The organism is Paenibacillus jepli (assembly GCF_047238105.1).
Taxonomy (GTDB): Bacteria; Bacillota; Bacilli; order Paenibacillales; family Paenibacillaceae; genus Paenibacillus_D.
Genome location: NZ_JBDFMD010000002.1, coordinates 1 through 56194, shown reverse-complemented (window position 1 = coordinate 56194; position 56194 = coordinate 1). Strand labels below are relative to the sequence as shown.

Genomic DNA, 56194 nt, shown 5'->3' with positions numbered 1-56194 from the left:
ACTTAACCATTTCTTCGGTCCGATCAAACCCGGTATGGAAGCTAAGAATCATGTTTACAGTCATGTTCTTGTTTGGTTTGCTCATGTTAACGAAAATGGGACTCTATGCTGGTCATCATATTTGGAGCATACCGATCCTACATTTCCGGTCTTATTGGATGACAAAGCGGTATGCACACGCAACAACGTATCCATACCATCCAGCAGGCGGTTTACCGCTTCGAGGCTAAGCTGAAGGAGAAGATGCAGGAGACGCTGGCTCATATCTCCGTAAACTTCAGAAGCGCTCCATCAACAAATTCAGTAATAATCAGCAAATTAACCATTTTAAATAATAAAATGATCGAAGATAAGTTGAATCTGCTGGTAAGTGCAAAGCATTGGTTTGATTACTCTGATTTTGTAAGACAAGCATTCATAGATGGTGCCGGTATTAAACTCCCGGCTGAATCGCGCCAACAAGGTCAATATGTCGTATTAAGGGAAATACGGTCACTAACTGGCGTGATCTAAAGCCTGGCGATATCATGTTCTTTATGTCTTATAAAGGGGCAAATCCAGCAAACTACTCGAATGTGAATAAATTTAGCGAACGTATTACTTGGGTAACGGAAAAGTCCTCCACACTTATTCAAAAGAATCCGGAGGAGTTCGCATTGATAAAATCGAAGATACACATTGGGAAAAACGATTCCTTTACGGCGGTTCAGTACTCTAATTAAATCCGATTAGGATTGAGCATAAGCCTTTTTGACAGGGAGACCGATGAAGTACAATAGTTTTGTACCATGATTCGGAAGTCTATCCAAAACATAAAAAAGTAGGGTATCCTCGGAATTGCTTGATCACCAAGAAAGAGCCCTACTCGATGAATACTATAACCGAAACTATGTACAGCAATCTACTTGAAAAATTCTGTTACAAAGCTGCTGCAAGAGAAACTGGAACTTCTCTTGTTGGATTTACGTAAAACTCAAACGCAACTCCGTCAGTAGCGAAGCCGTGTACTTGGCCATGGGAATCGACGAAAAGGGTATTCGCCAAATTCTTGGTTTCTACGTCGGCGGTCATGAGAGCTAAACGGCTGGCGTGAGGTGCTGAAAGACCTTCAGAAACGGGCGCGACCGAGGTACTGCTCGGCGTATTTGACGGGCTTACCGGGTCTGGAGGAAGCCTTCCAGGAAATCTATCCGTAAGCAGTACCCAAAGGAGGCGAAATCCTGGGAAGATCAACTTCCGACTCTTCTGACCTTCTACAATTATCCCGCGCTCACTCGGCCTGCCATCTACACGACAAATCCGATTGAGCGGAAGAACAGAGAACTCCGGAATCGCCTCAAACCGATGAACAGCTTGACGAACATTGAAGCAGCTGAAAAATCATCTATCTGCAGGCGACGGACTACAACGAAAAATGGTCCAGCAGAGCCATACGAGGCTTCGTCGATCCAGACACTAAAGCAGCGTTTGATACCATGTACCGCGAGCGGTATGCGAGGGGCATAGGTAGTGAGCTTTATGCTCCCGCGCCTTCGCTTGGGCTGAGCCCTCCACCAGAAGTCGTACAACCAAATACCATCCACCGTCCCGATGGATAATCTTACTATACAAACTTCTTGACGCTACCGGGAGAGCATTCAAGAAGGCTGTGTTTGCGAAATAAATCAACAGTATTTTTTTTGTAAATCAGTAAAAAATATGTCGAAAGGATGTGAACATATTAAAACCGTTTTGGTTGTACAGGATGAGCCTAAGATCCGCGAGGTCATAACCTCATATCTAAAAAAATGATTTAGGCCAGAATGCTGCAAATTTACTTTTTCAAACCCATCCTTTTCACATCCTTGTAACTACATAATGTAGTTTACAGAAATCAAAAATGTCAATTCTCCTCACTGTTCCAACACATGCTCTCCTCTCTTTTTTCGGAGGATAGATCTGCTTTCTTCAAGGAGGCTTGGAATAGCAAGTAGCCAAGCATTTTTAATTTGTAGGCTACTTCCAACAATTCCTTTGAGGTCAGGTCATTGATATCCTTCGTGTCATTATTCAATTAATTTCCCCCACCTTTCATATGATATAACAGCCTATGAAACTTCTCGTTAAGTTGTTACACCAACAATTCAAAAGTGGTTGTTTGTTAACAAATAGCTGTGCAAGCATTTGTTATCAAACATGTGATGCCCTGTTAAACGGCTCAGGCCCTGCGTTAGGCCATTCACCTGGCAAACCTCGGCCGCTTACCGATGAGCAAGAAAAGCTGCTGGCGGACACCATTGCAAACCAGTGACCCGTCGACGTAGGCATTGAAGCCAAGTATACCTGGACCCTAAAACTGGCCATGCTCTTTGTGGAGCGAGAATTCGGCGAAAGCTACACGGAGAAAGGAATATCGCCTGCTGCGCCGAATCGGATTCAGCCATACCACCTACAACATGGCAATGGTCGACCCTGCGGAGCAGGAAACGTTCAAGACAGAGACCTTTCCGGCGTTTAAAAAAAAGCTGATGAACCAAGAAATTGGCGTTCATTAATTGTAATCTCAGAGATGCGGTCCCGTGCTTTTACCTGTGGAGCCGCATAGGGCAATCACATCACCGGCCTGCACCCAGTCTCCAACTTGTTTACATTCCTGACTGCTGTTGGCGAGCTGCAGCGCGTTTTTTGTTTACAATTAGGCCAAGGAGATCTTGGACGTTGTTTACGTATGGTGAGGTGGCCACTGCCGATCCTTACGGAACGAGCGGCGGTTTTGTTTACAAGTTACTTCCTCCCGTGATAATTGGATTAAAAGGAAGAAGGTAGGGCAACGGATCGACTGGAGTCCCGTTGATCCGAATTTCGAAATGCAGATGAGATCCGCGTGAATTCCCTGAATTTCCGACAAGCCCTACCGACTCACCTGTCCCTACTCGAACGCCCTGACGGATTCTTCCGTGCTCCAGCATGTGCGCATACAGCGTCTTCACCCCGCCCCCATGATCAATGATGACGGTATACCCGTATCCACCATACTCACCGCTAAACTCGACATATCCGGATGAGAACGCCACGATATTGGCCCCCGTTGAATCTCCGGTTGCGGCAATGTCTACACCGTTATGCACCCTGCCCCAGCGCATGCCGAACCCTGAAGTGACATACATGCCCTCGGGAACAGGAAAGGCGGCTCCGTCGATAAGATCGACGGGAATCCGATCTTCCAATTGAATATATTCCATGGCAAACCCTAACACGTCTTGTACATATCTTTGGCTGTGGTTATAGGCAAAGAGCGCCTGTTCATAGTTGCCCTCGGCGGCTCCATTGGCGGCCAAATATCCTGCTGCTGAGAATATTGCGTCTCGGATATTCCAGGGGTCAGCTCTACCGTCTCCATCGGCATCCAGCCCATATCCCCCATGCCTTGCAATCAAGAAAGGATCGACTAATTCCGATTCTGAAAAGTCTCCCCTGCCCAAACCACTACAACTTGGATGGCTCCACCCTACCCATGTGCAAGGCATAAACTGCATGTGGCCAACGGCTCCAGCATAACTTTCCTCCAGGTAAGTAGAAAACACGGTTTCTACACGATGAACAGCGGCCAGCAAGTTCCAAGGTACGTCAAATTCGGCTTCGGCTTCAAAATAAATCGGAAGATACTCTGCCGGAATGCTGGTCGATCCTGCATCCGATATTCGGCCACCCACGCCGAACGTTCCGCCCCCTCGATCTACAACCGCAGTGATAAACAGGTAAAAAACAATCATACCCAAAATAGCCAAGATAACAAAAACAAGGAGCAAAATGATTGCAATTTTCATTCCAATGGGGGTTTTTAATGCAGCGGCCAACGCTTTCTTTGCGGCGCGCTTAGCGGCTTTTTCTGCGAGTATCCGCCCAACTCCAGGCGACTGCCGACGGGGGATCGATGTATCGTCCATCACCTATCCCCCCCACTCTCAATGCGGTATTCCTTGACCAGCCAATCATCATCGTACAATCGTAGCGTCACAAAGTATTCGGCAAAATCCGGCTGTGTTGTACTGTCGGCCGCGGTGACCTCCCCATCAATGACAACGCTCCAGATGATCTCGGAATCATGCATATGATCGACGGGAAAAACCTCGGATGTGATAACCCTTGTTCGCTCTCGATCCAATGTGGGTCGCCGTATGGCACTTCTTTCCGCGGCATACAAGCGAGCGGATACAAACGGCTGAATCTCTTCAATGTATTGTTCCGGCCGCTCGGCATCGTGGGTGTAATAGGCTTCGGCAAAACGTTGGGCAATCTCTTGCGTTTCTCGCTGTTCCTGTTCGGTTAAATGCTCCTTTGCCTCTTGTCTTTCCGGAAATTCTATGTCTGCAAACTTGGATTCCGCCTCTGGCTCGGGTTCTGTCACTGTAGGCGGATCGGTGTCCGCTACAGGCGGCGAATCAACGGCCTCCTGTAGCGGTTCCCTGAATCCTCCACTCAAAAACACGAAAAACAAACTGACAGTCAGAAAGGAAACGAACAACAAGAAAAACAGTTTCACTCGGTCGGATCGGCGCCGGAAATCTAAATTCATTGGCGGCCACCTTTCCCCCATGAAAACCAGCTTCGCTTGGGCGTTTCATCTGTTACCTGATGGGTTTCATGTTGTTGCCTTTGCTCCCATCTCTCTTTTTGCTGCTTGATTCGGTTTTCCCGGTTAATCAGATTTATTTCCTGCTGTCGATTCCATTCATTTCGGATGTTCCGTTTTTCAGCTTCACTAATGACGCGGTGTGTGGTTTGTTCCTTTTCCTTTTTCGTATGCTCTGCTTTTTCGATTTGACTGCGTTCAACTTTTTCCGTTTTATGCCGAACGTGAGCTGTGTTCTCTTGACGTTCCAGCTTCTCTTTTCGGCGTTCTGTTTTTGATTGCATGCGCTCGGACAGTTCGTTTACATTTTTCTTATCAACTTGGTTGATTTGCTGTGAACGGTTGGTTTCATTATTTTTGTTACGCGTTACGTTTTGCTGCTCCACTTGATTATTTCGGGTCTGTTCGTTACGCAGCACGGTCTTATGTTCAGCCTGTCCACGTTGAACCCGTTCACTATGGGATTTGCTGTTATTACTCGGCTTGCTCGATCTAGAAGCAAACGAAGAACCTATGCCGGGTTGTTCAGCGATATTTGCAGACTCATTGCGTACCACCGTTTGATTTTCAGCTTGCCCGCGTTGAACCAGCTCTTTGCGGGGCTGCTTGATCTGCTTCCGGGTTTCTGCGACGGAAGGCGTGCTTGACGGCAGATGAATAACCGATGGCTGTTCCGCATCTTTACGATAGGTCTTCGCGGTTGTGGCTTGCTGATTCCCTGGCAAGCGACTAGCGAGCTGGTTCGCTCGAATCCTCCCTTTGCGTCCAGACGGAGAGTTCGCAGCTGCTACTTGTCTGAGAGCAAGGGATTGCTCATGGTTTGGAACGCTCCGGCTAGGAAGCGACCTGACGTTTGATCCAAGTTTTTTCTCTTCATCAACAACTCGATAGTCCGCATCAATAATGGTCGGATCTCCGGAAGCTCGTCTTCTCCGTTGCGTATCTCGCTGATAAAACTCTGCTTTGGCGGTCTTAACCTTTTCTTTTTTGGGATTTTTAGAAGCTTGTCCGCTACCGCCGGAAGCCGCTGCCCCCGCCATTTGGGGTGTGAAACCCTGGTTCCCTTGAATCATAGAACGCAACATGCTGTATTTCGCAAAACGTGCCGCCGCCGACGCGCCAGGAATGCCCCCAATAGCTTCTCGAGTACGGGAACGATATTCCCGGAAACTATCTAGCGATCCCCGTGTAGAACTGGCAATATTCGCGGTAGTGTTGGTGATAAAGCTGAAAAGCTCCTTCCGCTTAAACCAGATCCCCACGTAGCAAAGGATTTGCATGCCGAGTACAAAGAGAAATCCGTACTCAACCATACTCACCGCGTTATAAATAAGCGTGCCAATTGTAAAAATCACCGTCATAAGCAGCGCGAAGCCAACCTTCATTAATAGCGCATGCAAGGTCTTCATGGCCCAGTTAAACGCACTCCCCCGCCATGCTGGTACCAGTGCCATCAGCAAAGGAACTGGAGCAAATAAGACCAGGGCAATAAAAAGGATCTGATAAAGGACAACGGCCGCGGCCATGAGAAGCATCTGACCCGCCAGAATCAGATTGGCAAAAAGCAGCAATCCAACAAACCACGTTCTACTATTCAAACCCTCTACACTCATCATTTTATTGTCATACTCATTGACTTCCTTCTCTGCTTCTCTGCTTCTATCTTCGCTTCCGGGTTCTAGCTGTAACATTCGGTCAACACGAGATTCATCTACTTGCGGTGCCCCATACTGTAAAAAAAGATAGGGTGTGTAGATCATTACATCAAACATCTGATTTTGTACCGCAGCTATGCCTTCATTGCTGTTGTAGTTCGATCCCGGCGATATAATATTCGATGTGCTGTTTAACACGTTCATTTGCAGCTCTTTGGACCAGCCGTTAACCAGAGGCAATATGCGATCAGACTGCGATATGAACCCTAAACCGAATGCAAATATGATGATCATCGAGAGGATGCCGGAAGTTGCCCTGCTCTGTTCTCGTTTAACAATCCCCACATAAGCCGCCCATGCCCCGACAATTGAAATGATTAAGATGATTAATGAAGGCCAGATGCCGTCACTGCGAAAACCTCCTTCATCAAATCCGGCGATGGTTTTAATCGCTTCGGATATTTCACCAATAATGCTGTCAATGATGTCTAACTTAAATGCTTCTCCTACGACGGATATGACAAAGTAGAAAATGACCACCATAAGCGACCAGCCGCCATTGACCAAATCCAACCGTGTAGCCTGCACGCCGTCACTGATTTTTCCAGATACATTAAACGGATTTCGTGTACGGTCGATGTGTAAATCTAACTGATATCTGGATGTATCATATTTATTGTATTGCAGCTCCACCGCCCCTTCGTGCGATCGGGTTTCTCTCGGAACCAAATTATCTTCCAAGGTGCTGGCTTGAACACCCCCGGCAAGAAACGAAAACATGAGCAGGAGTAGGACGACTTTTTTATTAATTAGCTTCATGGGCTGCTCAACTCCCGCAGCATGTTTTCGTTCAACTTTTCCACGATTACATCAAAGTCCGGCGTTTCACCGTAGCGTTCCTTTTTCCATCCTTCCTCTGTTCGTATAATCTTAAATGTTGCAACCCGCAAGTTGTCATTCTGTGATGGATCTAGATATTCCATCAAGTAATAATAGGTCTGATCGTCAAATACCCATTCGGTTAAGCCATATGTTTCAAGCTGGTAAGGAGATTCATCCTCGTGTAAACCTAATAAATCTTCTTCTCTATATTCCAGCAAGTTATTTAAGGCCTCGTAATCCTTTCGGATATTAGCCTCCGTATACAGGACTGGAATGTCACTTGGCTTCAAACCATTAATTTCTTCGGGTGCTACACTCCCGCAAGCACTTGTAATCAAAAGTGCAGAAAGCATGACTAAGATCGTAATAATTCGGAACCTCATACAAACACCTTCTCTCGCTCTGTACTCCGCTTCTCTTGCGGTGGCCGCGTGTCAAAGGCTTTATCCAAATCAGCGAATAAGGGATCAAATTTGATAACACCACTGCGTCCATAAATATCCTGCATGAGACAGTGGCCGTTCTCCAGCTCACTTATAATGGTGCGGTTGTATTCCGTATCGCGTAGATTAAACAGCTTCAACACATTGGAGATCTCGTCCGGATCGGTACTCCGAAACGCAAATTTCATGCCAATATTGTTTTTGATTTTTTCATCCAGAAGATCATTTGCATTTTGCGAAATCAAGTAGATGCCTGAATTCATGGCGCGACCTTCTCGAATTAATCGTGATGTGACGGACTTGCCTTGGGAAGTATTTAGCATGGACCAGGCTTCATCCATCTCCACAATTTTAAATTGACCGCGGTCACCGTGAATATATTTTAACGCGAAGCTACCAATCGGGAGCATCATACCCACAGACAGCATTTCATTGAGCGTGTATTCTTTTGGATCGGTTTCCGGCGTAGGCAGTTCCAAGTCATGTGTCATTAGAACATTCATGGCCGTTTCAAACTTGAACGAATTCGACGGATCTCCATCACCGAAAAGCAGGCTTGCAAAAGATAGCTCTTTGAAACTCATCATATGCTCGCCAAGCCTGCTGCTTTCCAGATCCCCTTTGATAAGGCGATTTACAGCATCGGTCATCGAAGGGAACTTACACTCTTCCGACACTTGCCGTACCACTTTAGCTAGGCGTGGGAACCGTTCTGAATCGTTCATCGCGACACCAGTGAAATACGTCAGGATGTTCAACGCAAGGGCTTCTGCATCCTTTGGACTGTCCGGAAAAATGGAATACGGATCAAGCTTCCCTGTGTGCACGGAATCGCTGGACAAGCTAACAATGTTAATGTTGCCTTCCAATGCCTTCAAGTCGTGTGCCCAATTGCCGCGTTCCCCTTTTGGATCGATGACCAATGCCTTCGCTCCGGAGAGTACGGCGTTATAAGTGATAAGGTTGGCATTGTACGATTTTCCACCCCCGAGCGATCCGATGAAGCAAGCCGAAAGGGCATTCGTTTTGGAGCCGCGCACACCCTGTGCAGCCAAGTTAGGCGCAATATAGACAGGTTGATTCAAAATCCCCGTGTGACCAATATAGAAGCCTTGGCCGTCACCGATTTGCTTGGTCGCGCCAAACATCCCTCCGGCCATCGTTCCCGGCTCCATGTAATGCTCATAGTCCGGGACATACCGCTTTGCTCCCGGCAAAAATTCGTTAAAGAGCAAAAATTGGTCCCCATACGGCTGCTCTACATGGATACCCATGTCTTCATAGGTATCTTTAATAATATCGCACCTGCGGCGCAGCTCATCTTCGTCTGAAGCTGCCAGGCACAGCACGATAGAAGATAAAATGAGGGGCATCCGTGTCTTTTGCAGATGTGCTTCCAGCTCTTGCGATTCCGCCCGGCCCTCCATGACATTGAGGCTGGTATCATTATCCGTCTCTTGCGCATGCCGATCTTGGTCTTTCAGTTCTTTTTGCTTGTTCCGAACAGCCGTCATCGCCACGCGATTATCCATCGTCTTTGTTCGGATGGAGATTTCAACGGGGAATTCCAACCCCTGAATCGCATACAGCCATTCGTCGCCGGGAAACGTCATATCGTACGGCACATTGGATATGGTCATAAAGGCCATGTGGCCTTCCCATTCCTCACCGTCAATCGACTGTCGCACAATCAAGCTTCGCCCGGGGCTTTCATCCACCTTGCCTTCGGTGAGCTTCATAATGTCTCGGTGCACGGGCCGGCGAACTTTCACATTGCCATCCTCATATTCCGTATAATGCACGGTATAGACCGGACTCCACTGCTGCAATACAGGCGCTTTTCCGATTCCACGATACCAGTTGCGACGTATCAGCCACTGTGTAACGTCTTCGTCAATCGGTTGGCCATGTATGCGAGAGGAAACCTTGGTGTAGACCCGCCGCTCGCTTTTCATATGTCGCTTGATTGCTTCTTCCAATATTTCCGGTCCTTCAATACCGGACTTTTCATGGATAAACTGGAAAAACTCTTTAAGTAGTTCCTTGGCTTCCTTGAAAAAATCACTGTTCGCCTTCTCCAGATCCGGAAGCTTTACACCGATGAAGAAACGGTATTCCGTGCCTTCGCTCCCGTGACGCTGCTGCAACACGTCTACCGTATCGTCGATGTGATCCAGCGCGGCATTCATGACCGCGCCAGATAACGTTTCTTTGTACTGCTCGTACTTCTCATGAATGGACTGGAATTCAGGCAGAATGAGCATGTGTAATTCGGAATTGATTTGCCAAAAGAAGCTCTCGAGTCTGCGAAATTCTAACATTTTTTCATCATCGGATAGGAAATCATAGTTGAAGCCGGGAATGTCGTAATACGCCCAACATTTTCCGTCTTGCGCAAATATCAAATTTCCTTCATAGTAGCTAATGGGAAACTCTAGCATTCCGGATCTTCCCCTTTCGTGTGATAGCTCAAACGTCTGTAGCCAACAGGGGAGCTATACACATGTGGCTTTTTCGGATGCACAGTTTCCTTGTAACGATTGTGGTCGTGCGGTGCGAGTTTGAATAAAACCCACCGCACGATGAACCGATGCGGCGCTTTGCCGTCAAGTAATTGCTTCGTAAAAAACCATGCCAGCAGTCCAGGGATGCCAATGTACTCCACCATCCAAAGATTAATCATGTTAAAGGGCGGAAATTTATTTAGTATCCACATGAAGGCCACGCCGCCGAAGAAGAAACCGATCTGTCGGTAACTTACTGGGAACGGCAAGGCGATATCTTGTATACCATAAAGCATTTTAGGGATTTTCCAGACGCTCGTATACGTTCGCATGCGTCGCATCAAATCATCCTCCTTCCCTGTATCACAAACGATGCGTTAACCGAAAATCGCTGACCAAAGCGTCTCTCCTAAATCCTTGATATTCTCCGGGAAAAACACAAACACCGAAACAAACAATGCGAACACGAAGAAGCCAATAAATCGACTGAACTCGCGCTTGGCCAAAAAATAAATGGCCAACGCTGCAATGATTAGCAAGAACAACGCCCCGACTTGTGTAGACAACTCATTTTGTAAATTTTCTCCGAAATTCATAGGGGATCGCCCTCCTTTATTTGTCGAAACCAATGACAAACCAGCGGTTATCTTGCTTCTTCACTTCCAAGCCAAAAGGATACGTAAACCGTGTGCTCCCGGTGGCGTCTGCCAGAATGACTTTTGTATAAACGGCATACGCATTGTCATCAGGCAAGGCATAAATTTCGTGACCTTCAATCGAATCAAATTCCAGAATGCCCTCAAGCCCTCCAATGTCTTCGACGTCCAAGGTGTAATAAGATAATTCTTCGGTTCTCCCGCTAGCATAGACGTTGAAGAAGCTTTCCAAAAATACTTTAATCTCGTTTGATAGATCGGGATTACGAACAACGGCGGTCGGGTCGCGGTCCTCCTGTAGTTCAATATCCGCTTGTTTAGGCTCCGGGATAAAATAAGGGGTATCGTAGACCGCGTAATTTTCTCCGTCAGTGGCCACGGGGATCACCCAATAAACCAATTTCGTTGTCGCATGCTCTCCATTCGCTCCAATGCTTTGTGTATACTGGGATCGCATCGTAATCAAGGACTTACTGTCTCCAGCATCGTCAATCTTCCACATTTGACTCTTTTGGTGTGTGGCGCTGGATTTCAAATTGTCTGTGATTAAACCCGCTTGCGGATGTAATCCGTTCACTAAATACGAGGATAGACGCTCTCTGCGTTGATCAGCGGCCTCCCGCCCTGGCTCCCAAGTAAAATAATGATGGGCAAAATTGACGGCGAAGGTTTCAATTCCTACCGTGAATGCAGGGGTTACATCATCATCGTCTTGCATCACCGCTTGAGCTACCTCACCGGCTGGACGCATCCACATAAGCGTCACGGAAAATAACATGTACCCTGCCAGCACCCAAAAAACAGATTTTGCAATTCGTTTTTTCACAATCGTTTTCGGCAAGGGCCTTTTCGCCATGGTACTCACCTCCATTCAGAATCCAGTTGTTGTTGCCTGCGCTTCTCTTTCTGGCTCATCTCATCCAAAAGCGCCCATCCCGCCCCCAGGAATAACAGGAGTCCTCCCAGCACAGGCCACCATCCAAAACGTTCAATCATCGGGTTCAACAAGTCATAAAGTGCGTCAAAGGAAGTTCGCACCGGCTCAATAAACGTATAGGCCGCCCAGATCGCCAAGGCAAATAGCGCAACAAATACGCCGATAAACATCAGCTTCTTGATAAAATTGAGTAGAAATAGGGAGAATCCCCTGGGCTTTGGCCTACGCTTTTGATCCCGTTTTAAATCCACGCTGTCACCTCCCTTCAAAAACGAACATTAATTCGGATCGATCGCCGTAAATATTCGGATTTTGCCGTAAGGATTACACCCAGCTCGGGCTAATCCGCCCCTGGCCGCCGTCTTTGTCGTGAAATAATGACGATCTTTATTCTTCTGGACGAATACGCCACATGGAGTATTTCTTATCCGAACCTTTAAAACTCCAAATGTCACCATAAGGATTCGCGAGAAGTTCTTCATACGTGGTGTACATCACGGCTTGGATTTTTGAGGTATCCACGTTGGCCGTATGCTCCATCAAACGGTTTTTCTCGTTTTCACTGGCTGATATAAAATTAACGCGGAAAAGGACCGGCGGTAGAGAAAAGATGGCATGTTTCGTAAATGCCTCACGCGCAATGTAATCGTTGTAACGACGAAGCTTGTTTTGAGAAACCGTGGCCCGCTGACGGCTGCGCTCCATTTCCATGAAATAAATAAAATCGCCCTCTTTTTCATTTTGTCTCCTGCGGAATACGGCTGTTCCATCAGGGACAATCACATCTTCTTTCCGTTGACCATATTGATAATAGCTGTGACGCTCGGAGATCCATTGTTGGAATTGAAATTCCGGTATCGATTGTGCTTGAAGCGCACCGCGAACTTTGGCTGTTTGCAACAAGTGATGAATAAAGGTGGGCGTTCGCTTTGTCCAACGGCTGTCCCATCGGCACTCGCCTGTCATCGCATCGACTTCTTCCACCCCCAGCCGATTCAATGTAATCACCTTTATGTTTTTGGCGGTTTCGCCATCAACTCTCGGCGTCATCATGGACTGAATGTAAGCCCCGTCTTCCAACTTCCGTACTTTGCGGTGAACGCTGCCAAGTACTTGATCCGGGAAAATATACCGATGGATAAAATCCATATCTAAAAACAACATGTCGTAGAGCAGAAGCAGTAAGTCTTGCTCACGTTTCCCTAAATAAACGGTAGAATCACGTTCTTGCTCGATTTCTTTCTTCATCATCGCTTGTCCTCCTAGTCGCTAAAATCATCTGCTGTTACACTAGGTTGTGGTTGTCTAGCTTCGTCGGAAGGCCGTGCTGGCATACCCTCTTCAGGGTCCGTGTCCAAACCATCATCTGAAAACCATTCCTCTTCTGTTGTTTCCAGGAGGGCCGGCTCTTGGTCAACCGCTGTTTCATTTTCAGTAGTTGGAACGGGATCAACAAGGTGGTCTTTTGCCTGCTGCTCCACTTCGGTTACGCGTTCCTCAAATGCTTCTTCCAGCTCGTTTTGCTTTCGCTCAGCTTCTTCAAGCAGCGCTGCTTGTGCCGCTTGCATTTGATGTTCAATTTGCTCTGCCCTGGCCAACGTCTGTGCAATCATGAGATCCACATCCTCACTAAACTTCGCTGGCTTGGGGGGGTGCATGTTTACCAGGAAAGGAAGAGTTGTCTCCCTGCCTATCGCCATGCGTACATAGGCATAATTCGGCTCTACGCGCTGAAAATCTTCCGCGCTCAAATAGTCTGCTTTCATACCCTTATAAATGGTCTCGGCATCTTCGATATTGCCCACCCGATAAGCAACGAGTGTTCCGAAATTTCTGAAAATTGCACTGGCGACTTGATCCGGGACTTGTCCTTCCAGTCCTTGCATGCCTAAAACCAATGGAACATTGTACTTACGGGCCTCATCGGCAAAAGACTGGATGGCATCTGCGGATTGATCCATGAACGTCGGGGCTTCATCAACAATGACGGGATGCATCGGCATGGGTGCACCGGCAGAAAGGGCATCTTCTCGGCTCAACATCGCCAATTGGGAAAACGTTAAGCACATGGAGCCAATAAATCGCCGTTCGTCGATGGTCAAACCTGATAAATCGAACAGCGTATAGTAGCCTTGGTCCATGCCCTCGCGCCAGCGAATCCCATTGGTTGCGGCTCGTAAAATGCCTCCGATGGTTCCCGATAACGTTAACTTTCGGAGCTTGTTTAACGTGGAATTAATTTTCGGTTCTTTGATTCGTTCATCCAACCCGTCATATTTCGATAAAAAAAGCTTCAGCTGATATTCTAGCGGAACCTCATCACGTAAACGAGTTAAAACACTAGCGCGGTAATCATCGTCCTCTAGCAATCTGCGCAAATTGTCCAAATTGGCGTCCTTTACGGTTTGCAGAGCGATGCCACCGTTGAGGAAATTATCATCCACGTTTGGCCCCCAAAAATCGCGCCACACCCGTTTACAAACGTCGGCCACATTTTGCGCAATTTTATCCGGACTGGCCGTGAAATCGACATCGTACACATTAAACGGAAAGTTCCCGTCCTTGAACCGAATGTAGCGGACCAAATGCTGTTGATCTTTGGGAATGCGGCTTGCAATATCTCGGGTCAGGCTTCCATGGGGATCAATGACGGTAAAGCCGGTTGTATTCTCTTCCGTACGTGCTGTTATGACCTCTTCAAGCAGATTGTAGAGGAAAGTGGATTTCCCCATCATCGTGCCGCCCCAAACCGCCATATGACGGCTCCAGCCCTTTAAATCGAACGCGACCGGTCTTTCCTTCCCATGATACTCGTGGACGCCTATCGGCACACAAGATCCGTCTCCGCGCGCTTGCAGTTCTTCCACCTCTAGCGGCAACGGCGTCCGCCGCATTTTTAAACGCTGAAGCTTATTGCATTCCACTTTGCCGCTCGGCAAGCGCATCAGCATCGCCATTTCATCGGCAGAGAACACAACCCGTTTTTTGGGACGCTGGAACGGATAAATTCGACGCTTGAACTCATAACGATACAACGGACGCAAAATATGCCACCATTCCCGGCCATACAAACGATTCAATTCGCCGGATGAAAATTGCCCGAAAGAATGACGACAATTGGATAAAAGCGCTTTCGCTTTGCTGTATTCGTTCGCGATAGTTGTAATCTTGACAGATACTCTCGCCCGCAATCTTGCTTTTTTCCCTTGAATCGCTGTTTTATACAGCTCGTTTTCGGTCTCCATGCTTTCGTCGTCGTCTTCTTCCTCATGCAACTGCCGAAATGCCTTTTGGAAATGCCGCTCGGTCCGGTACGTCGGCTTGACCAGAAACTGGAGCCGCACCCGCTCATCCTCGTTCAAACCCTCAAGCAACGCAATAAGCTCCGCCTGTGTGTCCACCACGTCGTTATGATAGATTTTGAGCGGTACAACAAAATGCCGCTCAAGCAAAAGTTTGGTTCCCGCATGTTTACGGGTAAAGTCCCACGGTTCATCCTCGACTTTCCGAATGTCCGCTTCCGGGTGTTCACTGTAAAATTTACTCTGAAACTCGGCCCCGATCTGCTCCGACGGAACCCACAGCTTATACCGAATCGCATTCACGTCCGCATCCAATTCCCAGCTCATCCAAGGCTGAAAAATCCATCGCGAATACCACGGGCGCATCAGCATGCTTAACACATTACTCCACAACGTTTCATCCTTGAAATAATGAATCTTGCTGTCAAACACTGTTCGTATTTCGTAACAAACACCCTTCGGAATCAGAAACGGAAACACATGAAATCGGCTCATGACCTTCCCCCTTTCCTACGCCAAATTATCTCCAGCAGCCCATCCCTTCAGCTCACCATAAAACAAACCAAACACCGCACATCCCAATTCCAAAAAAACCTCTTACCGACTCCGTAACTCCCTTCGTCTTTAACCAAAAAAAGCTTTTGACCTTTCCCTTGACTTCCTCTCTTGACCTAGACCTTATCTCTTCATCTTCTACCCTCTCCTCTCTCTACACTCACTTTCCTTACCCTCCACCACTTATCCACTCTCTCCTACTCTCACATCTAATCTTATCCACACCCACCACCACACTCCTACTCCCCTCACAATCTATCTTCACACTTCAATTCAATTTTGTTTCCGTACGTTGTTCTATATCTTCCTCCTGCACCAAAGGGTCACGGATGCATCGCCCTACCGCATCCGTGACCCTTTGGTGCAGGAGGGCCGCGTAGCGGCAGGATTTTAAAAGAAAGTGAGAGTCACTAGGATGTCAGTGAGGGGAGTATAGACGGACACCCACAATACAGCAAAAATACCGGGAGAAAGCAAGATAGAAACAGAGAAGCCACATCTAAACGGTAACACATTCTGGAAAGGAATCCCATGGGGCAGGGTTCCCAAATAAGAACAAAACGAGAACAACGGGTGGGACTAACCGCCCAGAAATGGGAGACGCAGCCACTAGCTAGGATCACGAGAACGCGGAGGATCCGCAAGACGAAGACCAGGAGGGAGCCAGCCAGCCACCCCCTCTAGGGTAAGTGTATTGGGATCTGGTACATTCTTTTTCTGGTTCTCAGGTGAAGGAAAAAGCAGGATCTTCGAATCCTTAACAAGGCGAATAATCGTCTTCGCCCCTCTCCCTTTTCCGATCACTTCCACTGTAATTTTCTCCAAATTGAGAAGGAATTTCAGAACTTCTTGAAACGTGGAAAGAGACATCCCCCACGTTGCACAAAGCTCTCTTTGCGATCCAGAAACTACGCCGTCAACATGCGAACATAATGTGTCTAAAATATCATTTGCCCACTCGTAATAATGACTTGTTTTGCGTTCTTCGCGTGGCTTGGCCCCCTCCCAAGCTGGACGATAGGTGAAAGCTTCTCCAGCTAAATATTGTATCCATTCCGTGGTCGGCCCGGCTGGTGCACCGGCCTTAAACGCACTCTTCACTTTTTTGATGACTTCTCGATCCGTAAGCGGATCATCCAGGCGCGCGCTCCATTCTAGCAGCTTCGTTTCGGTTTCATCTTGTTCGAAGCCTTCCCTTTTGAAGGCCAGAGCAAGGGTGTAGCATGTATTGTCCCTTTTGCCGATCTCTGCGCCTTCCAAGAGCTTTCGAACGGCTGGATGCTCTAATAAGCCCTGACGAGCGCCTAGACGCCCCTGGGCGCGTTTTTCGCTGTACCCGGCGTACTCCAAAGAGTACCAGTCGTTTAACACTTGAAAGGAAGTCTTTCGTCCACTGTCAAAGCGAATATTTTGGGGCGTAGGCATTCGAAAGAATCGTTCCGCGCCAATGGCGGCTCGGTCGGCCCCGATCGCTTCAGCCATCGCGAGCTGAATCTTTTTATATTGTGCGATAACATTGCGGTAAGCTTTACGGGGTTGCTCCAGCACGAAATAGACGTGGAAACCGCCGGACGGTGTTTGCACGACAAATGACGGGCAGGGCAAACCTGCCTCATTGATTCGATCCAGCAAATCAGGCAAGCACAAGCCGGGATTCTCACCGTTCTTCACATCCACATCAAGAACAACGGCATTGATCCAGCGCAATGCGCCTTCCTCCCGCCAGTCCGAGCGATAGAAGGTATTGGGCGTATAGTATGTATAGCTCTCCGTGTACGCGGCCAGCGTCGAGTATGTCCGGCAGGATTCGTTCGTCCGAAAATCATTGCTGACGAAAACCCATCCCAAGTTCGGGCTTCGGCCAGCTCCACTTTGCTTGACGCGTGACGGACGAAGCGTGAGCTGATCCCGGTACAAGTCCGAATAGACCGCTGGTAGCATCGGGGAGCTGTCGAGTTTTTTTAATGGCAACATAAAAAGACTCTCCCGTTCCACATCCCGAAAAAAGGCAATAGGAAAGAGAGAGTCCATCTTTACATTTTTTTTCGCTAAGGGTATAATAGCCCTATAAATCGCGATAATAAAAGTAAAGCACAAACTCTTCCCAAGCAATCTACCAACGGGTAAACCTTTTAAATGAACAGTGGTCGCCAAACCGGATCATTTAAGGGTTAAGTTGATAGTTCGGGGGTGTGGTGCTTTATTTTTTTATGTAGAAGTTCCCAACTGCAACGCTATGAATCTATCATACGACAATTATTTTCGATTTGGCAAATTGAGCCGAAACGGATTTTCCGTAGGTGAACGGATGTTTTAGACTCATTTTCCGTAGGTGAACGGATGTTTTGGACTCATTTTCCGTAGGTGGACGGATGTTTCGAGCGAAAGCGACATATGTGGACAAAAAAATCATGAATTTAAATTTTTTTTGCCCCATTTTCCGTAGGTGAACGGATGTTTTGCGAAATTCTCCGTAGGTGAACGGATGTTTTGTCTTAATCCTCGTGCTTTTTGCAAATTCCGCCCTTGCCATGCTCCGAGCATACCGCTTCTGCCAGCAGGCGTGCCCCCAGCTGGTAGCCATGTACGAACGCCGCTTCTTTATCCATTTCATGCGATTGGACACGCATCTCCAGCAGTTTTTCAAGCTGCTCAAACTCCGCTTTCGGTAATCGCTCTTTCCATTTTCTAAGTCCTTCCGAGATTTTCTGATTGAGTATTCGATATTCCGGATGACTCGAAACGATTTGCTCCATAGGTCGCAACTCGCCATTATATAGAGCTTTCAACATCGGCTTCATCTACTACTCCCCCTTCGGTAAATACTTTTCTGCCATGTAGTTACCTCCGTTCATTTTATGCGAATTCTGCATAAAGTTCAATATGCGAAATCCGCATATCGTAAGATGAGTAAGGGTGATACGCATGTATGAACGGATTAGAGCGCTTCGTGAGGACAAGGACTGGACACAACAACAAATGGCCGATATTTTACAAATAAACCAGGGAACGTATTCAAGATACGAGGCGAGCGATAATATACCACTCAAGGTACTTGTCCAGCTTGCCGATTTGCACCAAACCAGTACAGATTATTTGCTGAATAATACAGACGAAAAGAAACCTTACCCACCATCAAAAAAGAAGCTTGCTACATAAAACCGCCGCCATCCCTCACAGGATCGCGGCGGTTATTGGTGAGAAAACCCAAGCCCAAACGCTCGCTTGGATTTTAGGCCCGCCGAACCGGGGGAACCGAAACGCCCCTTCTGCATTAAAAAAGGCTCGCCTATTGGCGAACCTTAGCAGCAGGTCGAACCTGCTTCATCTTAGCTATAGCATCGCTGGCCAACTTCTCTCGTTCGGGATTGGGTCCAGGCATAGACTGAACAACATACTGACCACCTGCATACCGGCGAGCTGCTTCATCAAGACTCATTTTCTTCTTCATGACCAATCACCTCTTTTGCAGGCCTCGCCGCCGTCGGGGATATGGAGTAACACGGAATCAAAAAAGGCTCGCCTTTATGGGCGAACCTTAGCAGCAGGTTTATCCTTCTTCAGCTTCGCAAGCGCGTCACTGACCCTTTTATCGCGCTCCGGATTGGGACCGGGTATAGATTGTTGCACATAATGACCGTCAGCATGCTGATGGACAACATCATCAAGGTCAACAGCAGGATATTTTTTCACCACGATCATCACCACCTCTTTACGATAAGTATAGCATAATGAGCCGTTCGAAGATGAGGCCAGCACTGTTACACTATTACACGAATGTCGTGGGTGCATCACATTTCGGCGGTGGGCTGATCGTCATTAACGAAGCTGTCGCCAATGTCTCGCCGCTGCGAATATGTAATAGCACAATTCCACCTCCCACCCTATTTAGATTACGGCAACGAGCGAGAGCAGGCAACAGGTTATCTCCGCCAGTAATGATCGCCTTTTTGGAGCAGCTCCTGGTTGGCCAGTGCCGATCGGGGCGAGCTGCAGCCCGTTATTTTCGAAAAAACCCGAACAAACAACGGCTATCGGCTCAAATAGCGTTCGGAGATTTGAAGTGAAAGGCACAAACGCCGCGTCCTCCTTTGAGGTGCGGCGCTTTTATTTTTTTCACGTTCGGCCTTACTCTTTAAAATTAAAGAGATCTAATTGAACTAGCTCGTTCAGCTCCCGCTCAGCACGGATGGGAGCATTTAAGAATACCGGCTTCTTCGTCACCGTCAAATAGCGTTCGGTCAACCCTTGCTTCTTCCCCGTAAATTCAAAACCCGCCATAAAAAAAGAAGCCTGCTACATAAAACCGCCGCATCCTAGAGGGTTGCGGCGGTTATTGGTGAGAAGACCCATGCCCGAAGGCTCGCATAAAATCACTTGGTGTCAGCACCACCAATTGCTCTTTAATTTCAGGCGTATGAAAATCTCGATCCCCTGTAACCAGCAAATCAGGCTGGGCCAGCAGCGCAGACACCAAAATGGGAAGGTCTTTATCGTCTCGTATGGGTGGAGCCGAAAAAGCATTGAGATCCGAAGGCGTGTAAGCCAATTCAAACTCCAATCGAATTAAAAACTGGTCCCAGGTAGATAATTTATGCGGGAATCGCTTGGCAAGCACACGAGCAACCTCGGTTAAAGAATAACTGCAAAGGATGAGTTGATGTTCTTCAGCAATGAGTAGCAAAAGCTTTCTGGATATTGAATTTTCTGATTGCATGGCTGAAATCAAAACATTCGAATCCACAAAGACACGTAGTGAGCTATTTGTTTCGTTCATTCCACATTTCCTCGCGAACCTGTTCCAAATCATCCAGCATATCCGTCTCGGTAATCCCATTGGCCTCGGCCTCTTTTGCCATTGACCCTAAAAACTCCCGTAATGCAATAACACTGGATTTTGTAATCACAATCTTACCCGTCTCGTCCTCAATGAAAGCAACCTTATCGCCTTCCTCTAAATTCAATCGTTCGCGTATCGCTTTTGGTATCGTGACTTGACCCTTGGAAGTCAATCGAGCTATTTCCATGTCCACTACAATCACCCTTTCATAATTCCTTACATTCCTTACTTTCATTATATCACTATAAATTGTTCTGTCGATGCCTTCGTGCACGGTACCATTATCCAACACCCGTCTTTTTAAGCAAAAAGTCGGGGAATCTAAAATCCCCGTCCCCTATTGTAAAGTTCGGTCTAAAATAAGCGGAGCTGTTCGGCCGCATCTTCCTTAATCGGCGTATTCAAAAAGACCGGGTTCTTCGTCACCGTCAAATAGCGTTCGGTCAACCCTTGCTTCTTTCCCGTAAATTGAAATTTTTCGATAAAGCCCACTGTTTGCAATTCCTCACATGCCTGTTTAAAACGCTCCACAATTTTATAGACCGGAGTAATTGGCTCCCCCTCGTCATCGAGAAAGTGAAAATGCCCGGCCAATACGGCCAGCTCCTGCGTCACCGTAGACTCTTCGGAGAAGGACGAAATCAACCAATACAACCCTTGAGCCAAATACGACTTTAGATCGTTCATAAGAATTAACGAAACGTCGAAAAGATTTCCCTCCCGATTCGCTTCTACCAACCATTGCGGCAACTTAATCTGAAACTTGAACTGATAATGCGTGGCGGACCCCACTTTGCGCCTGAAGACAATTTCGTCAATGAGCCGTGTTAGTTTAATCTCCTCGTATTCCGCATTTTTAGCCCGCTGGTATTGGGTTAGCGTCACCTCAATATCTTTCAACCGGATAAGCGCTTCCTGGATGCGCTTGTAGTTCTCCGCGCCATCGGACATCCCCATTTCGCGAATGATATCCGCATATTTCAGCTCCACGACCGCGCTATCATGATTGTGCTGCTTGAAAGATAACGCCTGCACCGCCCCCATCACCCGCGCTTCATACGTTGTCAGCACTGATCCTGTATTATTCTTAAAATGAACCGCTCGTACACCGTGTGGGTTCATGACGGCCACCTGGCTCCGCGGCTGCGCGGAAAACAGCGCGTGCTGCGCAATGTTTGTATTGATTGGCACAAGCTGACGCAAATAATCGACTGATTGAATCCGAAGCGCTTTTTCCAAAATATCCACTTGCGCTTGAAGATATTCACGTTGATCCTGTTGTTCTTGAATCCGAAGTTTCAAAGATTCACCGAACTGATTGGCGTACATGAACAGGTCTTTGGACTCTACCTTCTCATGGAGACTGCGACTCAATTCAATCAACGTCTCTTCGCGTATCGCTGTCGCCTTTAAAGGATCTGACGGTTTTCTTTTCAAACACTCTAAAGCCAGCTCGTGCAATTGTGTTTCAATATGCGTAAATGACATGAGTGTCCCTCCCTCCATGTAAACGGATTTGCAGGCAGCTTCGCGCAGATCCGTGTTGGCCATCCGTTTCAATGTAAACAAAGTCTAGGATCTGCTGCCGTGAAATGTAAACAAAAAGTTGGCTGCAGCGCGATCGCCGGCGCAAATCATGTAAACATAACCATTATGATTAGGGTTTCGTGGGCCACGGGTAGATTTTGGCTGGTCGCTGTCGTCGCATGCCTGTTCCCATGGCCTGCCCATCTTTGATATTCCTATGATTTCCGAAAAATTTGTAATGAAAGAGCAGGAAAGCGCGGCTCATCGCTTCCGGAATGTGAGCCGCCGAAATGGATACGGAACTTCCCTCTTCCTGATTCATGATCTCAACGCATTCGTTTAAGTCCCTTGGAGCCTCAGCCAAACGAATTAAGCTGACATCATAGCCAATAACCGAAATAAAGGTCCGAAGCTCTAACGCCGCCATCAGATCGGTTGACCAGGGTTGATGTGCAAGCTCCTCATCAAATTCTCTTACAATGGATGTAATTAGCTCATCCATTACCGGTCCCGTATCCATATTTAAAATTTGATGAGCTGTCATCATTTACGCTCCCGCATTTAAATTTTACATATCCGTTTCCGTAGTTGAACGGATGTTTCGACTCTCCAATCATCGGCTAAAGATTTACCCTTCCCGGTAGATGCCTTTAGCTCGTTCAATGTTTGTAATCTCTTTTTCAATCACGTAATTAATGAACTTCTTTTTGAATCCCTTGCCTTCAAGCTGGGCCAAGCGGTTCAAGCGGTCCAGCAAGTGGTTTTCGATCAAAAACGTATCCCGCGTGTGCGTTTCCTCCACCGTTTTCTTCCGGCGGTCCACTTCAAGCATTTTCAAAAATTCATTTTCCGACTCACGGAAAGATTGCAAGCTTTCGGATAATACAACCGCATCATTGTTTAGTTTACTTTTTGTTTTTTTATTTTCTGTTTTACTGTTCAGTTTTACTGTTCCGTTTTGTTGTTCCGGAACACTGTTGTTGTTCTCTTTGTCTTTTTCTTGTTGCGTGTCACTTCGATGTTTTCCGTCATCGGCACTTACATTATCCGATCCTTCATTTGGAACAAGCGAAGATTCAGCTTCCGGTTTACGGTTAACGGTTGTTGTTGTTGATTCCGTCTCATTGTGCGTGTTGACGTTTCCTTTTTCGTTTTCAGTTTCATTGAATTTATTTGCTGTTGTCGCTTCCTCTTCCGTTTTACTGTTCAGTTTTTCTGAATTGTTTTCATTAACATTGTTTTGATTGTAACTTTCTGTTTCCGGTTCTGGTTTCGTGTTATTATTACCGAAACCAATGTTAGTTAACGAGCGTTTTTTTGCCACGTTTTAAAACCTCCTTTAGTAAATCAAAGTACGTCGCGACAAGGGGGTTGTTTTGGTCGGCAAGCACAGCAGGCTTTCCATCATAGGCCGTTGCCGCCGCAAACCGAACCGACCGGGGAATTACCGTGTCGTAAAGATGATACCCATGCTCGGCACAATACTTCCTGGCTTGCACCATCATTTCGGAATGCAATACCGTCCGCATATCGACCAGCATCCCCACCATGCCATCAATGACAATCGAAGGATTCTGCTCCGCTTTAAAGTCATTGATGACGTCAATGACATTCTCAATGCCCGAAACGGCGAAGGTCTCCGGAACAAAGGGAATAATGACACGATCTGCCGTTAGGAGAACATTCCCGGCGACGACCTCTAGAGAAGGCGGCGTGTCAATAAAAATATAATCGTATTGATCACGAACCGCATCAATTGCGGGTTTGAGCAGATACAGCGGCTGCGGATAATCTTTGGGGTTTAGCAGGACGTCAAAAACAAAAAAATTCATTTCCTTGTTCGCCGGCACAAAGTCCAGGCGATCCATCAGCTTCACGCGAACTTGCTCAATGGACATGCCCTTAACGAGCACATCATAAATCGTGTGTTCGTAGTCAATGGGGGTTTTGCCGAAGGCCATGGCTGAATTCCCTTGCGCGTCGGTATCAACGATCAGCACCTTTGCCTTCTTTTGCGTCTGAATGATCGCGGCGGCCATGTTGGTAACAAGACTGGTCTTCCCAACGCCGCCTTTGTTCGTTGAGACACTATACACTATTGCCATGAAAGTCCACTCCAGTTCTGATTATTATTCATTGAAATGTTTCAAATAAACTGAACAGTTTTTCGTAAGAATTATATGGATAAATTTAATGTAACATAATTAACCGTTCAGACTCAACACAGAAATCCTAAACGTTTAAGAGCGCTGCAACGTTCGACTCCACGAAGCGAAATTGACTGTAGTCAATTCAGAATGATAAAATGTCTTTAGGTATCATTTTGTGTATTAAATTAGTGTACGTATGAATGTGCTGGCTTTCGTCGTATACTAAGAAGAGCCTCTGCCGCGACAACGGCAAAGACTCTTGAGACGCAGAAAGGCTGTGGATCACCACGGCGTGCATTAGAATTAACTTCGCAAGCAAAACCCACCGTCAGGCGCCAACCTTATGCGGTGGGTTTTTGCTTGCGTTTTTTACGAAACTTACGTCTTAACCAACAGTACAGCTTGCGCACACCAAACACGAGGCTTAGTGTGGCAGCAACCCATCGGAGAACGTCCAGCCACGCCACAAGTACGGCCATCGGCGTCACCCCCCCTCTCAGGAGTTGTCACGCCGTGACCTCAAAACATCCACCGCTTTTCTTTGTCCTACCCAGGAGTATAGCACGATCTCATTCGAGCAGTAAGGGTTTTCCTGAAATCTTGCGTTTTCAGAGTCCCGTTAGGAACCGGCCTTCTCTCCGGAGACGCTTCGCCTCGGCATGCTCATGCAGCACGCGCAGCACATCCTCATTCGAATCTTTTTTCTACGGAAAAAAGCGCGTTCCCCTGTGCAGAGCTTACTGACGCTGCCTCACCGCTCTTAAGCTCCGTGCAGGGTGTAAAGCGCGGCACAGGAACCTAGAGCGCCTTGGCCGGGGCGCTTGTTCCCGGTTTAGGAGCTCTGGTTATCGGGCCAAGTAACCCTGCAGCGGTGCGTACCGGCTCTTGGGCGGTGTCTTCCAGCCGCGCTAGAGCCGGTAGCATCAGCCCGCACCTTTTAAATCTTCAGTTCTCCTGAACTCTTTTTAGGCCAGCAGTTTCAAGACGCGAACAAAAAAAGAGCTTTTACCACGTTCAGGCAAAGGCTCCATAGAACAATCGCTAAGCATCTTCGCCTGCAACGTAGAACTGTTTACATTCCAAGCGGCGGCCAGCGCCGATCAAGCCGTGAAGATCCGGAAGCCTGTTTACATTACATGAAGAAATATTCTTTAAAAAGTAGCCCACACCGCGAGCACCCTAGGCTGTAATCACATTGCTTTCCAACTTCGGAAGTGCTAAGATAGTAGGTACATTAGTAGGTAACAATGCACCAAACTTGATTCATATGTTCTGAAACGTATTTCGTTGACAATCGCCGTATATACTAAGAAAAGAGCCTCTGCCGCGTCAACGGCAAAGACTCTCCAGGACATGAAAGGCTGTGGATTCACCACGGCGCGCAGGAACAACTAAATGTTATTGCAAGCGAAACCCACCGTCAGGCGGCAACCTTACGCGGTGGGTTTTTGCTTGCGTTTTTTACGAAACTTACGTCTTAACCAACGGTACAGCTTGCGCACACCAAACACGAGGCTTAGTGTGGCAGCGACCCATCGGAGAACGTCCAGCCACGCCACAAGTACGGCCATCGGCGTCACCCCCTTTCCGGGAGTTGTCACGCCGTGACCTCAAAAACATCCACCGCTTTTCTTTGTCCTACCCAGGAGTATAGCACGATCTCATTCGAGCAGTAAGGGGTTTCCTGAAATCTTTCGTCTTCAGAGTCCCGTTAAGACCCCCCTTCTCTCCGCAGACGCTGAACCGGGGGAACAAAGCCGCTTGATTCGTATAAGTTGACAAAACAACGCCCTGGCTGGTGGCAAATTCCCCTAATCCGTTTACAAATTAACCTGCCGACACAGTGGATCTGTTTACATTCCAAGCGGCGGCCAGCGCCGATTGGGCCGTGAAGATCCGGAAGCCTGTTTACATGCAATGTACAAGGCAAATGTTTTCTTATCGATGGCCGCCGCATGCTCATAATGACTTTGCAGCACGCGCAGCACATCCCCATCCGAAAGCCCCAATTCTTCTTTAAACGGAACAAAAGCGCTTTTGACATCCTCGCCTACATCGAGCATGTTCTCTTCCCGGTAATGCTTGTCCTGCTTTTTCTGCGCTTCATTTTGTTCGTAGTAGGATAACAGACCTTGAATGACGCCATATATGGTCGTCGTTTGAAACGTGGATTGCATGCCCTCAATCGTTTCCTTCAGCTCGGCCGGAACTTGCACCATCGCACGCGACATGGCTCATGCACTCCTTTCTTACTCTTGGTTATTATTTCGCTTGGTCGTGCGTTTTGTCTGTTGCGACTGAACCCCTTCACGCAAACCGTTGATCGTTTCATACAGCGCGGCGATTTTGTCGCTGGCGTCTTGTGCCTTTCGCGCCGCTTCCGCACTGGCCGCTTCCTGTTTCGACTGATACTCGCTGCGAAGCTGCACCAACTCCCGTTCCCGTTGCACGTCCAGGCGCTCTCGTTGGCTCTTTAACGCTTCCTCGTGTCGAGCGACAAGCTGCGCCACCTGCTCGGCATGTTGCTGCTGCTCTCGCTCATGCGCCTGCTCCAGCGCCGCCAGGCGCTCCGTTTGCTTTTCTGCCGACCGGGTCAACTCGTCCACTTGGTGGCGAAGTGCTTTGTTTTCTTCCATCGCCTCGCCATAGCCGGTAAGCTGCTCGGATAGCGAATGGTTCTTCTCTTCATATTGGCTGAGTAGCAGGTCATTCTTTTGCCGGATGGCTTCGAGCTGCGCCACCTGCTTTGCCTGCTCGGTCAGCTCTTTAGCAAGACGCTCCTTTTCCTCTACCGCCTGCTTCAATTCCTCTTTCTGCTCGGCAATCGTTTGCTCCTGAACCAGAAAACCTTGATTCCGTTCTTCCAGCTTCCCTTCAAAGCCCTGTGTAAGATCCAGTCGCTCCGCTGCCTCCGTTTGAATAATCGTCATGAGGATTTCTTGATCCCGGCGAAGATGATACTCCCTTTCCTCCAGTAGTTTACGGTATCCCAGCGCCACACCCTCTTTCAGTTGGGACATTTCCACGATCCCGGCCACATATTCCAAAAAATCCGCTTGTGTCGGCAAACCACTACTTCCCATCAATTCTTCCAGCTTCGTAATGACCTCTGGCCGTGCGCGGTATGTCTTCGGTATCGTCGGCCCTTTGCTGCCATTGTCCTTCATTTCGTTCATCCCATTCACGCTCCCCTGTGTACTTTCTTCTATTATATCATATATATGTGTACTATGTGTACATTGTACACATAGTATTTTCTAGGTTTATCTGCCTTTAGTCTGCTTCAATGTGTGTGCATACAAGTAACGTGTGTACAAATGAAATTTAGATTATGTATATGTGTACATGGTACACAAAGTGCACTTAATCTTCCAATTGTTTTGTGTACACATAGGAATCGTTAATTATCATTATGTACACATTGTATACATTGTACACACATAGTTTAAAGGGGCGAAATTTGTAAACCTCTGCATGCACAGAACCACGGACGGCCGGGGGGCAGCCAGCCCCCGGCCGCGCCTGCCCTTACACCATCACCGTGCGCACTGCTGCGGTGTCCAATCGGGGCAATGTAAAACAGATGGCCAGATGATGGGCAATCGTACTTTCCGCCAAGCTCTCGGATCGCAACCAGGGTTGATCATCGTCTGCGAGATTTCGCATCATGTGTACCGTCATTTTGTTTGTTCTCCTTTCCCGCGGGGGTCCGGGGGCGGCAAAGCCCCCGGCGCATCGCTAGTTCAATCCTTGCCGCAGCAGCACATACTGCTGCGAATCGGACACGTACAGCAAAAACCAACGCCTCGACGCTCCATCAAGCTGATTGCCGCATATGCGGACCGCCTCCGGCAGGGCAAGCGTATCGCCCGGCGTATAACTCATCCACTCGCTGGCAGCCGCTCCGCCTTGCTCCAACTGAATCATGAAGCGCAAAAGCTCCAGCTCACAGCTCGATACATGGCAAGCCAAGAGCTGAATGCCTTGCACGCGTTCGCCACGCTTTACCGTAACCCCTAGCAGATGGGCGCCGCGCTCGTCACTGGTGAGCGCTTGCAAGACGGATAGTCCGTCATAGCGCGATCCGGAAAGCAGCGCTTGAACGCGGCTGGCGCTCCCTTCGCCGCCCTTCAAATAAGCATGGCGTCATAGAGCGCACACAGTTCCCCATCGGCGTCCTCCCAACCCATGGCAATATTCCAGCGGACGTCCTCGCCGTCATAGGTCAATTCCACATGAGATTTGTAATTGCTCTCGTCCCGGTACATCCCCTCATAGGTATAGTGCGTCTGATCCTCCTTCAGCTCGGCTACAATGTCCACGGGGTCAAAATCAAAATGGTTCAATCGTTGAAACGCTTCGCAAAAAAATACAAACTCCGGATACGTGAACAGTGTCATGGCCATTCTCCTTTCGATAGTAGATGTTCGCCGCTGGCACAAGCACGGCCAGCGGCGCGGATGCGACTTGCCTCAGTAATGAGTGAAATTCAGTTCCACATGATCCAGCCCCAAATGTTCTTTACAGATCTGCCGCGCGGCTGCCCAATCGGCGGCGTCGCCGTCACTGCTGACCGTGAGCTGCTGTTTCAGGTAGTGCTTAGCGATAATGAGGAAGGCCGTCACCGCAAGGTCATACGGCCGTTCCGCCGTCTTGCAAAACTGAAAGTAGGTGCCGTCTTCTGCTGGCTCCTCCCAAGATCTAAGCCTTAGCAGCTGCGAAAAATCAAACGTTTCGTAACTCTCTGATTTCGTCCCGTTGAAACATATTTTTGTTGCGGTCAGAACAGGCTTACCGTTGCCCATTCCATCCGCAAGCGACACGCCTTGTTCCTCCAACACAGGCAACAGCTTTCCAAAATCCCGTTTGATCTGACCAAATACCGCCCGGTCGATTGCCTTCTGACGATACCAATAATGGGTATATCCCATAGCTGTTCAGCTCCTTTAAGGTTGGGTAGATGGCCGGGGCGTCTGCCCCGGCCCGCCGCATTATGCCTGCGATTCAAACGTGTTGCCCTGTATATAATCCGCAGCCCGCTGCGCCTTGCCCGCTGCCTGCACAAGCAGCCGCTTGTCGTCTTCCTTGATGCGCTGCAGCCAGCCGTTAATGTAACTGGCGCTACTTTCCACCGTCTGATTATCAATCCGGGCGACACCGCACAACATCGCCGCGCCCATTTCGGCAATCAGTTCCTCGCGGCTGTAAACCTCGTCTCCGAAGGCTGCAATCTGATCGAGCGGCCGTTCCAGTCGCCGGGCATGCCCGGTGGAATGAACCAATTCGTGAAAGAGCGTGGAGTAATACGCTTCCGCCTGCGGATAATCCGCCAGCGGCGGCACGCTAACCACGTCATCCCCCGGGCGGTAAAAGGCGCGGCCCGGCGCGAAACGAATCGGCGGGCGATCGGCATAGCCGCTTACTAACTGCTCGGCGGCCTCAATCGGGTCATGGTCGTTTGGCGTCCCAACCTCGCGCTTGCTACGGATGCCCTCGCATTGCGTGTCTACCCGAAACACCTTGTAATAGCGCAGCAGCGGCACTTTCTCTTCCTCGCCCGTATCGTCATTTTTCTTCTCCAGCCACTTCCAGAACACGACGATTTCACCCTTCGCACCCTTTTTGACCGTCCCCCCCGCCGCGCTGACCTGCTTGTAGGTGGCGTACTCGCCGGGGTCAAGCAGCAACGCATTGATGCCCCGGTACGGCTTGCCGCTCTGCCAACTCACCGCCGCACCGCTGCGCCAAGGCCGCCGCCACGGAATAACACCGCTCTCAAGCAACTGCACAATTCGCTCCGTCACCATCTCATAAATTTTTTGGCTCATGATTTTTGCCCTCCGCTTCTTTTGTGGTAAAATGGAGGGGCAAAGCGACTCCTAAAGTTCTTTGCCCCGGCCCGGATGCTCTCGACAAGCAACCGGGCTTTAATATTCCTCTGGCAGTAACAGTGTCGTAACGCTACGGTCGTGCTCAGTGATGATCCAATATTTCATCCCGCCTACGGTCCGGTAAACCGACATCAATCGCCCGTCACCATGGGCTAAAGCCCCATCATTGGCTACCTTGTCCTCGTCGCATATTTCGCCCCAATCGGCATTAATGTGCCGGGTCAGCGCGGATATCCGCTCATCCTCGCTCACCTTCGCCATGACGCCTGCCGTAGCGACCACACGGCCCAATGCGAAAACCCCAACAAATACATGGCTGCTCATTTGTCCTCACGCTCCCTTATCCGTTTGTACTGATTCAACAACTCGTCCAATTGCTTCGACTTGGCAAGCACCCCGGCCGCCATGACGCCCATTTGGTCGGCCAAGCGGTTCAGTTCAAGGCGAACCGCCTCAATTCGTTCGCGTAGCTCCCGCTCACCCATGACTCCCTCACCTCCTTTCAGGCGGTACAAATCGAATCGATTCGATTTTGATCCTCCCCCTCATCCGGAACCGCTTGCCCGGTCGAGCCAGCGCGGAGCGACTTCTTTTCCGGTTGGACGCGTAGGGGGTACGCTTGCGTGTCCTGGTCTTGCGTATGGAGTTGTCAAGGAACGGGTACATCCGTATACCGCAGCCGTCGCAGATCTAAGAGCATCGCCGGTTCTTGGGAGGCCAGGGTCTGCCCGCCAGGGCTAGGGCGATTTTTGGAGCGCTCTTCTCCAAAAATCGTCCTACCCTTGCCGGACAAGGTTCGCTATGCTCCCATGCGACGATAACGGCTGCGGTATTCGGATGTGGTCCTTGGCAAACGATAGCAGCAAGGCCCGCGCCGAAGGATCACCCTGCGCGGACAACCGGGGTTCTCAAGCACGATGACGTAGCGCCAGCGGAGTCATGGTGCCTGCCCTTGCAGGGTGGCTTGATGCGTGCGTAGCACGGCGAAGCGCGCATGATGCCGCCCTGCCTTCCTCGATACGCCCCCACCGCTCTTAGGCTCCGTGCGGGGGGTTAAACGACGGACAGGAACTTAGAGCGCCTTGGCCGGAACGCTCTTCGCCGGCTTAGGCGCTCTGGTTATCGGCCGGAGTCCTCCCGCAGCGGTGCGTACCGGCTCTTGGGCGGCGTTTTATGAGCCGCCCTAGAGCCGGTAGCATCAGCCCGGACTCCTCCTTCAGACAACGTCAAAAAAGCCACGATAAAAACCGTGGCTTTAAGTCACAAATGCGGAAGATATCCATTAAATTAGGAAACATGCGATTTATTTGTAACATTATTGAAACTTTTGACTGCTTCAACATGTCTATATAAGTAAGGATCACTAAAGAGAGCCATCTTATACCTACATAAACGTACATCCCTTTTGATATAGAACGTACAGCGTGGTCCAACGTAAAGAAGGAGGGCTGAGGTAGTACGCACAACTATATGTAAAGGAGGTCTACCTTACTATGTTAAAAAAGCATCTTGTTCCTTTAATTACAACACTAGTGGCTGGTATCATTTTTGGTGCAAGCATGACTCCGGTCTTTGCTGCCATAGCAAATAGCAACTATGGTTACTATGGTCCACATAATGGATATTCGTACCGTAACCAGGCACAAGTTGAAACGGGGACGTACCTTTTAGGCCTGACAAGAGCACTCACACAAGATAATTCTTACGCACCTGCCGGGTATATAGGCGTAAGGGCAAGATTATATAAAGATAGTCAACTATGCTACTCCACCAATATGGTATACAATCACGTTGCAGCTCAAGGTTATAACGCTACCACTCAAATTTATTCAGACGGATGTGGCAGTGGTACGTACCACAGTAGAGGGGAGTCGGCCGCGTTTAATGGCACGGGTTACAATGTGTATAACACATTCATAACTCCAAATTTGAACCATACTGAATAGGAGGTGAACCGAATGAAGAACAAATTGCTTAGGATTCCCGTTTCCGGTTTGCGATTAGCGATCATTAGTTTTGTTTTTGTAGTTGGTGTCACGATAGGCGTAATAACGCTTGGTGATGCCAATGCAAACCAAAGTTCAAATGCATTAAATGGCATGCCTAACTACCCGGTCAATGCAAATGGACAAACGTACGGATCAGCCGCGGATGCACCTTCTCGCGACGCCGAACCGGACTTAATTGGGGCCTACGGTGTAGACGGCACGCTTGGATATGTAAAAAAGGAAGATTTAAACGAAGAACTGCCTAAGACACCAGAGGAAGCGTTAGCTATTCAAGAAAGCAAAGCCTTGGCTGGTGAACAATCGATTCCGCTTTATGACGTTGATGGCGAGACGGTCATCGGAGAATTTATCATTCATCAAGGACAGGGCCAAGTAATAGAAAAAGAATAACCTTAAACCGTGGGTTTAGTTTTTAAGCAGTGCGAGGCCTTGGCCTGGCGCTGCTTTTATTTTTCCGCGTACTTATCCTTATCTGCTGCGGTATTCGGATGTGGTCCTTGGCAAACGACAGCAGCGAGGCCAGCGCAAACGAATCACCCTGCGCGGACAGCCGGGGTTCTCAAGCACGATGACGTAGCGCCAGCGGCGTCATCGTGCTTGCCCTTGCAGGGAGGCTTGATGGGTGCGTAGCACCGCGAAGCGCGCATGATGCCCCCCTGCCTTCTTGCAATGCCCCCTACAGTTCGTAAGCTCCGTGCGGAGTGTAAAGCGCGGCACAGGATCCTAGAGCACCTTGGCCGGGGCGCTTGTTCCCGGCTTAGTCGCTCTGGTTATTAGCCGGAGTCCTGCAGCAGCGGTGCCATCACCCCATCCCCCCTCTTGCCCTCCATTCAAAGATTGGCCAAAATAAAAAAGCGTCAAGACGGAGAAATGTCCTCCATCCAAACGCTTCCTGAATTCAATCTGTAGCTTGGCAACGCGACTATTATTGATAAAAAGAAGGAGAGCATTAGCTGCTCCCCTTCCTAACTGTTATGCACCTAATCCCGCAGCAACTTCAATATTTATCGTTGCTTTCATCCCCATCGCACTCATGACATTTTCAATTTTTTCAGTCGTGGCCCCATAATACTCGTTTCGCTCATCTCGGGAAACCTGTGCTTCTGATACATCCAGTTTTTTAGCTAGCTCTGATTGCGTCATATTAATATATATTCTATAAGCAATGAGGCTTTTCCCGATATCCGTAAACTTGTGAATGGGATTAAATGAACCCCTTTTTATTCGTTCATAGTACTCAACTTCTTCCTTTAATTGCTCATGAAATGAAATTAAAGGTTCAATCGCCATACTAATTTGCTCCTCATTGAGACCCATTTCTTCAAAACGCTTTTTCTCATTCGAAATAAACGCCTTATCTTGTTTCAACTTGTCCTGTGCTTTTTGATAAGCTGTCTCATTTTTAATCATTTCGTCAGCTCCTTTATTTGATAATTTTCACAATGCCTTTTGGCTCAAATGTATCGCGTGTTTTTCGAAATGCCGCCGGAAACATCTGTTCTACACCATATTCATCGAGGATTCCTGATGGTTGGCCAACATGCGGGTATAATTCAACTCTGTAACGATGCCACATGGGTAACTGCCATTTTGCAGAGTTACGATCATAAATTCGATCTTGATTTTTCCAACTCCAAATTTTATGGGGATCAATAGAGTTAAGCTCCCTCACAATATCCGGTAATGTCGTGACGTCTGCTACAAAATAACCGTCAATATCACCGGGACTCGCTTTATCTTCAACAAATGAACCATCGATAAAAATTTCGGTTATTCCGACTCTCCAGAGTTGATTAACCAATACTCCCAAGTTGTTTACCAACGTCATCCTTTTATTCGTATCCCACGGAGATCCGTCTTGGGGTCCTGTTACAAGCAAGGAAGTACGTAATTCCTCTAATGACATCGGGTAGTCTTGGATGGGTAATAGGCCACGATCATCAAATATCAGCATTATTTTCCTCCAAATCCCCGCAATTATACATAGCGATTAAATAAACAAATTTGTAAACTTAACAAGTATGTTAATTTAATTATACCTTACGTATGGAAGATGTCAAGTGTGCTCACGATTTTGGCTTTCCTGAAATGATCTTAAACGTTACGTCAAGGGCTGTTTAATGGATGGGGAGCCTAAAGAGTTCCACTTTGCGATGCGAAGACACAGGTGTCCGTAATTAACATAAATAAATGCATCCTCTGTCTTTTGAACCATCCACTTATGGCTTATACTGTAAATTAATAAGAGCACTTTTTGAGGTTTCTTAGTCCATCGCTCGGTTTAAAAATATTTTTCCTCGGCCAATCGTTATGTGATATAATACGGGTTTGCAATCGCCCATTAAATCACGGACTATGAAACAGGGTAAACCATCATATACAATCGGGAGTTCGCAAAGCAAGGATACCGTATAGAAAGGAGTCTGTTGATGTGGCAATGAGAATTACGGAAATTGTGGATCTTCATGAATCAAAAGAGAGTAGCCTTATCGAATCTTTTGAGCAGTACCTTGTGCAGACGTCAACCCAAAAGCACACGGCTTTAATACGTGAAATGGATTGCTGGCAAGGCAGAGCTGATGTTGTCGCGGCATATATCAACAAAGCGGGGGCATTGCCCCAGGGTGCAGAACGTTTGATAAGCCGACTAGGGCCGGCTCAAGTCTTAGCCGTCCTTTATCCTAAAAAAAAGAGAGCGCTGGGAGAAATTATATCCATCTCCGGATTGTCCGAATCAACGGTTAAGCGTCATGTAAAAGAACTCGTTGAAGCCGGACTCATTCAAAAACACGAAGCCGATCGCTACACGCTTCACCCGGAAGGGGTGATTCCCCAGTTTACCTTTCATGCGTACGAAGGCAAGCTGCACAATTGGAGACGCGCGTTGTATCAGGCAATCAATTATTTGGGATTTGCCCAATATTCATCCGTTGTAATGCCCAAACGCTACATTAAAGCAGCGTTGGAGAACATAGAGTATTTTAAAATAAACGGAATTGGCTTAATATCCGTGACGAACCAGCAATATCATATTCATCTAAAACCACGAAAACACCGACCAAGGAAGAAAGCGTTCCACCTGGTCGGCGTTGGCAAAGCACTAGGAGCGATTAATGAATCAAAGCCCAGCGTTCTCCTTAAAGAGACGGATTGCTGATGACCATCTGTTCAGATGTGCGCCACTAGAAGTCTTCTCTAACTGAACGGCGTACCGTTCCAGCAGAGAATACAGCGTGATCGCTTCATTAATAGCCGTTTCCATGTTCGTGATACGCGTTGAAATATCCGTGGCCCCTTTATAAATATCATTCATCGCCTTTTTAATGGCTGCCCAATGCTGCTGATGAGATAACGCTCGGCTCCACGCATCGGAGGGATTGGCACCGGCCAAAATGATTTGGTCGTCAACCGTGCCGGATAAAATACTTTGGTACACGGGGGCAGGTGTATTGGCTGCGATGGAGTCCAATTCCGAGACGAGGATAGAATTCAGTAATCCAACGGAATTATAACGTTCACGGGGCAGTCTTCCGCCTGTGGAAGGTAAGATCCTTTGCTGGACCGTAAACTTCCGGGAACTGTTGTGCCATCCCGTGCCAATGCCATAGGCCCCAACACCGAGATAGAGTAAACCAACGATGTCCGTGTACCCCACCACAACTTTAAACTCATTGATTTCAGACAGCGAGTAAATAAAGTGGAGAAGGTTGGCAAGCGAAAGATCGGAATCGAAATTTTGATTATACTCTTTGTTGTTTCTGGCCACCGTAATATAGAATCCTTCGGTATCAAGAACCGAAATCTCATTCAAAAATTCATTCACTTGACTCGTTTCATTAAGGGCCGACTCGGTAAAAATTAACGACGTAAACAGCGGTGTACGATACCCCCTACTCTTCACGATATTTTTAGACTCCTCAGCCAAGCTCATGCAAATTTGAGTCTGCCTGTCGGTAAAGCTGTTAATCAACAAGGTGGGCGACAGAAGATAGTCCACTCCCATGGATACCTGAAAATCAATGGCGTCGGCTGCATATTTTTGAATGTTTTGAATGGAACGGAAGGCAGCCAAAGTCAAATGTCCGGGATAATAGCCGTAATTCATTAAGTTTTTACTCGTGCCATCCATATAAGTCGTATAGTAAAACTGGGGATCTAACAAAATCTCAGCTTGAGGATATTGTTGCAAATCATCCCGAAAAGATCGGAGACTGGTTTCTGCATCATCGCGTGGGCTTAAAATGACGCCATCCACTTTGTTATGATCCAATGCTTGATGAATTTTCGTTCCTTTTCCGTACCCTTGCTGTACAAATAATTTCACTAAAGAGCCTCCTTCACTTGGTGTAATTGACGCATCAAGGAATCACACGACTTAAACCTCATATGGGGTTCTTTGGCTAGAAGCCGCATGATGATGTTGTTTAAAGCCGGTGGAATATCCGGTCTAACGGCACGAGGCGCCTCTACTTGATTCGATATAATATTGGCCACCAGCTGCATGGAATTAATGCCACGATTAAAAAACGGATGCCGACCGGTTAACGCTTCATACATAACGATGCCAAGGAGAAACAAGTCTGACCGAAAGTCAATTCCTCGCCGAACATTGCGCAGTTGTTCTGGGGACATGTAAATAGGGGTACCCACAGTCATAAATGCTGCCGTCAAGGATTCCTCGGTTAAATCGAAGGCTAGTCCCGTGTCGAGCAAAACATAATCGCCTCCGTGGCGACGCATGACATTTCTGGGTTTTACATCACGATGGACCATATTAATGTCCCAGAGATGTTTAATAGCAGCCGTGATATCCAGTCCCAAGCGAACACCCTCTACAATACTAATGTTCGTTTCTCTCCGAATGATGGTGTGGAGATCTTCCCCCTCAATTAACTCTTCTGTAAAGTACAGCAGTTTTTTCTGATCATATTCAACAAGCGTCATACCAACCGGGCCTAGCTTTACGAGATTCGGAGAATCGCATCGATCCATAATATCAATTTCTCTTTTGGCTCTGGCCAACACATCCTCTCGGATATCTTCAAAGGGAGACGCCGTAATTTGAACATCCACCCCTTGCAGACCGCCTGTCGGTTGTTGGGGCGATGGAATGTTCGTCAAATCTAAAAATTTGATGGCGTATCGTGTCCCCTCTGACATACCGGAGAAAACGATTTTCTGGCCACCTCTACCCACATATTCAATTTGAGTAAAGTCCAGGCAGATCTCTTGTACCTGTTCGACAGTTAAATCAGGTGCCTGCAACGTACTTCCTCCCTATTGTAAATTATACCTATCTAGTTCCATTATACTACTAATCAACGTGCGATTTACAGAAAAAAGAGTATTTTGAACTACGGAGACCCTCGCTGAATAAACACACTGTGCCGACAACCGGGGTTCTCAAGCACGATGACTTAGCGTCAGCGGAGTCATGGTGCCTGCCCTTGCAGGGTGGCTTGATGCGTGCGTAGCAAGGCGAAGCCCGTATGATGCCGCCCTGCCTTCCTCGACATGCCCCCACCGCTCTTAGGCTCCGTGCGGGAGGTTAAACGACGGACAGGAACCTAGAGCGCCTATGCCGGGGCGCTCTCCGCCGGCTTAGGCGCTCTGGTTATCGACCGGAGTCCTCCCGCAGCGGTGCGTACCGGCTCTTGGGCGGCGTTTTAAGAGCCGTCCTAGAGCCGGTAGCATCAGCCCGTTCTTCCTTCCTTCTTTTGATCTGGCTTTGGACAACAAAAAAACGCCCACCGAGCGATCAGCTCCATGTGGGCGCTACCGAATTTGTACGAAGAAAATCATTATCCCATCTCGACAATTTAAGTAACCTAAATTAAAATGAAGTGATTACGGCGTTTAATTTTAGTTACTTAAATGTTGGAGGGTGAAGTGAAATGATTCCGTCTGAAAAAAGAGCGATTGGCCGTCCCGCCGAAGGCATTACCAAAAAGAAGTCGCTGACATTAACGGAAAGCGAATGGGCCATTGTTGAGCAATACGATACGATCGCCGCCTTTGTCAAAGCCGCTTTGAAACCGCAGCTCGCCACGCAAGCAACTACGCTTCATCCTTCCGATAATCGGCAATTCGCAGACTACCCCAAGCACGAAGTGGACTCTTGCTGGAAAACGTATTTACGATTTTCCGAGGATCCGCCTCCGTCTGAAGAAGTCATCGAGCAGGCGCAGGAAGCCATGTACCGCGTTCTCTACCCGAATGGATCGGAGCAGCCCGCAGTCGAAGTCAAAGCGCAGTACATCTGTCCTTTTTCCGGAAAGCGCTTTGGATCAGTTCACAAAATGGTACAAGCCGCCATTCCCCGCCTGCTTCAGTCCACGGAAGCGATGCTGAAAATGAAAGCCGAGCGAGAACGAAGAGGATAGACCCGGCACCTTGCTCTCCAAAAACGCTGACCGAGCCGCCCGGGCATCACGCCAGGCGGCGACCTCTGGCTCACCCTCCTTCAATCCAGCACTTGTCCAGCAAACTGAAGTTGTATTGATTGATTAACGCGTCCAGCTCTTTCGACTTCGCCAGCACGTTTGCACTATGTAATCCTTCCTGTCTCGCCAACTCAACCATTTCCCTCCGAAGCACTTCGATTTTCGCTGCCAATGATTTGCGACTTTCTGTGTTCATCGATCCGATCCTTTCCAGCACATATAATCTTGTCGGTTGATTCGCCCATCTGGGTCTTGTTTAACCTCTTTCCCGTCTGAAAACAGAAAAGCCCCAACCCTAATAAACTAGAGCTGAAGCTTATCTTGATGAACCCCCTCTGATGTGCAAGCCACTCATAGAAAACGCGGAAGATAGGTGATGGAAAAGAATAATATCATCATGAACTGGAGCAAGAGGATCGAGACCAAACAACCGGTCAAAAGCCATCGAATGTACGCCGCGCAATCCGAACCCATTCCGGCTTCTGCGACTCGTGATACCTTTCGCATTTCTCATGCCTCATGTTCTTGCTCCCTTCGATTGCGTTTCACTTGCTCCACGATCAGCAATGTGAACACGGACGCCCCAATGACTATAAATCCGGTTTTCATCCACCATGAAGATTCAAGAAACCAATGATACAACATTGCACCCAATCCTTTCCTTTCCTGTCCCTTTAACTATCTTACAGAAATTTTACTGTTCTTAGAAGACCGATTTACAATAGAAATCAGGCAATCGAAGTGCCTCCACCCCCTACCCTCCATTGTCTACACTTTTCTTATAGCCCGTTTGGAGGTCTTTGCATGACACAAAAATCAACAAAAGCCATCATAGGTGAACGAATCAGGTATTATCGCGCGATGAAAAATTTAACCCAAGATGATCTTGCCGAGCGGACAGGCAGTACTGGATCGTATATTGGCCGGATTGAGCGCGGTGAGCGCAATGTCAATCTGCACACCCTTGAAAAAATTTGCGACGAGCTGAAGATCAGCGTCTTTACGCTCTTTTCGCATGACAGCCCCGATCTGCTGCAAGACCATCCTTGGACGCAAAAAAGTATCGCGCTGCTGCTCGAACAAGACGAGCGCCATCAACAAAAAGCCTTCCGCTTGCTCAAGGAACTGTTCTCGGATTAACAGAATTACGCCACTGATCCGAGGACTTACCCACTCCCTCCCTTCTTTGCCACAGCTTTCCTATGAATCATATATCGACAATTATATATTAAAAATGAATCATATTATAGTCTCTTCAATCGTTCTTAGATTAACTACACTGAAAAAGAAGGAGCGATTGAAGACATGACGACCACTTTACAACGCATTGGAAAAGCCATTCGTGAACTACGTAAAAGCCGTAATATGACCCAAGAACAGCTTGCCGAACTGACCGATACCGCCTTTTCCTATATCGGCTCCATCGAGCGCGGCGGGCAAAATGTTACCATCGAGACATTAGAGAAAATCGCGCACGCCCTACATATCGGCGTCTTTGATCTGCTGGCCTTGTGCCAGAAGGAAAACGAGACCATTCGTAAAATCGATACTCTGCTGCATTCGCAGGACGATTTTCACCAACGCAAAATATTAACCATCCTAAATGAAATGGTCAAAAAACCTGATTCCCGTTAAAACAAAAATAGCCCCTTCAGGGCTATTCGCTTTTTAGCGATACGACGCTTCGATGATTCGATCAAAGGGCAGAAACGTCCTTTCCTCGCCTTCCAGCTCCACACCGTACCGATCCATCCGTTTGACAATACCGAAAACCGTCTCATACTCAAAATCGCTAAACAACGGGAGCGTTAGCTCTACCCCTTCGGCCTTGGAGTGCTGCAAAAGCTGCTCGATCTCGGCCACTTGCTGTTCATCCAACATCGGCTTCTTTAGTCGCTTGGCTTCCCTTTGTTGCCGCAAAATGGCTTCCTTATGCTCGGGCACGATGAAACCGCTCGACTTAAATATTTTGTTGCTTCCCGGCGTGACTTTCGTTTCTTTCATCTGTCCTCACCCCCTCCCTTCATAAAGGGGAACATGTATTCCCATTATAAAAGCAGAACGGACGACTGACAATAGAACCTCCTGTAAACAAGATCAGATCCGGAAGCCCCCAAATTATTTACAAAATCCGGATCGATCGACGAGCTGCAGCGCGTTTTTTGTTTACAAATTCGGGTACCGGTTCCAAGACGTTGTTTACATCTGGAATCGTGGCCAACGCCCTTCCGTCCGGAGCTGGTCAGTAACTAATTTACAAAGCGAAACCCCGTGGTCGCTATCGGTCATGGCTGCCGAAATAGGCTATCATAGGGTTTCTCCATGTAAAGGCTGTCGCCTTCCTCCACTTCGTTCCGGCCTTTTCAGGTACATCGAGCCTCGCTCCCTATGAGTCCCTGCCATTGTGGCCATGCCCCTTGCCGCTCCCACTCTTGCGCTTTGCAAGAACTGTCTTGTCCAAAAACCAGCCAAACATAAGACCTAAAAACGTTTGACGATTCCTTTTGAGTAAAATTACGTTTAAATATTCAAACACTCGTTAGAATATTGACAACATCTAATAAAGAATATAAACTAATAATCAAACAAGTATTTGAATGAGGTGAATCACATGGAAAAAATCCAAGAAAACCAAGATACCTGCGATATATTTTGTTACGACGAAGTGAAAGTCAATCGCGTTTCCGCACTGGTGAAAGAAGAAAAGCTGGCTCCTGTTGCCGATCTTTTTAAAGCCTTATCTGACCAAACGAGGTTAAAGATCGCTTATGCCCTTCTACAAGAAGAAGAATTATGTGTTTGCGATGTTGCTCACATTATTGAAGCGACAACCGCAACGGTCTCCCATCATTTAAGGCTTCTACGCAATTTAGGCATTGCGAAAAGTCGCAAGGAAGGGAAACTGGTTTTTTATTCGCTGGATGACGATCATATTAAGGTACTGGTGAACACAGCGATTGCTCATAGTCAGGAGGTCTAAAAGCATGTCTGAGGAAAATATCGATAATGCCCCCCAACATGTATACCGTGTTGAAGGTTTCACCTGTGCAAATTGCGCAGGAAAATTTGAACATAACGTCAAACAGCTTTCTGGTGTTCAGGATGCGAAAGTAAATTTCGGCGCTTCGAAGATTTCCGTTTACGGTAGCACAACGATTGAAGAGCTGGAGAAAGCCGGTGCTTTTGAAAACTTGAAGGTGATTCCGGAGAAAGCCGCTCGTGAGGCAGCACAAGAAGCAAAGAAGGAAATTAAAGAGCCATTTTATAAGAAGCACAGTACGTTACTGAATGCGACATTGTTGCTCGCATTTGGTTATGTTTCCTACTTTGTAAATGGAGAAGAGAACCTTGTGACGATCTTGCTGTTTTTAGCGTCGATGTTAATCGGAGGATTGTCACTCTTTAAGGTCGGGTTTCAAAACTTACTAAGACTGCAATTTGACATGAAAACACTGATGACCGTAGCTGTAATCGGTGGAGCCATCATTGGTGAATGGGGAGAAGTGGCGCTTGTCGTCATACTGTTCGCGATTAGTGAAGCGCTTGAACGATTCTCCATGGATCGGGCAAGACAATCGATACGTTCATTAATGGATATCGCACCAAAAGAGGCACTTGTTCGACGTAATGGACAAGAAATGATGATCCATGTGGATGATATCGTCGTTGGTGATATTATGATTGTTAAACCTGGTCAAAAGATTGCCATGGACGGCGTGGTCGTAAGTGGCTATTCCGCTGTTAATCAGGCTGCCATTACAGGCGAATCCGTTCCTGTAGAAAAAACGGTGAAGGATGACGTATTTGCCGGTACGCTAAATGAGGAAGGATTACTTGAAGTAAAAATAACGAAACTCGTTGAGGATACAACCATTTCTAAAATTATTCACCTTGTGGAAGAAGCACAAGGTGAACGTGCCCCATCCCAAGCTTTTGTTGATAAATTTGCGAAGTATTATACGCCGATCATCATGATTGTAGCCGCTTTGGTTGCTGTCGTTCCCCCGCTCTTCTTCAATGGCGGTTGGGAAGCATGGATTTATCAGGGATTAGCCGTTCTTGTTGTTGGCTGTCCATGTGCGTTGGTTATTTCCACGCCAATTTCTATCGTTTCCGCCATTGGAAATGCCGCCAAGAAAGGCGTTCTAGTTAAAGGCGGAGTTTATCTGGAAGAAATCGGAGCTTTAAAGGCGATTGCCTTCGATAAAACAGGTACATTAACAAAAGGTGTTCCGGCCGTAACTGACTTTGAAGTTTTTAAAAACAAGGGCAATGAAAATGAGTTGCTGTCGGTCATTACGGCACTAGAGTATCGCTCGCAACACCCGCTTGCTTCTGCGATTATGAAAAAGGCCGAAGAGAAAAATGTCCAATATTCTTATATATCCGTTGATGATTTCTCTTCCATCACTGGCAAGGGAATCAAAGGTAATGTCGATGGGGTAACGTATTATATCGGTAGTCCAAAACTGTTTAAAGAGTTATCGCCTTCGATTTTTAATCAAACGTTAGAAGAGCAGGTCACCTCGCTTCAAAATCAGGGTAAGACTGCCATGGTATTTGGTACGGAAAAAGAAATTCTAGCAGTAATCGCAGTGGCCGATGAAGTTCGCGAATCCAGTAAAGACGTGATTCAAAAGCTGCACCAGCTTGGTATTAACAAAACCATCATGCTTACGGGCGACAACAAAGGTACGGCAAATGCTATAGGTAGTCATGTTGGTGTTTCCGATATTCAAGCGGAACTGATGCCGCAAGACAAATTAGACTATATTAAACAGCTACGATCCGAGTATGGGAACGTGGCCATGGTCGGTGACGGCGTGAATGATGCTCCTGCATTGGCCGCTTCTACCGTCGGGATAGCCATGGGCGGTGCTGGTACAGATACAGCCTTGGAAACAGCCGACGTTGCGTTGATGGGAGACGATTTAAGAAAACTGCCATTCACGGTAAAGTTAAGCCGCAAAGCTTTAAACATCATTAAGGCTAACATTACTTTTGCCATCACCATCAAGTTTATTGCCTTGCTTCTGGTCATACCCGGATGGCTAACGCTCTGGATTGCCATTCTTTCCGATATGGGGGCGACACTCTTGGTTGCCTTAAATGGCTTACGACTCATGCGCGTAAAAGAGTAAAGAAATGTGGGGTTAAAGAAGGCTACAGCCCAATGGAGAGTATTTTTATAAAGGAGAAGTTGTATGGAATATGATGTAATCGTGATCGGTGGCGGCCAAGCCGGACTAGCCACCGGTTATTATTTAAAACAAAAGCAGAAAACGTTTTTGATTCTGGATGAGCGGGAAAAAACAGGCGATTCTTGGCAAAACCGCTACGATTCACTGGTGCTTTTTACGCCTAGATCCTATAGTGCTTTACCGGGTCTCGATTTAAACGGAGATCCATGGGGATACCCAACCAAAGATGAAATCGCACAGTATCTTCATACGTATGCCGCCCGATTTGAACTGCCCATATTACACAATAGGAAAGTGGAAAAGCTACACAAAGCAGGTGCGCAGTTTATCATCACAGCGCAAAGTGGAGATACCTATAAGGCCAAACAAGTCATTGTGGCAACAGGTGGGTTCTATACCCCGTTTATTCCCCCAATCACACAATCGATTAGCCAAGATATGTTTCAAATGCATGCGGCTAATTATCGCAGGTCGGATCAAATTCCACCTGGAAGTGTTCTCATTGTCGGGGCTGGCAACACGGGGGTTCAAATTGCTGCAGAACTAAGTGAAACGCACCAAGTAACCCTTTCCACTAGTAAAAAAATCAAGGCGCTGCCTCAACAATTAATGGGAAAAGACTTGTTTTGGTGGCTCGATCTACTCGGAATATTGAACGTGAAGATCACGACTAAATTAGGCCAATGGGTCAAACAGCGAGACCCTATTATAGGTGGGGATATTCAGAAGGTAAGAAATAAAGTATCTTTTAGGGGACGCTTAGTTGAGATTAAAAAGAAGAATGCCCAATTTGAAGATGGAACACAACAAGAAGTACAGACGATTATATGGGCAACAGGCTATCGAAATAACTATTCATGGATCACCATACATAGATGGTGTAATAGAGCCTCACGGACGGCCTATTCATCAAAGAGGTGTGACAAATATCCCCGGTCTCTACTTTATCGGACTAAGTTGGCAATATAAAAGAGGCTCTGCACTCATTCATGGAGTTGGTGAGGACGCACAATTTCTTATCGATGTCATGGGGAATCCAATCTCGCCACCCAAAATGTAAATATTACAGAAGTTTTCATAATCAGTTGCTTAACGATTCTTCTATCTGTTTCGATGCTCATTTTTCCGTAAAATCAGGGCCACGCGCGGCGGTCATGTTGATATCGATTTTTTACTTCATAAGAATATTGAAAGATAAACAAGTTATTGTATAATGGAGTAACAATCCGAAAGCATCGGTCATGGCAGCTCCGGAGGGGTTCCCTCGGAGCTTCTTTTTTTATTTCAAGGCGAAACTGCACCGATCGCCCAGCTGCAGGCCCGTTTTTGTTTACTAATTTTGCGGCCGGCACCAGAAAAAATGTTTGCATTTGGAACGATGGTCACCGCCGATCCGTCCGGAACTGGCGGTGCGCTTGTTTACTTCGTCTGTATTTATGGTTTCACGGCTTGAATGACTGCCGAAACGATATAGTTTTCGATCTGCTGTCCAGGCACCCAATCTTTAATAAACGCTTTGGATTCATCCTTCGATTCAATCACGATATCTTGAAAACCGCTCTGCACTAACATGCGCTTTACTTCATCGATGGACGAAGCGCCGGAAATGCAACCTGAATACATTTGATCTAGATCATTTTTGATCGGATCAGGCAGCTCGGCTGTCGTTACAATGTCGGAAATCGCAAGGCGACCGCCGGAGTTTAGCACTCGAAACGCTTCATCGAATACTCGTTGTTTATCTGGAGAAAGATTAATGACGCAATTGGATAGGATGACATCCACCGTCTGATCCGGAACCGGCAAATACTCAATTTCTCCTAGCCGGAACTCCGTATTGCCAAACCCGCCTTTATCCGCATTATGACGCGCACGGCTGACCATTTCCGGCGTCATATCGACGCCGATCACGCGCCCCGTCTCCCCCACTTGCCGGGAGGCCAGAAAACAATCGAACCCCCCGCCGCTGCCCAAATCCAGCACAACTTCACCTGGCTTCAAGGCAGCAATGGCTTGCGGATTGCCACAACCTAATCCAAGGTTCGCCCCGTCCGGCACCGCCGTTAATTCTTCGGACGAATACCCCATTTGAGACGATGCACCACTCGCTGATACCGTAAAACTTGGGGAAGGACTACAACACGAAGGGGCTTCCATTTCTTGAACCGCAATTTCTTTGTAACGACTCCGCACATTTTGACGGATTTGATCTTTGCTCACTTCTTGACTCATACCGCATCTCTCCTTTTATTTTTGATTGTCCTCACGCACGTCTGCTATGCGTTAAGGGGTTAAGCTGGCTATCGGTAATATGTTCAACGTAGGCTGTTGCGCTTTTCGTGATCGAGGTAGAATCAAGCCAAACAGCTCCATGTTGCACAAAATGAGCCAAAAAATTCATCCCGGTTAAATTCGCAGTCGCCTGGAACGGCCTTGTCAGTTCGCTTACAGTAAAAAGATTTTTTCCACCTGCTCGGTAGTCTTGTTCATGGCCTCCAATCGAAATCGCGAGAACCAATTCTTTGCCGTGTAAGGCGCTACCGCCCGTTCCATATGCCCAACCATACATCAAGACATCATCCATCCATTTTTTAAGCAAAGGGGGCGCGCTGTACCAAAACAACGGAAATTGAAATACAATTCGGTCATGAGCCAACAGCAATTGTTGCTCACGAGAAACGTTGATCGTTTCATCCGGATATTGCTCATACAGATCATTGACCTTGACAGCCTGGGACTGCTCCAGCTCTTGCTTCCAACTAGCGTTTACACGTGAGCGTTTCATATTGGGATGCGCAATATTTACGAGAATCTTCATGGTTTCCTTCTCCTTCCTGTCCGTCATCCCGTTTGCAGGAAGCGTTCGATATGACGAACAACGTATTTCGCGTCCGGCCCCACCCCCCTTAATGTGGCAGAAGCAAAGGAACGCTGGCCTTCCAAGCCCACATAGTACAGCCCCGGAACGGTCTGGCTAATGCCCGCCGTGTGCAATGGCCTTCCCCCTCCGTTCAATGCACCAATCTCCTGTAAGTACGTGAGTCCAGGACGGTATCCGGTAGCAAAGATGACCGTATCGACGTTTTCCTGCGATCCGTCCGGCCATATGACGCCGTTTTCGTGAAACGCAACGAACATATCTCGTTGATCGGGTTTTCCTGCTTCCAATCTCGCTTTGTAGTCACCTAAATCAGCCGCGGCCGCAGGGATCGGTGCTTGTTTACCAAAGCGCCAGAATGGAAACGTATCTAAGCCAATGGCCTTTATCCAAAAGTGCAAGTCAATGCCAAGCACTTTCTGATTCACAAGGTGCACAGGCTTCAGTACGGCCAGTGTCGTATGGCTACTATCAGCTAGCTCAATGGCAATTTGCACGGCAGAGTTACCTCGCCCAACGACAACTACCCGTTGATTTTTAAAAGCCTCTGCGTTACGGTACAAAGAGGAATGAAGCACCTTCCCTTTGAAGAGGTCGCTGCCTTTAATTTCAGGCGTGTATGGGCTGTGGAACGAACCTGACGCATTAATGATTGTTCTTGCCAGGTAAACGTCACCGGTGCTCGTACTGACTTCAAAACCCTCCTCGCTTTTCTCTATAGTCGTCACTTTCTGATTTAGCCGAATGGGAAGATGAAAGTTTTTGGCATAGTCATTTAGGTACTGGATGACCTCGTTTCGAACCGGATAGTGCGAGCGCTCTCCAGCTATTTTCAGTCCTGGGAGAGAGGATAATGAGGCTGGAGAGAATAGTTTTAAACTGTCATAATAATAGGGCCAAGATCCCCCCACTTGACCACTGGCCTCCAGAATCAAGAATTGAAGTTCGTTTTTCTTTAAGTAGTAACCGGAAGCCATACCTGCCTGACCTCCTCCAATTACGATAACATCCCATACTTTAGTCATAGTAAGACCCCTCATTTAGTTGTAATATGCAAGTAATTTCGAGTAAATCCCATGTCGAATGTCATATACTCATTATTTTCATGGGCATATGAATCGAATCTTCTCAGGAAAATAGTTGTAAAATACAAGTGTTATTGGCATGAAGTTTACCCCTGTGAGGGCATACAACACAGACGGGATTTCCCCATCGCTTCGTTGAGCAACTGGATGGAACGAATGACGGTCTCCCTTTCAACTTCATTCATATGGGAGAAAATATCGTTTAAATAGGCTTTCATTTGCTCATCGATCGCAGCTGCAACAAATTTGCCTTCGATTGTTAAGGATAGGATATAGATTCTTCGATCCGTGACGTCTGGGGTTTTCTTAACCAAGTTCATCTTTATTAACGACTGAATTTGGCGACTGAACGTCGTAATATCCGTACCTAATGTTTCGGCCACTTGTTGAATGGATGGTTGATTCTGACGGTCGATTTCATAAAGAATATGGCTCTGGATGAGTGAGATGTTGAACCCACCAGCAGAACAGCAGTTTTTATTTAAGAAGCCGAACCGGCGGGTCATAATTTGAATGAGCTCCCGAACGTTTTCCATGGTGATTCACCTCACATATAGTTATATCTCAATTAGTTGTATATTGCAAGTAATTTAAAAAAGGCCTGATGTGGTTTTGCGCCGTATCAGCAGCTGCAATCATGGCTACTCGTTTACCTTGATGGTATATTTTGTATTGAAGGTCACATGAACAGCCGTGATCTGCGTGTAACTCTCGAAATAGTCTTCGACTTGTAGATGTAATGTTTCTCCTCCTTGTCGAATGTAAGTGCGGAGTGTGTCAATAAAGAAAGTGATCAACCATGTACTGGGTTTAGTGGTCCTATAGTTAAGAATGAATATTAACTTCTAGCGCGTAGGCTTCACGGTAAATCTTTGGGGACAGACCGACTTTTGCTTTAAATACCTTTGAAAAGTGAGAAAGGCTGCTGTAGCCGATCTCATAAGCGATTTGTGTCGTAGACAACTCCTGTATCCGTAATAAGTTCTTTGCTCTTTCAATCCGAACATCATGCAGATATTGCAATGGACTGATCCCTAGTAGTTCTTTGAAGGTCCGTTGGATATGAGAAGAGTTTCTCTCCAGTATTTCCGCCATGCTTTGCAACGTTATTTTTAGCTCATAATGGGAATGGATATAGTCTTTCGTTTTTTCAAACAAGTCTTTTTTGGCCCCTTCCCAGCTAGCCTCGTTAGGTCTACAGCGCTGGCAAGGGCGAAATCCGCTCGATAACGCTCGCTCCTGATCATAGAATAGAACGACATTTTTAGGGTTTGGCGTTCGGGATGTACAGGAAGGTCTGCAAAACGTCCCAGTCGTAATTAAGGCATAAAAGAACTGGGGGTCATATTGAGCATTGCAAGAAATGATGGCCTGCCACTCTTCATTTGTCAAGCTTCTACCCTCCCTTTTCAATTGAACCTCAAGATTATGAAAGCTTCTGCCTTGCCAGACCTATAAACTAAATCTCATACCGGTTAGTTGTGCACAGCTGCCTCTATCCCAACTGAAAGAGGTTTGAACATGAGCTTACTCGAAAAGTATCAAACGTTTCTAATTTTGCTGGCGGTTGGGCTCGGGCTCTTACTGGGTCAACTGCCATTCATAGGGCACCATGCTGAAAATTTGATTATACCATGTCTGGTCTTCATGTTGTACGGCTTGTTTTTAAACATCCCACTTCACCAATTTAAAGCGGCTTTTCGTAACATCAAATTTCTGGGTCTAAGTAGCATACTAAATTTTTTGTGGACGCCTTTGCTCGCCTGGTTTCTCGGGTGGATCTTCCTGGCCGACCATCCAGCATTGTGGATTGGCTTTATCATGCTCATGGTCACTCCTTGTACAGACTGGTACTTAATGTTCACAGGAATTGCCAAAGGCAATGTAGCTCTGTCGGCTTCCATCCTGCCCGTTAATTTAGTCTTACAGGTACTGCTGCTCCCCGTTTATTTAATGATTTTTGCTGGGACTATCCAGACCATTCCGTTAGCTACCCTGACCGAGAGTGTGCTCGTCGTCCTCGTGATCCCATTTGTACTGGCCCATACTACGCGCTTCCTCTTGAGAAACAAAGAGTCAATACTGAACAACAAATTGGGGCCGTTTTTCTCGTCTGCACAAATCATCTTTCTATGCCTGGCCATTTTGGCCATGTTTGCATCGCAGGGTTCAATTCTAGTTGACAATGTGGGAGCCATCTATGTTTTGATTCTCCCGGTTCTATTGTACTTTGGCATTAATTTTATCGTAGGCTTACTGACAGGAAAATTGTTTAGGTTACCATCAGCGGATGCAATCAGTTTAAATTTAACTATTGTTGCACGAAATTCGCCAGTTGCTTTAGCTATAGCAGTAACGGCTTTTCCTGACCAACCCTTGATATCATTAGCCTTAGTCGTCGGACCATTAATTGAATTGCCGGTACTTGCTGTGATCACTCAAGGTCTCTTATCTTTGTATCATAATAAAAAACAGAAGGCGTAAACAGGCTAGCCCCTGAGGCGCTAGACGGCTTGTCAAGAACGGAAAGCTTGTTGCTCGCAGTGAGCTGCAGCCTCGTTCAGCAAAAGCATTATAAAGCTACTTAGGCATTTAAAAAACTTATGAGAAAAAAGAAAAATGGCCGCGTCTTAAGACGACGGCCACCTCACCCTGCCTTTAGGACTCAAACAACTTTTGTAATGCTTCCCGTTGAGGTTCGCGAATCTGAATGACAGGCCGAATCTCTTTTGCGATACGCTCTGCTTCTTCGATGGAAGAGGCTTTTCCTAACGCTATTAATGTGCCTATTGAGACAGCACCTGTACGGCCCTTTCCACCACCGCAATGAAATCCGACCTTCTTGCCTTCCCGATAAGCCGTCACAACCTGATTAATGGCCTCTTGAAACAAATCTTCTTGCGGTGTTTCCGCGTTGTCTCCAATACCAACCCTGATCCATGTCGCATCCGTTTCCGGGTAGGCGCATTCGGTTGCTTCTTCACGAAGATCGACAATAACTTCACACTTTTCATCCAAAACCATATCTTTAACGTCGGCCGCGCCACCCATGAAAATCCGATCCTCTATTAGTGCATGATACGTCTTCATCGTAAATACTCCTTTACTTCTTCTGAAATGATGTGAATTCAACCGATACAGGGGCCGCAGGGGGAGCGCAACAAAGGGACAGGTCCCGAGGATCCCCTGCAGACTCAAACTCAGAATCCTCTTTGGTGTAAAAGATCTCCCACGCGTTTCCATCAGGATCATAGACCCACACTTTGTCTTGAACAGCATAACAACACGTTGTGTTCATCTCATCAATAGTCAATAGTTCCGATTGCCGGAGACGTTCTCCCATCGCGAGAACATCTTCGGTAGTATTCACTTGGAAACCCAGGTGGTTTAATACACCATTTTTCTCAAACGGTCGGACATTCAAAGAGAAATGTAAAGCTGGTTCATCCAATTCAAATTTGGCATAGTTATCTTTGATCTTTACAGGTTCTACCCCAAAGAAGTTTCGATAGAAGGTTAGCGACTTTTCCAGATCCGTACAATTCACAGCCACATGCATGCGTTGAATCATAACCGTGTTTCCTCCCTTGTTTAGAGTGTTATACTCCAGTCATGTACACGATTGCCCTCCAGAAATTTCTCGACATCCAGCGCAGCCATGCAGCCCGATCCGGCTGCGGTGATCGCTTGGCGATACGTATGATCCTGGACGTCCCCACAAGCAAATACACCGGCTATATTCGTTTCTGTCGTCCCTGGCTTAACGAGGATGTATCCTGTTTCATCTGTCTGTAGCTCATCACCCAGGAAGCCTGTGTTCGGGGTATGGCCAATCGCAACGAATATGCCGTCCGTTTGAATGACTTTCTCTTCACCGGTAGTGGCATCCTGTCCTTTTAAACCAACCACGCCGTGTTCGCCAGCGAGCACTTCGACTGGGATGGTGTTTAATGCCCACTCAATTTTAGGGTTGGCTCGTGCGCGATCTTGCATAATCTTTGAAGCGCGCATCTCATTTCGACGGTGGACGACGGTTACCTTAGCGGCAAACTTTGTTAGAAAGTTGGCTTCCTCCATGGCAGAGTCACCACCGCCAATGACAACAATCTCTTTCCCTCTAAAGAAGAAACCGTCGCAGGTTGCGCATGTGCTAACGCCGCGGCCAATATTTTCTTTCTCTCCCGGAATGCCAAGGAGTTTTGCTGAAGCACCGGTGGAGATGATTAACGATTCTGTTTGCAAATCACCCATGCCGTCTACCGAGAGGGTAAACGGTCGATTCGTAAAGTCAACGCTGGTCACCCATCCCCGATGAAACTCAGCACCGAATCGTTCCGCTTGTTTACGCATATTATTCATAAGTTCAGGCCCCATGATTCCATCAGGAAACCCCGGGAAATTCTCGACCTCGGTCGTAAGGGTCAATTGTCCGCCTGGTTCAGGCCCCTCAATCACAATGGGCTCAAGATTGGCACGGGCCAGATAAATGGCAGCCGTCAAACCGGCTGGTCCTGTTCCGATAATTACTGCTTTATGCATCGCGAACCCTCCCTACTTTATTCTCCTTCAGCAGCAAATCGCTGGATACGTGCCTCAATCTGGTCTCGAACTCGTTGAAACACTGCCCATTTCTCCTCGTCCGTGCCGGTTGCTTTAGCGGGGTCATCGAATCCCCAATGATATCGTGTCACATGCGGAGGGGTCATCGGACATTTGTCGTTTGCATCGCCACAAAGCGTAATAACGACGTCTGCTTTATTCAAAATCTCCGGATCAATCACATCCGAGGTTTGCTGGCTTATATCGACGCCCTTCTCTGCCATGGCTTTAACCGCCTTGGGGTTTAATCCGTGTGCTTCAATACCTGCGCTATAAACGTCATATTCTTCACCGAGATGTTGATGTCCAAAACCTTCTGCCATCTGACTGCGGCACGAATTACCAGTACAAAGAAAGTAAACGATTTTTTTATTCATGTGAAAGTCTCCTCTTGAATGAATTTAGTTGATGATCCAAAGCCATAACGACAAAGCGGTCAAAGTAATGAACAAGGTAGGCACGGTTAAGATGATGCCAACTCTAAAGTAATATCCCCATGTTATTTTCACGCCTTTGCGTGAGAGCACATGCAGCCATAACAGGGTAGCTAATGAACCGATGGGCGTGATTTTTGGTCCGAGATCCGAACCAATGACATTGGCGTAAATCAAGGCTTCTCGAATGATCCCCTCTGTTCCTGTCCCTTGGATTGCAAGCGCGTTGATCATCACAGTTGGCATGTTGTTCATGAAGGAAGAGAGCACGGCGGCAATAAAGCCCATGCCGATCGTAGTCACATACAAGCCTTGGTCGGCGACTTGTTCAATGATCTGACCTAACTGATCGGTGAGACCTACATTGCGCAAGCCATAAACAACGACGTACATACCAATGGAGAAAACAACGACAGACCATGGCGCCTCTTTGATGATCTTTGTTGTGGCAACTGCCTTACTCCCCCGAGCTGCGATGATAAAAAGTATCGAGACGACCATGGCAACGATCGAGACGGGGACGTGAATAAATTCACTGACGAGATAGGCAACCAATAACACAGCTAGAATGATCCAGGATAAGCGAAAGAGTTGGTGATCTTTAATCGCTTCCCGAGGGGCTCGTAAATGCTTCACATCATAGTTTTTCGGAATGCTTTTTCGGAAGAAAAGATACAAGACGATAATACTTGCCGCTATAGAGAACAGATTCGGAACAATCATGCGCGTCGCATACTGTACAAAACCGATGCCAAAATAATCGGCAGAGACAATATTGACCAGGTTACTGACGATGAGCGGCAGTGATGCCGTGTCGGCGATAAATCCGCTGGCCATAATAAACGGTAAGATCATCCGCTCGTCAAACTTTAGCGCCCTTACCATCGATAATACGATCGGTGTTAGGATAAGAGCTGCACCGTCGTTCGCAAAGAAAGCAGCAACCAATGCGCCAAGCAGAACGACATAAATAAACATCAAGGTGCCATTGCCTCGGGCTAGCCTGGCCATATGTAGGGCAGACCATTCAAAAAAACCAATTTCGTCGAGAATAAGTGAGATGAGAATGATGGCTACAAAGGCCAGCGTCGCATTCCATACAATCAATGTCACATCCTGGACATCACTGAAACTAACGACACCAAAGAGCAGGGCAAGAACGGCACCACCTGCTGCAGACCAGCCAATGTTCAATCCTTTTGGCTGCCAGATGACGAAAATTAACGTCACAACAAACAATATCGACGCAATGATTAACATAAGTCCTCCTTAACAGCTAACAGCTTTCTGACTGAAATTGCATGGCTTGGTGTTTCATCGATGGAACATCATTTAAAATGTCGGATATATAAGGTTTGTTATCACGGTTTATGGCATAGTAAATCCACTGGCCTCGCCGTGTTTCGCGGACCAAATTACCGGTCTTTAACTTACGTAAATGCTGGCTAATATTAGGTTGTGTGGACTCTAATGCAGCTGCAATGTCACAGACACACATCTCTTTTTCTTTGAGTAGCGCTAGTATCATTAATCGCGTTTTGTCAGACAACAGTTTCAGTTCTTCAACCATAGCAGCATAACTAAGCATGGTACTCCCCTCCTATCCCATATATCGCTTCTAATTTCACCTTTATTATACTCATATAATTATATAAGTAAAGGTTTATATGTAAATCGGAGATGAACAATTTTTAAACGGACAGGATGCACACCTAATTGGTGAGCCGTTCGAGAAAAAGGCTTAAAAGATAATTAACTTGTCATTCATATAATAACATGTTTATATATTGATATAAGATATTTCAAGAAAGGCGGTCTGAATCATCATGCTAAAGGTACTCTTGGTTGAAGATGATTTGTACTTCTCCTCCTTCGTTCAACAAGTGTTAGAACGTGAAGGCCTTTATGATGTTGAGATTGCTAAAACGGTTGAAGATTCCTGTCAAAAGATGATTGAAAACAAGTATGATCTTATCATTTTGAATATAACGATTGGCGGAGGGAGAATGGGTCTTGATATGCTAAGGTCTCTTCGGTATCGAAGCTTGAGCGTCCCTGTTTTAATTCTTTCCATGTATGACCGGGAACCGGAGGTAATTGAGGGGCTAATAGCGGGAGCAAATGATTATTTAGCGAAGCCTTTTAGCGTGACGGAGTTGCTCGGAAAGATTTCGAACCTCAATTCAAGGTCCGTTTGTTTTAAGCAACCTAAATGGGCTTCTAAAACTGGATCAACCCGTGGGATAGTTATTCATCCCGAGTTGCCTGCAATTGAAATCAAAGGGGTCACTGCTCCTCTGCGGCCGATTGAATACGAATTGTTCATAAAACTCGCGAGGCAACAGGGGGTCATCTTATCCCAGGAACATTTACTACATAGTGTTTGGAATAGTGATTTTATGGCGGGAACAGAAATATAGAGATTCATATTAGCTCATTAAGCCGTCGCTTGGCTCACTTTCAGGAAGCTATTCGTATTGTATTTTTTCGCGGCGGTTATCGCTTTATGTGCAATGGACCGTGGTGTCATATAAGACACAAGAGCAGTTAAATTAGTCGCATGCGGTTGCTGCAAGTTGCTGGTCCAGCCATTCCAGCTTTTCGGCTTGAGAAGGAATGCTTTCAAGTACGTCCTTCACGTAAGGTTTTTCTTCGAGGCTTAGGGAGTAATACACCCATTTGCCTCTCCGATATTCGTTTAGAAGTCCGCCGGCCTTCATTTTCCTCAAATGCTGGCTTATGCTAGGCTGTGACATCTGCATAATATCGACAAGATTACAGACGCAAAGCTCTCTTTCCTTAAGTAACCCCAGAATGGTTAATCTTGATTTATCGCCAAGGAGTTTGAATGTCTCAGCCATTGTATCCAAAGAATCCATGTGGAACACCTCCCTAAAGTACATAATTATATAATCTAATTATAATATATTGTAAACCATTAAATCTAATTACATCTGGATAGGCCTCACAAACGTGCCATAAATTAAGTTAGATCTCCCCCGTCATTTAAAAGAACGGTGATCAGGTATGTCTTAGATGATTATTTGCACGACACCAGCATCTGTGGCAATCACCTCAATAATTAGTGCAACCGTTTATTTATTGTCCATAATCCCGGTCACAGGCGGATAGCGCAAAAACACTAATTGCTATGAGAATTAACACTAATTTGTTTTTCGTTTTGTATGACACCTCATAGTTTCAGTACAATAGCGTGGGACCTCCCCTTTTTTTTTGCAGGGCCATCTACGGTGCTATCTATAAATAAATCTTTGTTCCTGGACCCTGATAACGTCCTCTGGACATGTTATGCAAGAATATAATACGAAGGCAGTTCACTTTTGCTTTCTCACCAGTATACAACAAACCCAGTAACTGCGCGGTACTGGGTTTGTTTTTACTCTCTATTCTTTTTGCCATCTTCAGTTAGACACTACTTGCTCTTAGACAACAGCAGCTTGGCTTTTTTAATTCACTTTAGTTCCATCATCTTAATAAAGGTGCTTTCTGTAACGACTCGTCTTGCAGTTACGTATCGTTTCTCAAAGTAACTATCGCTCAGTCTACTGATTGTAACTCCTTTGCTTGAAG

The 56194-nt window shown here is 47.1% G+C and carries 63 protein-coding genes and 2 pseudogenes; 14 read left to right on the top strand and 51 right to left on the bottom strand.

Features of this window, described 5'->3' with window-relative positions; translation table 11 throughout:
- The first annotated feature begins 171 nt into the window (after positions 1–171).
- The gene (locus ABC336_RS31650) at positions 172–513 is read left to right on the top strand and encodes a hypothetical protein (protein WP_413242723.1); all 342 of its coding nucleotides are present in this window, start codon (positions 172–174) and stop codon (positions 511–513) included.
- 447 nt (positions 514–960) lie between these two features.
- A pseudogene (locus ABC336_RS31955) lies at positions 961–1493 on the top strand (transposase); the annotation flags it as partial.
- 1049 nt (positions 1494–2542) lie between these two features.
- Here ABC336_RS31955 and ABC336_RS31635 read toward each other — a convergent pair.
- The 14 genes from ABC336_RS31635 to ABC336_RS31570 form a co-directional block, all read right to left on the bottom strand.
- The gene (locus ABC336_RS31635) at positions 2543–2656 is read right to left on the bottom strand and encodes a M23 family metallopeptidase (protein WP_413242764.1); all 114 of its coding nucleotides are present in this window, start codon (positions 2654–2656) and stop codon (positions 2543–2545) included.
- 100 nt (positions 2657–2756) lie between these two features.
- Positions 2757–3926: a peptidoglycan DD-metalloendopeptidase family protein gene (locus ABC336_RS31630; protein WP_413242722.1), complete on the bottom strand. Its 1170-nt coding sequence runs from the start codon at positions 3924–3926 to the stop codon at positions 2757–2759.
- Positions 3926–4555 (bottom strand): hypothetical protein, encoded by a 630-nt coding sequence (locus ABC336_RS31625; RefSeq protein ID WP_413242721.1) that lies wholly within the window; start codon positions 4553–4555, stop codon positions 3926–3928. Before ABC336_RS31625 ends, ABC336_RS31630 begins: the two co-directional genes overlap by 1 nt.
- A complete protein-coding gene (locus tag ABC336_RS31620; protein ID WP_413242720.1) occupies positions 4552–7086 on the bottom strand; it encodes a CD3337/EF1877 family mobilome membrane protein in 2535 nt (844 codons plus the stop codon). Before ABC336_RS31620 ends, ABC336_RS31625 begins: the two co-directional genes overlap by 4 nt.
- The gene (locus ABC336_RS31615; protein WP_413242719.1) at positions 7083–7532 is read right to left on the bottom strand and encodes a hypothetical protein; all 450 of its coding nucleotides are present in this window, start codon (positions 7530–7532) and stop codon (positions 7083–7085) included. Before ABC336_RS31615 ends, ABC336_RS31620 begins: the two co-directional genes overlap by 4 nt.
- Positions 7529–10033 (bottom strand): ATP-binding protein, encoded by a 2505-nt coding sequence (locus tag ABC336_RS31610; protein WP_413242718.1) that lies wholly within the window; start codon positions 10031–10033, stop codon positions 7529–7531. Before ABC336_RS31610 ends, ABC336_RS31615 begins: the two co-directional genes overlap by 4 nt.
- Positions 10027–10437, bottom strand: a complete 411-nt coding sequence (locus ABC336_RS31605; protein WP_413242717.1) for a conjugal transfer protein — start codon at positions 10435–10437, stop codon at positions 10027–10029. The genes ABC336_RS31610 and ABC336_RS31605 overlap by 7 nt, the downstream gene beginning before the upstream one ends.
- A gap of 36 nt (positions 10438–10473) precedes the next feature.
- Complete coding sequence (locus ABC336_RS31600; RefSeq protein ID WP_413242716.1) at positions 10474–10692, bottom strand: hypothetical protein; 219 nt, start codon at positions 10690–10692, stop codon at positions 10474–10476.
- 16 nt (positions 10693–10708) lie between these two features.
- A complete protein-coding gene (locus ABC336_RS31595; protein WP_413242715.1) occupies positions 10709–11608 on the bottom strand; it encodes a conjugal transfer protein in 900 nt (299 codons plus the stop codon).
- A 5-nt stretch (positions 11609–11613) separates the two neighbouring features.
- Positions 11614–11940: a hypothetical protein gene (locus ABC336_RS31590; RefSeq protein ID WP_413242714.1), complete on the bottom strand. Its 327-nt coding sequence runs from the start codon at positions 11938–11940 to the stop codon at positions 11614–11616.
- Positions 11941–12076: 136 nt separating this feature from the next.
- Positions 12077–12940: a replication-relaxation family protein gene (locus tag ABC336_RS31585; protein ID WP_413242713.1), complete on the bottom strand. Its 864-nt coding sequence runs from the start codon at positions 12938–12940 to the stop codon at positions 12077–12079.
- 11 nt (positions 12941–12951) lie between these two features.
- Positions 12952–15486 carry an ATP-binding protein gene (locus ABC336_RS31580; protein ID WP_413242712.1) on the bottom strand — a complete coding sequence of 845 codons (2535 nt, stop codon included), beginning with the start codon at positions 15484–15486 and terminating at the stop codon, positions 12952–12954.
- A gap of 669 nt (positions 15487–16155) precedes the next feature.
- Positions 16156–17520: a primase C-terminal domain-containing protein gene (locus ABC336_RS31575; RefSeq protein WP_413242711.1), complete on the bottom strand. Its 1365-nt coding sequence runs from the start codon at positions 17518–17520 to the stop codon at positions 16156–16158.
- Between the two features lie 521 nt (positions 17521–18041).
- On the bottom strand, positions 18042–18347 hold the full coding sequence (locus tag ABC336_RS31570) for a DUF6809 family protein (RefSeq protein ID WP_413242710.1): 306 nt from the start codon (positions 18345–18347) through the stop codon (positions 18042–18044).
- Positions 18348–18471: 124 nt separating this feature from the next.
- On the opposite strand from ABC336_RS31570, the gene ABC336_RS31565 reads away from it, so the two are divergent.
- Positions 18472–18705, top strand: a complete 234-nt coding sequence (locus tag ABC336_RS31565; protein WP_413242709.1) for a helix-turn-helix domain-containing protein — start codon at positions 18472–18474, stop codon at positions 18703–18705.
- A 130-nt stretch (positions 18706–18835) separates the two neighbouring features.
- Here the strand turns inward: ABC336_RS31565 and ABC336_RS31560 are convergent, their stop codons facing one another.
- The 18 genes from ABC336_RS31560 to ABC336_RS31475 all read right to left on the bottom strand — a co-directional run bounded on the left by ABC336_RS31560 (position 18836) and on the right by ABC336_RS31475 (position 30439).
- Positions 18836–18997, bottom strand: coding sequence for a hypothetical protein (locus tag ABC336_RS31560; protein WP_413242708.1), 162 nt, complete (start codon positions 18995–18997; stop codon positions 18836–18838).
- 74 nt (positions 18998–19071) lie between these two features.
- Positions 19072–19248, bottom strand: a complete 177-nt coding sequence (locus ABC336_RS31555) for a hypothetical protein (protein ID WP_413242707.1) — start codon at positions 19246–19248, stop codon at positions 19072–19074.
- Between the two features lie 426 nt (positions 19249–19674).
- Entirely contained in the window at positions 19675–19827 is a 153-nt protein-coding gene (locus ABC336_RS31550) for a hypothetical protein (protein ID WP_413242706.1), read from the bottom strand.
- A 52-nt stretch (positions 19828–19879) separates the two neighbouring features.
- The gene (locus ABC336_RS31545) at positions 19880–20323 is read right to left on the bottom strand and encodes a putative toxin-antitoxin system toxin component, PIN family (RefSeq protein WP_413242705.1); all 444 of its coding nucleotides are present in this window, start codon (positions 20321–20323) and stop codon (positions 19880–19882) included.
- Complete coding sequence (locus tag ABC336_RS31540) at positions 20307–20660, bottom strand: AbrB/MazE/SpoVT family DNA-binding domain-containing protein (RefSeq protein ID WP_413242704.1); 354 nt, start codon at positions 20658–20660, stop codon at positions 20307–20309. Before ABC336_RS31540 ends, ABC336_RS31545 begins: the two co-directional genes overlap by 17 nt.
- Before the next feature lie 80 nt (positions 20661–20740).
- Positions 20741–21874 (bottom strand): replication initiator protein A, encoded by a 1134-nt coding sequence (locus tag ABC336_RS31535; RefSeq protein WP_413242703.1) that lies wholly within the window; start codon positions 21872–21874, stop codon positions 20741–20743.
- A gap of 169 nt (positions 21875–22043) precedes the next feature.
- Entirely contained in the window at positions 22044–22457 is a 414-nt protein-coding gene (locus ABC336_RS31530) for a hypothetical protein (protein ID WP_413242702.1), read from the bottom strand.
- A gap of 84 nt (positions 22458–22541) precedes the next feature.
- Positions 22542–23237 carry a hypothetical protein gene (locus ABC336_RS31525; protein ID WP_413242701.1) on the bottom strand — a complete coding sequence of 232 codons (696 nt, stop codon included), beginning with the start codon at positions 23235–23237 and terminating at the stop codon, positions 22542–22544.
- Positions 23212–24018, bottom strand: coding sequence for a ParA family protein (locus ABC336_RS31520; protein WP_413242700.1), 807 nt, complete (start codon positions 24016–24018; stop codon positions 23212–23214). The genes ABC336_RS31525 and ABC336_RS31520 overlap by 26 nt, the downstream gene beginning before the upstream one ends.
- A 1898-nt stretch (positions 24019–25916) precedes the next feature.
- Positions 25917–26294, bottom strand: a complete 378-nt coding sequence (locus tag ABC336_RS31515) for a hypothetical protein (protein WP_413242699.1) — start codon at positions 26292–26294, stop codon at positions 25917–25919.
- Positions 26295–26312: 18 nt separating this feature from the next.
- Positions 26313–27239: a coiled-coil domain-containing protein gene (locus tag ABC336_RS31510; RefSeq protein ID WP_413242698.1), complete on the bottom strand. Its 927-nt coding sequence runs from the start codon at positions 27237–27239 to the stop codon at positions 26313–26315.
- 352 nt (positions 27240–27591) lie between these two features.
- On the bottom strand, positions 27592–27744 hold the full coding sequence (locus ABC336_RS31505) for a hypothetical protein (protein WP_413242697.1): 153 nt from the start codon (positions 27742–27744) through the stop codon (positions 27592–27594).
- A gap of 57 nt (positions 27745–27801) precedes the next feature.
- Positions 27802–28197: a hypothetical protein gene (locus tag ABC336_RS31500; protein ID WP_413242696.1), complete on the bottom strand. Its 396-nt coding sequence runs from the start codon at positions 28195–28197 to the stop codon at positions 27802–27804.
- Complete coding sequence (locus tag ABC336_RS31495; protein WP_413242695.1) at positions 28194–28463, bottom strand: hypothetical protein; 270 nt, start codon at positions 28461–28463, stop codon at positions 28194–28196. The genes ABC336_RS31500 and ABC336_RS31495 overlap by 4 nt, the downstream gene beginning before the upstream one ends.
- A 72-nt stretch (positions 28464–28535) precedes the next feature.
- Positions 28536–28994, bottom strand: coding sequence for a hypothetical protein (locus tag ABC336_RS31490; protein WP_413242694.1), 459 nt, complete (start codon positions 28992–28994; stop codon positions 28536–28538).
- Positions 28995–29054: 60 nt separating this feature from the next.
- On the bottom strand, positions 29055–29891 hold the full coding sequence (locus ABC336_RS31485) for an ArdC family protein (protein WP_413242693.1): 837 nt from the start codon (positions 29889–29891) through the stop codon (positions 29055–29057).
- 99 nt (positions 29892–29990) lie between these two features.
- Positions 29991–30278 (bottom strand): hypothetical protein, encoded by a 288-nt coding sequence (locus tag ABC336_RS31480; protein ID WP_413242692.1) that lies wholly within the window; start codon positions 30276–30278, stop codon positions 29991–29993.
- Positions 30275–30439, bottom strand: a complete 165-nt coding sequence (locus tag ABC336_RS31475; protein WP_413242691.1) for a Spo0E family sporulation regulatory protein-aspartic acid phosphatase — start codon at positions 30437–30439, stop codon at positions 30275–30277. Before ABC336_RS31475 ends, ABC336_RS31480 begins: the two co-directional genes overlap by 4 nt.
- A 1008-nt stretch (positions 30440–31447) precedes the next feature.
- Between ABC336_RS31475 and ABC336_RS31470 the strand changes: the two genes are divergently transcribed.
- Together ABC336_RS31470 and ABC336_RS31465 are read left to right on the top strand one after the other, a co-directional pair.
- Positions 31448–31900 (top strand): hypothetical protein, encoded by a 453-nt coding sequence (locus ABC336_RS31470; RefSeq protein ID WP_413242690.1) that lies wholly within the window; start codon positions 31448–31450, stop codon positions 31898–31900.
- Between the two features lie 12 nt (positions 31901–31912).
- On the top strand, positions 31913–32353 hold the full coding sequence (locus ABC336_RS31465; protein ID WP_413242689.1) for a peptidase M56 BlaR1: 441 nt from the start codon (positions 31913–31915) through the stop codon (positions 32351–32353).
- A 582-nt stretch (positions 32354–32935) separates the two neighbouring features.
- On the opposite strand, the gene ABC336_RS31460 is transcribed toward ABC336_RS31465, so the two are convergent.
- Positions 32936–33373 carry a transcriptional regulator gene (locus ABC336_RS31460; protein WP_413242688.1) on the bottom strand — a complete coding sequence of 146 codons (438 nt, stop codon included), beginning with the start codon at positions 33371–33373 and terminating at the stop codon, positions 32936–32938.
- 13 nt (positions 33374–33386) lie between these two features.
- On the bottom strand, positions 33387–33917 hold the full coding sequence (locus ABC336_RS31455) for a DUF6932 family protein (RefSeq protein ID WP_413242687.1): 531 nt from the start codon (positions 33915–33917) through the stop codon (positions 33387–33389).
- 483 nt (positions 33918–34400) lie between these two features.
- Here ABC336_RS31455 and ABC336_RS31450 point away from each other — a divergent pair, with 483 nt between their 5' ends.
- Positions 34401–35120, top strand: a complete 720-nt coding sequence (locus ABC336_RS31450) for a winged helix-turn-helix transcriptional regulator (protein ID WP_413242763.1) — start codon at positions 34401–34403, stop codon at positions 35118–35120.
- Here ABC336_RS31450 and ABC336_RS31445 read toward each other — a convergent pair.
- Both ABC336_RS31445 and ABC336_RS31440 read right to left on the bottom strand, forming a co-directional pair.
- Entirely contained in the window at positions 35082–36287 is a 1206-nt protein-coding gene (locus ABC336_RS31445; protein WP_413242686.1) for a hypothetical protein, read from the bottom strand. The two genes, ABC336_RS31450 and ABC336_RS31445, sit on opposite strands and share 39 nt — an antisense overlap.
- Positions 36287–37228: a serine/threonine-protein kinase gene (locus ABC336_RS31440; protein WP_413242685.1), complete on the bottom strand. Its 942-nt coding sequence runs from the start codon at positions 37226–37228 to the stop codon at positions 36287–36289. Before ABC336_RS31440 ends, ABC336_RS31445 begins: the two co-directional genes overlap by 1 nt.
- A 629-nt stretch (positions 37229–37857) precedes the next feature.
- Here ABC336_RS31440 and ABC336_RS31435 point away from each other — a divergent pair.
- Entirely contained in the window at positions 37858–38346 is a 489-nt protein-coding gene (locus ABC336_RS31435) for a hypothetical protein (RefSeq protein WP_413242684.1), read from the top strand.
- 70 nt (positions 38347–38416) lie between these two features.
- Here the strand turns inward: ABC336_RS31435 and ABC336_RS31430 are convergent, their stop codons facing one another.
- A complete protein-coding gene (locus ABC336_RS31430) occupies positions 38417–38602 on the bottom strand; it encodes a Spo0E family sporulation regulatory protein-aspartic acid phosphatase (RefSeq protein WP_413242683.1) in 186 nt (61 codons plus the stop codon).
- Positions 38603–39210: 608 nt separating this feature from the next.
- Between ABC336_RS31430 and ABC336_RS31425 the strand changes: the two genes are divergently transcribed.
- Together ABC336_RS31425 and ABC336_RS31420 are read left to right on the top strand one after the other, a co-directional pair.
- A complete protein-coding gene (locus ABC336_RS31425) occupies positions 39211–39546 on the top strand; it encodes a helix-turn-helix domain-containing protein (RefSeq protein ID WP_413242682.1) in 336 nt (111 codons plus the stop codon).
- A 165-nt stretch (positions 39547–39711) separates the two neighbouring features.
- Positions 39712–40041: a helix-turn-helix domain-containing protein gene (locus ABC336_RS31420; RefSeq protein WP_413242681.1), complete on the top strand. Its 330-nt coding sequence runs from the start codon at positions 39712–39714 to the stop codon at positions 40039–40041.
- A gap of 33 nt (positions 40042–40074) precedes the next feature.
- Here the strand turns inward: ABC336_RS31420 and ABC336_RS31415 are convergent, their stop codons facing one another.
- The gene (locus ABC336_RS31415) at positions 40075–40410 is read right to left on the bottom strand and encodes a YolD-like family protein (protein ID WP_413242680.1); all 336 of its coding nucleotides are present in this window, start codon (positions 40408–40410) and stop codon (positions 40075–40077) included.
- A gap of 607 nt (positions 40411–41017) precedes the next feature.
- Between ABC336_RS31415 and ABC336_RS31410 the strand changes: the two genes are divergently transcribed.
- The 3 genes from ABC336_RS31410 (at position 41018) to ABC336_RS31400 (ending at position 44576) form a co-directional block, all read left to right on the top strand.
- Complete coding sequence (locus ABC336_RS31410) at positions 41018–41386, top strand: ArsR/SmtB family transcription factor (RefSeq protein WP_413242679.1); 369 nt, start codon at positions 41018–41020, stop codon at positions 41384–41386.
- A gap of 4 nt (positions 41387–41390) precedes the next feature.
- Positions 41391–43547 (top strand): heavy metal translocating P-type ATPase, encoded by a 2157-nt coding sequence (locus ABC336_RS31405; protein WP_413242678.1) that lies wholly within the window; start codon positions 41391–41393, stop codon positions 43545–43547.
- A gap of 63 nt (positions 43548–43610) precedes the next feature.
- Positions 43611–44576, top strand: a complete 966-nt coding sequence (locus ABC336_RS31400) for a flavin-containing monooxygenase (RefSeq protein WP_413242677.1) — start codon at positions 43611–43613, stop codon at positions 44574–44576.
- Between the two features lie 465 nt (positions 44577–45041).
- Here ABC336_RS31400 and ABC336_RS31395 read toward each other — a convergent pair whose 3' ends face one another.
- The 5 genes from ABC336_RS31395 to ABC336_RS31375 form a co-directional block, all read right to left on the bottom strand.
- Positions 45042–45839, bottom strand: coding sequence for an arsenite methyltransferase (locus ABC336_RS31395; protein WP_413242676.1), 798 nt, complete (start codon positions 45837–45839; stop codon positions 45042–45044).
- Positions 45840–45870: 31 nt separating this feature from the next.
- Entirely contained in the window at positions 45871–46425 is a 555-nt protein-coding gene (locus ABC336_RS31390) for an NAD(P)H-dependent oxidoreductase (protein ID WP_413242675.1), read from the bottom strand.
- Between the two features lie 23 nt (positions 46426–46448).
- The gene (locus ABC336_RS31385; protein WP_413242674.1) at positions 46449–47510 is read right to left on the bottom strand and encodes a flavin-containing monooxygenase; all 1062 of its coding nucleotides are present in this window, start codon (positions 47508–47510) and stop codon (positions 46449–46451) included.
- 146 nt (positions 47511–47656) lie between these two features.
- On the bottom strand, positions 47657–48106 hold the full coding sequence (locus tag ABC336_RS31380) for a MarR family winged helix-turn-helix transcriptional regulator (protein WP_413242673.1): 450 nt from the start codon (positions 48104–48106) through the stop codon (positions 47657–47659).
- Positions 48107–48395: 289 nt separating this feature from the next.
- Positions 48396–48962, bottom strand: coding sequence for a bifunctional transcriptional activator/DNA repair enzyme AdaA (locus ABC336_RS31375; RefSeq protein WP_413242672.1), 567 nt, complete (start codon positions 48960–48962; stop codon positions 48396–48398).
- A 129-nt stretch (positions 48963–49091) separates the two neighbouring features.
- On the opposite strand from ABC336_RS31375, the gene ABC336_RS31370 reads away from it, so the two are divergent.
- A complete protein-coding gene (locus ABC336_RS31370) occupies positions 49092–50054 on the top strand; it encodes an arsenic resistance protein (protein ID WP_413242671.1) in 963 nt (320 codons plus the stop codon).
- A 174-nt stretch (positions 50055–50228) separates the two neighbouring features.
- Here the strand turns inward: ABC336_RS31370 and ABC336_RS31365 are convergent, their stop codons facing one another.
- The 6 genes from ABC336_RS31365 to ABC336_RS31340 are packed head-to-tail and all read right to left on the bottom strand — an operon-like array spanning position 50229 to position 54191.
- Positions 50229–50660: a protein-tyrosine phosphatase family protein gene (locus tag ABC336_RS31365; protein ID WP_413242670.1), complete on the bottom strand. Its 432-nt coding sequence runs from the start codon at positions 50658–50660 to the stop codon at positions 50229–50231.
- Between the two features lie 13 nt (positions 50661–50673).
- The gene (locus ABC336_RS31360; protein ID WP_413242399.1) at positions 50674–51138 is read right to left on the bottom strand and encodes an ArsI/CadI family heavy metal resistance metalloenzyme; all 465 of its coding nucleotides are present in this window, start codon (positions 51136–51138) and stop codon (positions 50674–50676) included.
- 23 nt (positions 51139–51161) lie between these two features.
- Complete coding sequence (gene trxB, locus ABC336_RS31355) at positions 51162–52109, bottom strand: thioredoxin-disulfide reductase (RefSeq protein WP_413242669.1); 948 nt, start codon at positions 52107–52109, stop codon at positions 51162–51164.
- A gap of 17 nt (positions 52110–52126) precedes the next feature.
- Positions 52127–52546, bottom strand: a complete 420-nt coding sequence (gene arsC / locus ABC336_RS31350; RefSeq protein WP_020616230.1) for an arsenate reductase (thioredoxin) — start codon at positions 52544–52546, stop codon at positions 52127–52129.
- A 24-nt stretch (positions 52547–52570) separates the two neighbouring features.
- Positions 52571–53863 carry an arsenic transporter gene (locus tag ABC336_RS31345; protein ID WP_413242668.1) on the bottom strand — a complete coding sequence of 431 codons (1293 nt, stop codon included), beginning with the start codon at positions 53861–53863 and terminating at the stop codon, positions 52571–52573.
- 16 nt (positions 53864–53879) lie between these two features.
- Complete coding sequence (locus ABC336_RS31340) at positions 53880–54191, bottom strand: ArsR/SmtB family transcription factor (RefSeq protein WP_413242667.1); 312 nt, start codon at positions 54189–54191, stop codon at positions 53880–53882.
- A 238-nt stretch (positions 54192–54429) separates the two neighbouring features.
- On the opposite strand from ABC336_RS31340, the gene ABC336_RS31335 reads away from it, so the two are divergent.
- Positions 54430–55023 carry a response regulator transcription factor gene (locus tag ABC336_RS31335; RefSeq protein WP_413242666.1) on the top strand — a complete coding sequence of 198 codons (594 nt, stop codon included), beginning with the start codon at positions 54430–54432 and terminating at the stop codon, positions 55021–55023.
- 132 nt (positions 55024–55155) lie between these two features.
- On the opposite strand, the gene ABC336_RS31330 is transcribed toward ABC336_RS31335, so the two are convergent.
- Positions 55156–55482, bottom strand: coding sequence for an ArsR/SmtB family transcription factor (locus ABC336_RS31330; RefSeq protein WP_413242665.1), 327 nt, complete (start codon positions 55480–55482; stop codon positions 55156–55158).
- Between the two features lie 593 nt (positions 55483–56075).
- A pseudogene (locus ABC336_RS31325) lies at positions 56076–56194 on the bottom strand (NlpC/P60 family protein); the annotation flags it as partial.

Excerpts from the sequence above, each read along its gene's own strand:
- ABC336_RS31650 (WP_413242723.1), top strand. The coding sequence starts at position 172 with ATGCACACGCAACAACGTATCCATACCATCCAGCAGGCGGTTTACCGC.
- ABC336_RS31630 (WP_413242722.1), bottom strand. The coding sequence starts at position 3,926 with ATGGACGATACATCGATCCCCCGTCGGCAGTCGCCTGGAGTTGGGCGG.
- ABC336_RS31625 (WP_413242721.1), bottom strand. The coding sequence starts at position 4,555 with ATGAATTTAGATTTCCGGCGCCGATCCGACCGAGTGAAACTGTTTTTC.
- ABC336_RS31620 (WP_413242720.1), bottom strand. The coding sequence starts at position 7,086 with ATGAAGCTAATTAATAAAAAAGTCGTCCTACTCCTGCTCATGTTTTCG.
- ABC336_RS31615 (WP_413242719.1), bottom strand. The coding sequence starts at position 7,532 with ATGAGGTTCCGAATTATTACGATCTTAGTCATGCTTTCTGCACTTTTG.
- ABC336_RS31610 (WP_413242718.1), bottom strand. The coding sequence starts at position 10,033 with ATGCTAGAGTTTCCCATTAGCTACTATGAAGGAAATTTGATATTTGCG.
- ABC336_RS31605 (WP_413242717.1), bottom strand. The coding sequence starts at position 10,437 with ATGCGACGCATGCGAACGTATACGAGCGTCTGGAAAATCCCTAAAATG.
- ABC336_RS31600 (WP_413242716.1), bottom strand. The coding sequence starts at position 10,692 with ATGAATTTCGGAGAAAATTTACAAAATGAGTTGTCTACACAAGTCGGG.
- ABC336_RS31595 (WP_413242715.1), bottom strand. The coding sequence starts at position 11,608 with ATGGCGAAAAGGCCCTTGCCGAAAACGATTGTGAAAAAACGAATTGCA.
- ABC336_RS31585 (WP_413242713.1), bottom strand. The coding sequence starts at position 12,940 with ATGATGAAGAAAGAAATCGAGCAAGAACGTGATTCTACCGTTTATTTA.
- ABC336_RS31580 (WP_413242712.1), bottom strand. The coding sequence starts at position 15,486 with ATGAGCCGATTTCATGTGTTTCCGTTTCTGATTCCGAAGGGTGTTTGT.
- ABC336_RS31575 (WP_413242711.1), bottom strand. The coding sequence starts at position 17,520 with ATGTTGCCATTAAAAAAACTCGACAGCTCCCCGATGCTACCAGCGGTC.
- ABC336_RS31570 (WP_413242710.1), bottom strand. The coding sequence starts at position 18,347 with ATGAAGCCGATGTTGAAAGCTCTATATAATGGCGAGTTGCGACCTATG.
- ABC336_RS31565 (WP_413242709.1), top strand. The coding sequence starts at position 18,472 with ATGTATGAACGGATTAGAGCGCTTCGTGAGGACAAGGACTGGACACAA.
- ABC336_RS31560 (WP_413242708.1), bottom strand. The coding sequence starts at position 18,997 with ATGAAGAAGAAAATGAGTCTTGATGAAGCAGCTCGCCGGTATGCAGGT.
- ABC336_RS31555 (WP_413242707.1), bottom strand. The coding sequence starts at position 19,248 with ATGATCGTGGTGAAAAAATATCCTGCTGTTGACCTTGATGATGTTGTC.
- ABC336_RS31550 (WP_413242706.1), bottom strand. The coding sequence starts at position 19,827 with ATGGCGGGTTTTGAATTTACGGGGAAGAAGCAAGGGTTGACCGAACGC.
- ABC336_RS31545 (WP_413242705.1), bottom strand. The coding sequence starts at position 20,323 with ATGAACGAAACAAATAGCTCACTACGTGTCTTTGTGGATTCGAATGTT.
- ABC336_RS31535 (WP_413242703.1), bottom strand. The coding sequence starts at position 21,874 with ATGTCATTTACGCATATTGAAACACAATTGCACGAGCTGGCTTTAGAG.
- ABC336_RS31530 (WP_413242702.1), bottom strand. The coding sequence starts at position 22,457 with ATGACAGCTCATCAAATTTTAAATATGGATACGGGACCGGTAATGGAT.
- ABC336_RS31520 (WP_413242700.1), bottom strand. The coding sequence starts at position 24,018 with ATGGCAATAGTGTATAGTGTCTCAACGAACAAAGGCGGCGTTGGGAAG.
- ABC336_RS31515 (WP_413242699.1), bottom strand. The coding sequence starts at position 26,294 with ATGTCGCGTGCGATGGTGCAAGTTCCGGCCGAGCTGAAGGAAACGATT.
- ABC336_RS31510 (WP_413242698.1), bottom strand. The coding sequence starts at position 27,239 with ATGAACGAAATGAAGGACAATGGCAGCAAAGGGCCGACGATACCGAAG.
- ABC336_RS31505 (WP_413242697.1), bottom strand. The coding sequence starts at position 27,744 with ATGACGGTACACATGATGCGAAATCTCGCAGACGATGATCAACCCTGG.
- ABC336_RS31495 (WP_413242695.1), bottom strand. The coding sequence starts at position 28,463 with ATGACACTGTTCACGTATCCGGAGTTTGTATTTTTTTGCGAAGCGTTT.
- ABC336_RS31490 (WP_413242694.1), bottom strand. The coding sequence starts at position 28,994 with ATGGGATATACCCATTATTGGTATCGTCAGAAGGCAATCGACCGGGCG.
- ABC336_RS31485 (WP_413242693.1), bottom strand. The coding sequence starts at position 29,891 with ATGAGCCAAAAAATTTATGAGATGGTGACGGAGCGAATTGTGCAGTTG.
- ABC336_RS31480 (WP_413242692.1), bottom strand. The coding sequence starts at position 30,278 with ATGAGCAGCCATGTATTTGTTGGGGTTTTCGCATTGGGCCGTGTGGTC.
- ABC336_RS31475 (WP_413242691.1), bottom strand. The coding sequence starts at position 30,439 with ATGGGTGAGCGGGAGCTACGCGAACGAATTGAGGCGGTTCGCCTTGAA.
- ABC336_RS31470 (WP_413242690.1), top strand. The coding sequence starts at position 31,448 with ATGTTAAAAAAGCATCTTGTTCCTTTAATTACAACACTAGTGGCTGGT.
- ABC336_RS31465 (WP_413242689.1), top strand. The coding sequence starts at position 31,913 with ATGAAGAACAAATTGCTTAGGATTCCCGTTTCCGGTTTGCGATTAGCG.
- ABC336_RS31460 (WP_413242688.1), bottom strand. The coding sequence starts at position 33,373 with ATGATTAAAAATGAGACAGCTTATCAAAAAGCACAGGACAAGTTGAAA.
- ABC336_RS31455 (WP_413242687.1), bottom strand. The coding sequence starts at position 33,917 with ATGCTGATATTTGATGATCGTGGCCTATTACCCATCCAAGACTACCCG.
- ABC336_RS31450 (WP_413242763.1), top strand. The coding sequence starts at position 34,401 with ATGAGAATTACGGAAATTGTGGATCTTCATGAATCAAAAGAGAGTAGC.
- ABC336_RS31435 (WP_413242684.1), top strand. The coding sequence starts at position 37,858 with ATGATTCCGTCTGAAAAAAGAGCGATTGGCCGTCCCGCCGAAGGCATT.
- ABC336_RS31430 (WP_413242683.1), bottom strand. The coding sequence starts at position 38,602 with ATGAACACAGAAAGTCGCAAATCATTGGCAGCGAAAATCGAAGTGCTT.
- ABC336_RS31425 (WP_413242682.1), top strand. The coding sequence starts at position 39,211 with ATGACACAAAAATCAACAAAAGCCATCATAGGTGAACGAATCAGGTAT.
- ABC336_RS31420 (WP_413242681.1), top strand. The coding sequence starts at position 39,712 with ATGACGACCACTTTACAACGCATTGGAAAAGCCATTCGTGAACTACGT.
- ABC336_RS31415 (WP_413242680.1), bottom strand. The coding sequence starts at position 40,410 with ATGAAAGAAACGAAAGTCACGCCGGGAAGCAACAAAATATTTAAGTCG.
- ABC336_RS31410 (WP_413242679.1), top strand. The coding sequence starts at position 41,018 with ATGGAAAAAATCCAAGAAAACCAAGATACCTGCGATATATTTTGTTAC.
- ABC336_RS31405 (WP_413242678.1), top strand. The coding sequence starts at position 41,391 with ATGTCTGAGGAAAATATCGATAATGCCCCCCAACATGTATACCGTGTT.
- ABC336_RS31400 (WP_413242677.1), top strand. The coding sequence starts at position 43,611 with ATGGAATATGATGTAATCGTGATCGGTGGCGGCCAAGCCGGACTAGCC.
- ABC336_RS31395 (WP_413242676.1), bottom strand. The coding sequence starts at position 45,839 with ATGAGTCAAGAAGTGAGCAAAGATCAAATCCGTCAAAATGTGCGGAGT.
- ABC336_RS31390 (WP_413242675.1), bottom strand. The coding sequence starts at position 46,425 with ATGAAGATTCTCGTAAATATTGCGCATCCCAATATGAAACGCTCACGT.
- ABC336_RS31385 (WP_413242674.1), bottom strand. The coding sequence starts at position 47,510 with ATGACTAAAGTATGGGATGTTATCGTAATTGGAGGAGGTCAGGCAGGT.
- ABC336_RS31380 (WP_413242673.1), bottom strand. The coding sequence starts at position 48,106 with ATGGAAAACGTTCGGGAGCTCATTCAAATTATGACCCGCCGGTTCGGC.
- ABC336_RS31370 (WP_413242671.1), top strand. The coding sequence starts at position 49,092 with ATGAGCTTACTCGAAAAGTATCAAACGTTTCTAATTTTGCTGGCGGTT.
- ABC336_RS31365 (WP_413242670.1), bottom strand. The coding sequence starts at position 50,660 with ATGAAGACGTATCATGCACTAATAGAGGATCGGATTTTCATGGGTGGC.
- trxB (WP_413242669.1), bottom strand. The coding sequence starts at position 52,109 with ATGCATAAAGCAGTAATTATCGGAACAGGACCAGCCGGTTTGACGGCT.
- arsC (WP_020616230.1), bottom strand. The coding sequence starts at position 52,546 with ATGAATAAAAAAATCGTTTACTTTCTTTGTACTGGTAATTCGTGCCGC.
- ABC336_RS31345 (WP_413242668.1), bottom strand. The coding sequence starts at position 53,863 with ATGTTAATCATTGCGTCGATATTGTTTGTTGTGACGTTAATTTTCGTC.
- ABC336_RS31340 (WP_413242667.1), bottom strand. The coding sequence starts at position 54,191 with ATGCTTAGTTATGCTGCTATGGTTGAAGAACTGAAACTGTTGTCTGAC.
- ABC336_RS31335 (WP_413242666.1), top strand. The coding sequence starts at position 54,430 with ATGCTAAAGGTACTCTTGGTTGAAGATGATTTGTACTTCTCCTCCTTC.
- ABC336_RS31330 (WP_413242665.1), bottom strand. The coding sequence starts at position 55,482 with ATGGATTCTTTGGATACAATGGCTGAGACATTCAAACTCCTTGGCGAT.